This window comes from Streptomyces goshikiensis (assembly GCF_014650555.1).
In the GTDB taxonomy this organism is placed as follows: Bacteria; Actinomycetota; Actinomycetes; order Streptomycetales; family Streptomycetaceae; genus Streptomyces; species Streptomyces goshikiensis.
Window position 1 is genome coordinate 57,672 of sequence record NZ_BMVE01000006.1, and the last position, 55,207, is coordinate 112,878.

Annotated in this window: 53 protein-coding genes, 2 tRNA genes, 1 pseudogene and 1 riboswitch; of the genes and pseudogenes, 38 read left to right on the plus strand and 18 right to left on the minus strand. The window is 71.7% G+C overall.

The window, feature by feature from the left end; genetic code table 11:
- Positions 1-171 precede the first annotated feature (171 nt).
- Together IE248_RS18960 and IE248_RS18965 are read left to right on the plus strand one after the other, a co-directional pair.
- The gene (locus IE248_RS18960) at positions 172-1,575 is read left to right on the plus strand and encodes an NAD-dependent malic enzyme (RefSeq protein WP_008743456.1); all 1,404 of its coding nucleotides are present in this window, start codon (positions 172-174) and stop codon (positions 1,573-1,575) included.
- A 397-nt stretch (positions 1,576-1,972) separates the two neighbouring features.
- Positions 1,973-2,254, plus strand: coding sequence for an HU family DNA-binding protein (locus IE248_RS18965; protein WP_008743457.1), 282 nt, complete (start codon positions 1,973-1,975; stop codon positions 2,252-2,254).
- Positions 2,255-2,362: 108 nt separating this feature from the next.
- Here the strand turns inward: IE248_RS18965 and murA are convergent, their stop codons facing one another.
- Positions 2,363-3,709 (minus strand): UDP-N-acetylglucosamine 1-carboxyvinyltransferase, encoded by a 1,347-nt coding sequence (gene murA / locus IE248_RS18970; protein ID WP_008743458.1) that lies wholly within the window; start codon positions 3,707-3,709, stop codon positions 2,363-2,365.
- A gap of 288 nt (positions 3,710-3,997) precedes the next feature.
- Between murA and IE248_RS18975 the strand changes: the two genes are divergently transcribed.
- From IE248_RS18975 to mycP, 9 genes are all read left to right on the plus strand, one after another.
- On the plus strand, positions 3,998-4,558 hold the full coding sequence (locus tag IE248_RS18975) for a YqgE/AlgH family protein (protein ID WP_037795031.1): 561 nt from the start codon (positions 3,998-4,000) through the stop codon (positions 4,556-4,558).
- A gap of 29 nt (positions 4,559-4,587) precedes the next feature.
- Positions 4,588-4,872, plus strand: a complete 285-nt coding sequence (locus IE248_RS18980) for a DUF3039 domain-containing protein (RefSeq protein ID WP_037797664.1) — start codon at positions 4,588-4,590, stop codon at positions 4,870-4,872.
- 228 nt (positions 4,873-5,100) lie between these two features.
- A complete protein-coding gene (locus tag IE248_RS18985) occupies positions 5,101-6,744 on the plus strand; it encodes a beta-N-acetylhexosaminidase (RefSeq protein WP_190031242.1) in 1,644 nt (547 codons plus the stop codon).
- Positions 6,745-7,010: 266 nt separating this feature from the next.
- Positions 7,011-7,943, plus strand: coding sequence for an FAD binding domain-containing protein (locus tag IE248_RS18990; RefSeq protein ID WP_073797464.1), 933 nt, complete (start codon positions 7,011-7,013; stop codon positions 7,941-7,943).
- Complete coding sequence (locus IE248_RS37430; protein ID WP_229895396.1) at positions 7,940-10,165, plus strand: 2Fe-2S iron-sulfur cluster-binding protein; 2,226 nt, start codon at positions 7,940-7,942, stop codon at positions 10,163-10,165. Before IE248_RS18990 ends, IE248_RS37430 begins: the two co-directional genes overlap by 4 nt.
- 65 nt (positions 10,166-10,230) lie before the next feature.
- A complete protein-coding gene (locus IE248_RS19000; RefSeq protein WP_190031376.1) occupies positions 10,231-12,534 on the plus strand; it encodes a xanthine dehydrogenase family protein molybdopterin-binding subunit in 2,304 nt (767 codons plus the stop codon).
- Positions 12,535-12,724: 190 nt separating this feature from the next.
- Positions 12,725-13,165, plus strand: coding sequence for a DUF2563 family protein (locus IE248_RS19005; protein ID WP_008742635.1), 441 nt, complete (start codon positions 12,725-12,727; stop codon positions 13,163-13,165).
- A 2-nt stretch (positions 13,166-13,167) separates the two neighbouring features.
- Positions 13,168-14,625 (plus strand): WXG100 family type VII secretion target, encoded by a 1,458-nt coding sequence (locus IE248_RS19010; RefSeq protein WP_190031243.1) that lies wholly within the window; start codon positions 13,168-13,170, stop codon positions 14,623-14,625.
- Between the two features lie 22 nt (positions 14,626-14,647).
- The gene (gene mycP, locus IE248_RS19015; protein WP_190031244.1) at positions 14,648-15,814 is read left to right on the plus strand and encodes a type VII secretion-associated serine protease mycosin; all 1,167 of its coding nucleotides are present in this window, start codon (positions 14,648-14,650) and stop codon (positions 15,812-15,814) included.
- A 182-nt stretch (positions 15,815-15,996) separates the two neighbouring features.
- On the opposite strand, the gene IE248_RS19020 is transcribed toward mycP, so the two are convergent.
- Positions 15,997-16,068: transfer RNA gene (locus IE248_RS19020), tRNA-Cys, on the minus strand.
- A 168-nt stretch (positions 16,069-16,236) separates the two neighbouring features.
- On the opposite strand from IE248_RS19020, the gene IE248_RS19025 reads away from it, so the two are divergent.
- The 6 genes and pseudogenes from IE248_RS19025 (at position 16,237) to IE248_RS19050 (ending at position 22,382) form a co-directional block, all read left to right on the plus strand.
- The gene (locus tag IE248_RS19025; protein ID WP_100582616.1) at positions 16,237-17,709 is read left to right on the plus strand and encodes an MFS transporter; all 1,473 of its coding nucleotides are present in this window, start codon (positions 16,237-16,239) and stop codon (positions 17,707-17,709) included.
- 292 nt (positions 17,710-18,001) lie between these two features.
- Entirely contained in the window at positions 18,002-18,148 is a 147-nt protein-coding gene (locus tag IE248_RS19030) for a hypothetical protein (protein WP_229895397.1), read from the plus strand.
- A pseudogene (locus tag IE248_RS19035) lies at positions 18,145-18,554 on the plus strand (type II toxin-antitoxin system death-on-curing family toxin). Before IE248_RS19030 ends, IE248_RS19035 begins: the two are co-directional and overlap by 4 nt.
- Before the next feature lie 117 nt (positions 18,555-18,671).
- Entirely contained in the window at positions 18,672-20,456 is a 1,785-nt protein-coding gene (locus IE248_RS19040; protein ID WP_073778378.1) for a DEAD/DEAH box helicase, read from the plus strand.
- A gap of 336 nt (positions 20,457-20,792) precedes the next feature.
- Positions 20,793-21,434, plus strand: coding sequence for an IclR family transcriptional regulator (locus tag IE248_RS19045; protein ID WP_008742627.1), 642 nt, complete (start codon positions 20,793-20,795; stop codon positions 21,432-21,434).
- A 150-nt stretch (positions 21,435-21,584) separates the two neighbouring features.
- On the plus strand, positions 21,585-22,382 hold the full coding sequence (locus IE248_RS19050; protein WP_073797469.1) for a S16 family serine protease: 798 nt from the start codon (positions 21,585-21,587) through the stop codon (positions 22,380-22,382).
- Here IE248_RS19050 and IE248_RS19055 read toward each other — a convergent pair.
- The 4 genes from IE248_RS19055 to IE248_RS19070 form a co-directional block, all read right to left on the minus strand.
- Positions 22,312-23,634 carry an MFS transporter gene (locus IE248_RS19055; RefSeq protein WP_190031245.1) on the minus strand — a complete coding sequence of 441 codons (1,323 nt, stop codon included), beginning with the start codon at positions 23,632-23,634 and terminating at the stop codon, positions 22,312-22,314. The two genes, IE248_RS19050 and IE248_RS19055, sit on opposite strands and share 71 nt — an antisense overlap.
- Complete coding sequence (locus IE248_RS19060) at positions 23,631-23,885, minus strand: hypothetical protein (RefSeq protein WP_190031246.1); 255 nt, start codon at positions 23,883-23,885, stop codon at positions 23,631-23,633. The genes IE248_RS19055 and IE248_RS19060 overlap by 4 nt, the downstream gene beginning before the upstream one ends.
- A gap of 67 nt (positions 23,886-23,952) precedes the next feature.
- Positions 23,953-24,567, minus strand: coding sequence for an ArsR/SmtB family transcription factor (locus IE248_RS19065; RefSeq protein ID WP_190031247.1), 615 nt, complete (start codon positions 24,565-24,567; stop codon positions 23,953-23,955).
- Between the two features lie 92 nt (positions 24,568-24,659).
- Complete coding sequence (locus IE248_RS19070) at positions 24,660-25,130, minus strand: Lrp/AsnC family transcriptional regulator (RefSeq protein WP_008742622.1); 471 nt, start codon at positions 25,128-25,130, stop codon at positions 24,660-24,662.
- Between the two features lie 135 nt (positions 25,131-25,265).
- Here IE248_RS19070 and hppD point away from each other — a divergent pair, with 135 nt between their 5' ends.
- Positions 25,266-26,420, plus strand: coding sequence for a 4-hydroxyphenylpyruvate dioxygenase (hppD, locus tag IE248_RS19075; RefSeq protein ID WP_037794236.1), 1,155 nt, complete (start codon positions 25,266-25,268; stop codon positions 26,418-26,420).
- Between the two features lie 87 nt (positions 26,421-26,507).
- Here the strand turns inward: hppD and IE248_RS19080 are convergent, their stop codons facing one another.
- Positions 26,508-28,037: a tetratricopeptide repeat protein gene (locus IE248_RS19080; protein ID WP_229895398.1), complete on the minus strand. Its 1,530-nt coding sequence runs from the start codon at positions 28,035-28,037 to the stop codon at positions 26,508-26,510.
- A gap of 96 nt (positions 28,038-28,133) precedes the next feature.
- Between IE248_RS19080 and IE248_RS19085 the strand changes: the two genes are divergently transcribed.
- Entirely contained in the window at positions 28,134-29,615 is a 1,482-nt protein-coding gene (locus IE248_RS19085; protein WP_229895399.1) for an FAD-binding oxidoreductase, read from the plus strand.
- A 29-nt stretch (positions 29,616-29,644) separates the two neighbouring features.
- Here the strand turns inward: IE248_RS19085 and IE248_RS19090 are convergent, their stop codons facing one another.
- On the minus strand, positions 29,645-30,124 hold the full coding sequence (locus tag IE248_RS19090) for an SsgA family sporulation/cell division regulator (RefSeq protein ID WP_008742618.1): 480 nt from the start codon (positions 30,122-30,124) through the stop codon (positions 29,645-29,647).
- A gap of 274 nt (positions 30,125-30,398) precedes the next feature.
- Between IE248_RS19090 and IE248_RS19095 the strand changes: the two genes are divergently transcribed.
- Together IE248_RS19095 and IE248_RS19100 are read left to right on the plus strand one after the other, a co-directional pair.
- Positions 30,399-32,054 carry an RDD family protein gene (locus tag IE248_RS19095; protein WP_190031248.1) on the plus strand — a complete coding sequence of 552 codons (1,656 nt, stop codon included), beginning with the start codon at positions 30,399-30,401 and terminating at the stop codon, positions 32,052-32,054.
- A gap of 63 nt (positions 32,055-32,117) precedes the next feature.
- Entirely contained in the window at positions 32,118-32,867 is a 750-nt protein-coding gene (locus tag IE248_RS19100) for an RDD family protein (RefSeq protein WP_037794232.1), read from the plus strand.
- 81 nt (positions 32,868-32,948) lie between these two features.
- Here the strand turns inward: IE248_RS19100 and IE248_RS19105 are convergent, their stop codons facing one another.
- Complete coding sequence (locus tag IE248_RS19105; RefSeq protein ID WP_073778362.1) at positions 32,949-33,248, minus strand: hypothetical protein; 300 nt, start codon at positions 33,246-33,248, stop codon at positions 32,949-32,951.
- A gap of 441 nt (positions 33,249-33,689) precedes the next feature.
- Here IE248_RS19105 and IE248_RS19110 point away from each other — a divergent pair, with 441 nt between their 5' ends.
- Together IE248_RS19110 and IE248_RS19115 are read left to right on the plus strand one after the other, a co-directional pair.
- Positions 33,690-36,047, plus strand: a complete 2,358-nt coding sequence (locus IE248_RS19110; RefSeq protein ID WP_047961026.1) for an immune inhibitor A domain-containing protein — start codon at positions 33,690-33,692, stop codon at positions 36,045-36,047.
- A 112-nt stretch (positions 36,048-36,159) separates the two neighbouring features.
- The gene (locus tag IE248_RS19115; protein ID WP_037794252.1) at positions 36,160-36,465 is read left to right on the plus strand and encodes a hypothetical protein; all 306 of its coding nucleotides are present in this window, start codon (positions 36,160-36,162) and stop codon (positions 36,463-36,465) included.
- A gap of 34 nt (positions 36,466-36,499) precedes the next feature.
- On the opposite strand, the gene IE248_RS19120 is transcribed toward IE248_RS19115, so the two are convergent.
- Entirely contained in the window at positions 36,500-37,099 is a 600-nt protein-coding gene (locus IE248_RS19120; RefSeq protein WP_073799330.1) for an isochorismatase family protein, read from the minus strand.
- Positions 37,100-37,266: 167 nt separating this feature from the next.
- Entirely contained in the window at positions 37,267-38,595 is a 1,329-nt protein-coding gene (locus IE248_RS19125) for a nicotinate phosphoribosyltransferase (protein ID WP_073799331.1), read from the minus strand.
- A gap of 81 nt (positions 38,596-38,676) precedes the next feature.
- Here IE248_RS19125 and clpS point away from each other — a divergent pair, with 81 nt between their 5' ends.
- From clpS to IE248_RS19155, 7 genes are all read left to right on the plus strand, one after another.
- Complete coding sequence (gene clpS, locus IE248_RS19130; protein ID WP_008742609.1) at positions 38,677-38,991, plus strand: ATP-dependent Clp protease adapter ClpS; 315 nt, start codon at positions 38,677-38,679, stop codon at positions 38,989-38,991.
- Positions 38,991-39,593: a DUF2017 domain-containing protein gene (locus IE248_RS19135; RefSeq protein ID WP_037794227.1), complete on the plus strand. Its 603-nt coding sequence runs from the start codon at positions 38,991-38,993 to the stop codon at positions 39,591-39,593. The genes clpS and IE248_RS19135 overlap by 1 nt, the downstream gene beginning before the upstream one ends.
- 332 nt (positions 39,594-39,925) lie before the next feature.
- On the plus strand, positions 39,926-41,383 hold the full coding sequence (locus IE248_RS19140; protein WP_073799332.1) for an amino acid permease: 1,458 nt from the start codon (positions 39,926-39,928) through the stop codon (positions 41,381-41,383).
- Between the two features lie 117 nt (positions 41,384-41,500).
- A complete protein-coding gene (locus IE248_RS19145) occupies positions 41,501-41,923 on the plus strand; it encodes a M67 family metallopeptidase (protein ID WP_190031249.1) in 423 nt (140 codons plus the stop codon).
- A gap of 77 nt (positions 41,924-42,000) precedes the next feature.
- Positions 42,001-42,111, plus strand: a complete 111-nt coding sequence (locus IE248_RS38570) for a putative leader peptide (RefSeq protein WP_008742605.1) — start codon at positions 42,001-42,003, stop codon at positions 42,109-42,111.
- Between the two features lie 78 nt (positions 42,112-42,189).
- Entirely contained in the window at positions 42,190-42,477 is a 288-nt protein-coding gene (locus IE248_RS19150) for a MoaD/ThiS family protein (protein ID WP_008742604.1), read from the plus strand.
- A complete protein-coding gene (locus tag IE248_RS19155) occupies positions 42,477-43,427 on the plus strand; it encodes a PLP-dependent cysteine synthase family protein (protein ID WP_008742603.1) in 951 nt (316 codons plus the stop codon). Before IE248_RS19150 ends, IE248_RS19155 begins: the two co-directional genes overlap by 1 nt.
- Positions 43,428-43,532: 105 nt before the next feature.
- On the opposite strand, the gene IE248_RS19160 is transcribed toward IE248_RS19155, so the two are convergent.
- Positions 43,533-43,895, minus strand: a complete 363-nt coding sequence (locus IE248_RS19160) for a DUF488 domain-containing protein (protein ID WP_037794221.1) — start codon at positions 43,893-43,895, stop codon at positions 43,533-43,535.
- Positions 43,895-44,314 (minus strand): hypothetical protein, encoded by a 420-nt coding sequence (locus IE248_RS19165; RefSeq protein WP_008742601.1) that lies wholly within the window; start codon positions 44,312-44,314, stop codon positions 43,895-43,897. Before IE248_RS19165 ends, IE248_RS19160 begins: the two co-directional genes overlap by 1 nt.
- Before the next feature lie 206 nt (positions 44,315-44,520).
- Between IE248_RS19165 and IE248_RS19170 the strand changes: the two genes are divergently transcribed.
- A complete protein-coding gene (locus IE248_RS19170; RefSeq protein WP_037797654.1) occupies positions 44,521-45,273 on the plus strand; it encodes an MBL fold metallo-hydrolase in 753 nt (250 codons plus the stop codon).
- Positions 45,274-45,335: 62 nt separating this feature from the next.
- On the opposite strand, the gene IE248_RS19175 is transcribed toward IE248_RS19170, so the two are convergent.
- The gene (locus tag IE248_RS19175; protein ID WP_037797652.1) at positions 45,336-46,610 is read right to left on the minus strand and encodes a PTS transporter subunit EIIC; all 1,275 of its coding nucleotides are present in this window, start codon (positions 46,608-46,610) and stop codon (positions 45,336-45,338) included.
- Between the two features lie 301 nt (positions 46,611-46,911).
- Positions 46,912-48,213: a PTS transporter subunit EIIC gene (locus tag IE248_RS19180; protein WP_073799334.1), complete on the minus strand. Its 1,302-nt coding sequence runs from the start codon at positions 48,211-48,213 to the stop codon at positions 46,912-46,914.
- 227 nt (positions 48,214-48,440) lie between these two features.
- Between IE248_RS19180 and IE248_RS19185 the strand changes: the two genes are divergently transcribed.
- The 4 genes from IE248_RS19185 (at position 48,441) to rdgB (ending at position 50,677) form a co-directional block, all read left to right on the plus strand.
- Complete coding sequence (locus tag IE248_RS19185) at positions 48,441-48,674, plus strand: PTS sugar transporter subunit IIB (protein ID WP_073799335.1); 234 nt, start codon at positions 48,441-48,443, stop codon at positions 48,672-48,674.
- 106 nt (positions 48,675-48,780) lie between these two features.
- A complete protein-coding gene (gene rph, locus IE248_RS19190) occupies positions 48,781-49,515 on the plus strand; it encodes a ribonuclease PH (RefSeq protein WP_008742595.1) in 735 nt (244 codons plus the stop codon).
- Between the two features lie 143 nt (positions 49,516-49,658).
- Positions 49,659-50,039, plus strand: a complete 381-nt coding sequence (locus IE248_RS19195; protein WP_008742594.1) for a hypothetical protein — start codon at positions 49,659-49,661, stop codon at positions 50,037-50,039.
- 29 nt (positions 50,040-50,068) lie between these two features.
- Positions 50,069-50,677: an RdgB/HAM1 family non-canonical purine NTP pyrophosphatase gene (gene rdgB / locus IE248_RS19200; RefSeq protein WP_008742593.1), complete on the plus strand. Its 609-nt coding sequence runs from the start codon at positions 50,069-50,071 to the stop codon at positions 50,675-50,677.
- 59 nt (positions 50,678-50,736) lie between these two features.
- On the opposite strand, the gene IE248_RS19205 is transcribed toward rdgB, so the two are convergent.
- Positions 50,737-50,820 (minus strand) — tRNA-Leu (locus IE248_RS19205).
- A 97-nt stretch (positions 50,821-50,917) separates the two neighbouring features.
- Positions 50,918-51,385, minus strand: a complete 468-nt coding sequence (gene bcp, locus IE248_RS19210) for a thioredoxin-dependent thiol peroxidase (RefSeq protein WP_008742592.1) — start codon at positions 51,383-51,385, stop codon at positions 50,918-50,920.
- Positions 51,386-51,503: 118 nt separating this feature from the next.
- On the opposite strand from bcp, the gene IE248_RS19215 reads away from it, so the two are divergent.
- The 3 genes from IE248_RS19215 (at position 51,504) to IE248_RS19225 (ending at position 52,713) form a co-directional block, all read left to right on the plus strand.
- Positions 51,504-51,821 (plus strand): DUF3618 domain-containing protein, encoded by a 318-nt coding sequence (locus IE248_RS19215; protein WP_008742591.1) that lies wholly within the window; start codon positions 51,504-51,506, stop codon positions 51,819-51,821.
- A gap of 46 nt (positions 51,822-51,867) precedes the next feature.
- Positions 51,868-52,212: a GroES family chaperonin gene (locus tag IE248_RS19220; protein ID WP_008742590.1), complete on the plus strand. Its 345-nt coding sequence runs from the start codon at positions 51,868-51,870 to the stop codon at positions 52,210-52,212.
- Positions 52,213-52,277: 65 nt separating this feature from the next.
- A riboswitch (guanidine-III (ykkC-III) riboswitch) is annotated at positions 52,278-52,357 on the plus strand.
- 35 nt (positions 52,358-52,392) lie between these two features.
- Complete coding sequence (locus tag IE248_RS19225; protein WP_030158619.1) at positions 52,393-52,713, plus strand: DMT family transporter; 321 nt, start codon at positions 52,393-52,395, stop codon at positions 52,711-52,713.
- A 33-nt stretch (positions 52,714-52,746) separates the two neighbouring features.
- Here IE248_RS19225 and IE248_RS19230 read toward each other — a convergent pair whose 3' ends face one another.
- Positions 52,747-55,206: a transglycosylase domain-containing protein gene (locus IE248_RS19230; protein WP_229895400.1), complete on the minus strand. Its 2,460-nt coding sequence runs from the start codon at positions 55,204-55,206 to the stop codon at positions 52,747-52,749.
- Between the last annotated feature and the right edge of the window lies 1 nt (position 55,207).

The window sequence follows — 55,207 nt, forward strand, 5'->3', positions numbered from 1 at the left end:
TTCCACCACCCGCCCAAATCTCGTATGGTGGAAGTGTCTTTCCGAAATTTGTGGCTGGTTACCTTGTACTGGCTGGTAGGTGGGACGATCGGACAACAGGCCCTGCCACGCCCACGGTGTGACAGGTCCCTGTATGTACAGAAAAACCAGGGACAGAAGAGGAACACGGCCATGGCAACGGCGCCCAGCGTCTCGTACTCGATGACGGTCCGCCTGGAAGTGCCCGCGAGCGGAACCGCGGTCTCCCAGCTCACCACCGCCGTGGAGTCCTCCGGCGGGTCGGTCACCGGCCTCGACGTGACCGCCTCCGGCCACGAAAAGCTCCGCATCGACGTCACGATCGCGGCCACCTCCACGGCGCACGCGGACGAGATCGTCGAGAAGCTGCGCGGCATCGAGGGCGTCAGCCTCGGCAAGGTCTCCGACCGAACCTTCCTGATGCACCTCGGCGGCAAGATCGAGATGGCGTCCAAGCACCCCATCCGCAACCGCGACGACCTCTCGATGATCTACACCCCGGGCGTGGCCCGCGTGTGCATGGCGATCGCCGAGAACCCCGAGGACGCCCGGCGCCTCACCATCAAGCGCAACTCCGTCGCAGTCGTGACGGACGGCTCGGCCGTGCTCGGCCTCGGCAACATCGGCCCGATGGCCGCGCTGCCCGTCATGGAGGGCAAGGCGGCCCTCTTCAAGCGCTTCGCCGGCATCGACGCGTGGCCGATCTGCCTCGACACCCAGGACACCGACGCCATCGTCGAGATCGTCAAGGCGATCGCCCCGGGCTTCGCCGGCATCAACCTGGAGGACATCTCCGCGCCGCGCTGCTTCGAGATCGAGGCCCGCCTGCGCGAGGCCCTCGACATCCCCGTCTTCCACGACGACCAGCACGGCACCGCCATCGTCGTCCTCGCCGCCCTCACCAACGCACTGCGCGTCGTGGGCAAGGCAGTTGAGGACGTCAAGGTCGTCATGTCGGGCGCCGGCGCGGCCGGTACCGCCATCCTGAAGCTGCTCCTCGCGGCCGGCGTGAAGAACGCCGTCAGCGCCGACATCCACGGCGTCGTGCACGCCGGCCGCCCCGACCTCGTCGACGCGGCCGCCGACTCCCCGCTGCGCTGGATCGCCGACAACACCAACCCCGAGGGCTACACGGGGACCTTGAAGGAGGCCGTGGTCGGCGCCGACGTGTTCATCGGCGTCTCCGCCCCCAACGTGCTGTCCGGCGAGGACGTCGCCGCCATGGCGGAGGGCGCGATCGTGTTCGCGCTCGCGAACCCGGACCCCGAGGTGGACCCGGCCGTCGCCCGTCAGACCGCCGCCGTCGTGGCCACCGGCCGCTCCGACTTCCCGAACCAGATCAACAACGTGCTGGTCTTCCCGGGTGTCTTCCGCGGCCTGCTGGACGCCCAGTCCCGCACCGTGAACACCGAGATGATGCTGGCCGCCGCCAGCGCGCTCGCGGACGTCGTCGGCGAGGACGAGCTCAACGCGAACTACATCATCCCGTCCGTCTTCAACGACAAGGTCGCGGGCGCCGTCGCCGGTGCCGTCCGCAAGGCCGCCACCTCCGCCTAGGACCCGTACGCCCGGGCGGCCGTGACGATGTGTGACGATTACGGCCGTCACGGCCGCCGCGACGGCGACTGTGACGGCCCCCACGTGCCTTCTCCGGCGCGTCGCGAGATGCGGGCCCCCGGGGCCCCCTCTAGGGTTGCGGGGATGCCCGCGTGGCCCGCGGTCCGCATCCACCGGAACCCTTGGTGCGGACGGAGCGTCACCGCGGCGTGACTGTGGCGCTTTTCGTGTGACCCTGGCGGGTGCCGGATTGGCTTTCCCGCCGCTGGTGGGGGCAGGATGCGTAACCGGGCGAGAGGGTCTGACGTCAGACCCGGGTCCGGGGACTGTCCGAGGGCCCTGGCAGCATCGGCTTCGATCTCACGCCTCTAAGGCAAGTTGAACACGGGAGTACAACATGAACCGCAGTGAGCTGGTGGCCGCTCTGTCCGAGCGCGCCGAGGTGACCCGCAAGGACGCCGACGCCGTTCTGGCCGCCCTCGCCGAGACCATCGGTGAGGTCGTCGCCAAGGGCGACGAGAAGGTCACCATCCCCGGCTTCCTGACCTTCGAGCGCACCCACCGTGCCGCTCGCACCGCGCGCAACCCGCAGACCGGCGACCCCATCCAGATCCCGGCCGGCTTCAGCGTGAAGGTCTCCGCGGGCTCCAAGCTCAAGGAAGCCGCCAAGGGCAAGTAGTCCCGCCGCGTAACACGCAGCGGAACACAGCAAGGGCGGCCACCCGGTGGGGTGGCCGCCCTTCTGGCGTCCCCGGGGCCCCTGGTGGGGGCCCCGGGGCACGCGGGGTCAGACGAGGTCGCCGCCCGGCAGCTCGACCTTCGCGCCCAGCTCCACGAGCTTCTCCATGAAGTTCTCGTAGCCGCGGTTGATCAGGTCGATGCCGTGGACGCGCGAGGTGCCCTCGGCCGCCAGCGCCGCGATCAGGTACGAGAACCCGCCGCGCAGGTCGGGGATGACCAGGTCGGCGCCCTGCAGCTTCGTCGGGCCGGAGACGACCGCCGAGTGCAGGAAGTTGCGCTGGCCGAACCGGCACGCCGAGCCGCCCAGGCACTCCCGGTACAGCTGGATGTGCGCACCCATCTGGTTGAGCGCGGAGGTGAAGCCGAGCCGCGACTCGTAGACCGTCTCGTGGACGATCGACAGGCCCGTGGCCTGCGTCAGGGCCACGACCAGCGGCTGCTGCCAGTCGGTCTGGAAACCGGGGTGTACGTCCGTCTCCAGGGCGATCGCGTTGAGCGGGCCGCCCGGGTGCCAGAAGCGGATGCCCTCGTCGTCGATCTCGAACGCGCCGCCGACGCGGCGGTACGTGTTCAGGAAGGTCATCATCGAGCGCTGCTGCGCGCCGCGCACGTAGATGTTGCCGCCGGTCGCCAGCGCCGCGGAAGCCCAGGACGCGGCCTCCAGGCGGTCCGGGAGCGCCTTGTGGTTGTACCCGCCGAGACGGTCCACGCCGGTGATCCGGATGGTCCGGTCGGTGTCGAGGGAGATGATGGCGCCCATCTTCTGCAGTACGCAGATGAGGTCCTCGATCTCCGGCTCCACCGCGGCGTTGCTGAGCTCGGTCACGCCCTCGGCCAGGACGGCCGTCAGGAGCACCTGCTCGGTCGAGCCGACGGACGGGTACGGCAGGCGGATCTTGCAGCCGCGCAGCCGCTGCGGTGCCTCCAGGTACTGACCGCCCTCGCGCTTCTCGATGGTCGCGCCGAACTGGCGGAGCACGTCGAAGTGGAAGTCGATCGGCCGGCCGCCGATGTCGCAACCGCCGAGGCCCGGGATGAAGGCGTGGCCGAGGCGGTGCAGCAGCGGGCCGCAGAACAGGATCGGAATCCGGGAGGAACCCGCGTGGGCGTCGATGTCGGCGACGTTCGCGCTCTCGACGTGGGTCGGGTCGAGCACCAGCTCGCCCGGCTCCTCGCCGGGGCGCACGGTGACGCCGTGCAGCTGGAGCAGACCGCGCACGACCCGCACGTCGCGGATGTCGGGAACGTTGCGCAGCCGGCTGGGTCCGCTGCCGAGCAGAGCGGCGACCATGGCCTTCGGCACGAGGTTCTTCGCACCGCGGACACGGATCTCGCCCTCAAGCGGGGTACCGCCATGGACAAGCAGTACGTCGTCTCTGTCTGTGCCGGTCATGAATCTCGCGTTCCGGAGAGGGGCTCCCCCGGCGAAGCCAGAGGAGGGTGGGCAGGGGGCCAGGGAAAAGGGTAAGGGGCGCAACCCCCCTATCCGTAAGGCCAACGCGCCCGTATGAATGTCATGAATGAGACACAACACCCTGAGTGCCCGCCAGGTGGCGGAGCGTCGCGTTCCGCCCGGCTCGCGGGCGCGCGCTCCCGTCTGCTGCCGTGCGCCCTGAGCTGCGGACGATTGGATCTCGTCGCCCGCTCCCCCTCACGGGCGAATGTGCGAGATCATGTCGGCATGACCGAGGTGTCCTCCCTCACAGGGCGGCTGCTCGTGGCCACCCCCGCCCTCGCGGACCCGAATTTCGACCGCGCGGTGGTGCTCCTGCTCGACCACGACGAGCAGGGCTCCCTCGGCGTGGTCCTCAACAGGCCGACCCCCGTGGGCGTCGGCGACGTCCTGCTGCCGTGGGCCGCGCTGGCCGGCGACCCGGGCGTGGTCTTCCAGGGCGGCCCGGTGGCCCTGGACTCGGCCCTCGGCATCGCCGTCATCCCGGGCGAGGAGGGCCCGCTCGGCTGGCGCCGGGTGCACGGCGCGATCGGCCTCGTCGACCTGGAGGCCCCGCCGGAACTCCTGGCGGCGGCCCTGGGCTCGCTGCGGATCTTCGCCGGCTACTCCGGATGGGGCCCCGGCCAGCTGGAGGACGAGCTGGGCGACGGCGCCTGGTACGTGGTGGAGTCGGAGCCCGGGGACATCTCCTTCCCCGACCCCGAACGCCTCTGGCGGGCCGTCCTGCGCCGCCAGCGCAGCGAGCTCGCGATGGTCGCGACCTATCCGGACGACCCGTCGCTGAACTGACCCCGGCGGGGGTCGGTACCCTGGGTTTTATGAGCACTCTTGAGCCCGAGCGCGGGACTGGTACGGGGACCCTCGTCGAGCCGACGCCGCAGGTGTCCCACGGCGACGGCGACCACGAGCGCTTCGCCCACTACGTCCAGAAGGACAAGATCATGGAGAGCGCGCTCGGGGGCACCCCCGTCGTCGCGCTCTGCGGCAAGGTGTGGGTCCCGGGCCGGGACCCGAAGAAGTACCCCGTCTGCCCCATGTGCAAGGAGATCTACGAATCCATGGGCGCCGGCGGCGACAAGGACAAGGGCGGCAAGGACCAGTAGCCGGTCCTCCGGCCCGGCTTCGCGGGACCACCAGGGCCCCCGGGGCGCGCATCGGCGCGCCCCGGGGGCCCTGCGCGTACACGGGGGCCCGTCCGTGGGGAGGGACCCCGAAGGCCTTGTCCGCGCCAGGGGCCCCGGGGCCTTGTGCGTACTAGGGTCGGCGGCAACGAGCGCTCTGTGGAACGTCTGTTGCGCAGGGTGCAACAGACTGTCGCGAAGGGCTGCCGCATGGACCTCATCCCCCTGCCCCGGAACGCCGCGCTGCGCGAGGACGCCGCGCCCTACGCGTTCGGCCCCGAGCCGGTGCTCGACGCCGGACCCGGCACCGGGGGAACCGCGCGCTGGCTGCGCCGCGAGCTCGGGGCGGCCACCGGATGGGGCCTGCCGCAGGCCCGGCCGGAAGCCGCCGGCGAGGCGGACATACGGCTGCGCCTCGATCCGCGGCTCGGGGCGGACCTCGGGCCCGAGGGATACCGGATCGGGGTCGACGGGAGCGGCGTGGAACTGGCCGGCGCGAGCGCCGCCGGGCTGTTCTGGGCCGCCCAGACGCTGCGTCAGCTGCTCGGCGCCGACGCCCACCGCAAGGCGCCGCTGCCCGGACGGGTGTGGAGCCTGCCGCACGGCTCGGTCGAGGACGGCCCCCGGTTCGGATGGCGCGGCATGATGCTCGACGTCGCACGGCACTTCATGCCCAAGGACGGCGTGCTGCGCTACATCGACCTGCTCGCCGCGCACAAGCTCAACGTGCTGCACCTGCACCTGACGGACGACCAGGGCTGGCGGATCGAGATCAAGCGCCACCCGAGGCTCACCGAGGTCGGCGCGTGGCGGCCGCGCAGCCGGTGGGGCCATCGGGCCTCGCCCCTGTGGAACGAGACCCCGCACGGCGGCTTCTACACCCAGGACGACATCCGCGAGATCGTCGCGTACGCCGCCGAGCGGCACGTACGGGTGGTCCCGGAGATCGACGTACCGGGGCATTCGCAGGCCGCGATCGCCGCGTATCCCGAGCTCGGGAACACCGACGTCGTGGACACCGCCGCGCTGGGGGTGTGGGACGACTGGGGCGTCAGCGAGAACGTGCTCGCGCCGACCGAGGACGTACTGCGGTTCTACGAGGGAGTGTTCGAGGAGCTGCTGGAGCTGTTCCCCGTCGAGGTCTCGCCGTTCGTGCACGTGGGCGGGGACGAGTGCCCCAAGGCGCAGTGGCGCGCCTCGGCGGCGGCGCAGGAGCGGATCCGGGAGCTGGGGGTGGCCGGCGAGGACGGGCTGCAGTCCTGGTTCATCCGGCACTTCGACACCTGGCTGGCGGCGCGCGGGCGCCGGCTGATCGGCTGGGACGAGATCCTGGAGGGCGGACTGGCCCCGGGCGCGGCCGTGTCGTCCTGGCGCGGGTACGCGGGCGGCATCGCGGCCGCCGGGGCGGGCCACGACGTGGTGATGTGCCCCGAGCAGCAGGTGTACCTGGACCACCGTCAGGCGGACGGCCCCGACGAGCCGGTGCCCATCGGGTACGTGCGCTCGTTGGAGGACGTGTACCGCTTCGAGCCGGTGCCGCCGCAGCTTTCGCCGGAGGCCGCCGTCCACGTCCTGGGCGCGCAGGCCAATGTGTGGACCGAGGTGATGGAGAACCAGGGCCGGGTGGACTACCAGGTGTTCCCGCGGCTGGCCGCCTTCGCGGAGGTGGTGTGGTCACGGCTTCCGGAATCCGCCGGGCGGGACTGGGACGGCTTCGAGGAGCGGATGGCGGGGCACCGCGCACGGCTGGACGCGCTCGGCGTCGACCACCGCCCGCCCGGCGGTCCGTTGCCGTGGCAGCGCCGGCCCGGGGTGCTCGGACGCCCGATCGACGGGGAGCCCCCGATCGTGTGACTCCGGCAACCGGAACTCTTCGCCAGTCTTTGGAACTCTTTCTCGATTTCGGTTGATACGTGGGAAATCGGGCGCGATGTGCCGAGGTGGGCCGGGGGTGACCCTTCGGGGGCGACCGGCAGACCCTCGCGCCGGGCGGTGCGGAAGATGTGCCAGAGTTGCCACGTCCCGGCGGTGAGCACGTACCGTACGGCGGACAGGCGTGAGCGCCGGGACCGGGACATCGGGAAGGGGCAGCTGGGTTGACCACGCACGCACCGCATGCATTGCACGCACCGGATTCGCCTCAGGGGCCCCAGGGCCCTCAGGCCTCGCACGCGGCGCAGTCCGTGACGCTCCCGGTCTCGCTCGACGAGGCCGTGGCGGCGCTCACCGCCATGCCCGCCGCCGTGCCCGTCGCGGGCGGCACCGACCTCATGGCCGCCGTCAACGCGGGACTGCTGCGGCCCGCCGCCCTGGTCGGCCTGGGCCGGATCAACGAGATCCGGGGCTGGCAGTACCAGGACGGCCACGCGCTGCTCGGTGCCGGGCTCACCCACGCACGGATGGGGCGGCCGGATTTCGCCGCTCTGATCCCCGCCCTCGCGGCGGCCGCGCGCGCCGCGGGCCCGCCGCAGATCCGCAACGCGGGCACCCTCGGCGGGAACATCGCCACGGCGGCGCCGACCGGTGACGCGCTGCCGGTGCTGGCGGCGCTGGAGGCGATGCTCGTCATCGTCGGGCCGGGCGAACCGGGCACCGCAGGCTCCGCGGGCACGTCGAGCCGGGAGATCCCGGTGTCGCACCTGCTGGCGGGGCGCGACATGCTGCGGCCGGGCGAACTGATCGGCTTCGTACGGGTGCCGCTGCTGCACGCGCCGCAGGTGTTCCTGAAGGCCACGGGGCGTACGGGACCGGGGCGCGCGGTGGCGTCCGTGGGGCTCGTACTGGACCCCGCGCGCCGGGGTGTGCGCTGCGCGATCGGCGCGGTCGCCCCGATGCCGCTGCGGCCGCTGGAAGCCGAGCAGTGGGTCGCCTCGTTGATCGACTGGGACGGGGGCCGGAGCCTGGCCCCCGAGGCGCTGGACGCCTTCGGGGAGTACGTCGCGGCAGCCTGCGTACCCGACCAGGGAGAGCCGGTACCCCCCGGCGTACTGCATCTGCGGCGCACGGTCGCCGTGCTGGCACGGAGGGCCCTGGGGAGGGCGCTGACCTCATGAGTGAGAACGAGATCGGGAACATGAGCGGTGGCAGCGGGCCGGGGCAGGCCGAACCCGTCTGGGGCTGGGAGCCGGTGCCGCACGGCGGCGAGTACGACTCCGACGCGACGGCCTTCGTGAAGCTTCCGGAGGACATGCTGAACGCGCTCGGCACCGGGGAGCCGCTGGCGGCCCCCGGGCACGGGTACGTGCCGCCGCCGATGATCGTGCCGCTCGGCTCCGCCACCACGGACCCGTCGGCGACCGGGACCTGGGCGTTGCCGGTGCAGTGGCCCGAGGCGGGGGCCGAGCAGGCGCACGCGCCCGCGCCGGTGGGCGGGCCGATCCCGGCGTCGATCCCGCTGCCGCCGTCGGTGGCGCAGGCGTTCGCGGCCTCGCAGGGCGGCGAGGCGGAGCACGACCCGGGCGCGACCGCCGAGTGGCGCTTCCCGCACGGCGAGCAGGAGCGGGGGCAGGGGCAGCAGGAGCAGTCGCAGCCTCAGCAGCAGCCGCAGCACGACGGGCAGGGGCAGGGGCACGGGCACGGGCAGGGGACGGGGCAGTGGGCGATGCCCGCCTCGGTGACCGGAAACGGCGCCCTGGACGCCGACTGGAGCCAGGCCCCGGCGACGCTGCCGGGCGGTGCGGCGGCCCCGTGGGCGACCCACCCGGGGCACCCGGGCAACTCCGGACACTTCGACCACTCCGGGAACTTCGAACACGCAGGGCACCCGGGGCAGTCCGGGCACCCGGGGCAGCCCGGGCAGTCCGGCCAGCCCGGGCAGTCCGGATACGCCGGGTACTCCGGTTACGAGGAGGCGCGCGGGTACGCGCCGGAGCAGCCGGGCACCCCGGAGGGCGACCTGTCGCTGACCTCCGGCGTACTGCCGGGGCTCGCCGAGGCCGCGCGCGGGTTCGGCGGCCACGGGGCGGGCGCCCCGAGCCGGGGCCCGCGCGTGCTGGGCGGCCCGGGCGTGGGCACGCTGCCCGAGGGCGAGCCGGCGCACCCGGCCCCGCACGACATCGAGGCCGCCCACGCGGGCGGGCACGCGGGCGACGGGTACGGCTACGCGGAGGCCGGGCACGCGCACGCCGCGGAGCAGCGGGAGCGACAGCAGCAGCAGCCCGAGCCGGAGCGGGAGCCCGAGGCGGAGCCGGCCGGGGCCGCCGCGTACGAGCCCGAGGGGTTCGAGCCGGCGGGGTACGAGGCCGCCGGGGCCGGGCCGGTCGGGGCCGAGGCCGATGGGGCCGAGCCCGAGGGGTTCGAGCCGGACGGGGCCGAGTCCGACGGGGCCGAGCCCCACGGGGCCGAGGCCGACGGGTTCGAGGCCGGGGCCGTGGCGCCGGGCGGGCCCGCGGGGGCCGCCGAGCACGATGAGCACGGCTTCACGGAAGCCGGCCTCGCCCTCGCCGAAGAGGGGGAGTCGCCCGTCCCGGCCGAGGGCGGCACCGACACTGCCGGGGCGACCCCGGACGCGGACAGCGCCGGAGGTTTCCCGGCCCGGGACACGACGTACGACGAAGAAGACGCCGCGGTGCCCGCCGCCCATCACGAACATCCGTCGGCGTCCTACGTCCTGCGCGTCAACGGCGCCGACCGGCCCGTCACGGGCGCCTGGATCGGCGAGTCGCTGCTCTACGTGCTGCGCGAGCGCCTCGGCCTCGCCGGCGCCAAGGACGGCTGCTCGCAGGGCGAATGCGGGGCGTGCGCCGTGCAGGTCGACGGCCGGCTCGTCGCCTCCTGCCTGGTGCCGGCCGCGACCGCCGCCGGGAGCGAGGTCCGGACCGTCGAGGGACTCGCGACCGACGGGGAACTCTCGGACGTTCAGCAGGCGTTGTGCAGGTCGGGCGCGGTGCAGTGCGGATTCTGCGTCCCCGGCATGGCCATGACCATCCATGACCTGCTGGAGGGCAACCACGCCCCCAGCGAGCTGGAGACCCGCCAGGCCCTCTGCGGCAACCTCTGCCGCTGCTCCGGCTACACGGGGGTCATCGACGCCGTCCGCGAGGTCGTCGCCGAGCGCGAGGCGACGGCCGCCGAGGCGGAAGCCGTGGCCTCGGGCGCCGAGCCGCGCATCCCGCACCAGGCACCGCCCGGCGAGGGCGGCATCCACGGCGACCACGGTCACCAGGGCGACCACGGGACCCACGGCCACCAGGGCGACTACGGTCACCAGGGCGACCAGGGGCCCCACGGCGACCACGGGACCCACGGGCCCCACCACAACGGAGGCATGGCGTGAGCGGGCAGGACGCGGCCACGGCGACGACGGGCACGGCCGCCGGCACGGCGACGGCGACCTCGACGGTGACGGCCTCCGGGGCCGCTCCGGCCGGCGACACCGAGGAACAGCAGGGCCCGCCGCGCGGAATCGGGGCCTCCGTGCCCTCCGTCGACGCCCGCGCCAAGGCCGAGGGCACTTTCCCCTACGCCGCCGACCTGTGGGCCGAGGGCCTGCTCTGGGCCGCCGTGCTGCGCTCCCCGCACGCCCACGCCCGGATCCTGTCCATCGACACCTCCGCCGCCGCCGAGATGCCCGGCGTCCGCGCCGTCGTCACCCACGCCGACGTCCCCGGCGCCACCACGCACGGCCGCCGCATCGCCGACCGCCCGGTGTTCGCGCACGACGTGGTCCGCCACCACGGCGAGCCCATCGCCGCCGTCGCCGCCGACCACCCCGACACGGCCCGGCTCGCCGCGGCCGCCATCGCGGTCGAGTACGAGCTGCTGGACGTCGTCAGCGACCCCGAGCAGGCCTTCGGCGCCGCCCCCATCCACCCCGACGGCAACCTGATCCGGCACATCCCGCTCCGCTACGGCGACCCGGAGGCGACCGGCGAGGTCGTCGTCGAGGGCCTGTACCGGATCGGCCGCCAGGACCCCGCGCCCATCGGCGCCGAGGCCGGACTGGCCGTGCCCCGGCCCGACGGCGGCGTGGAGATCTACACCGCCTCCACCGACCCGCACACCGACCGCGACCTCGCGGCCGCCTGCTTCGGCCTCGAACCGGACCGGGTCCGCGTCGTCGTCACCGGCGTCCCGGGCGCCACCTCGGACCGCGAGGACGCCGCGTTCCAGCTGCCGCTCGGCCTGCTCGCGCTGCGCACCGGCTGCCCGGTCAAACTGGCCGCCACCCGCGAGGAGTCCTTCCTCGGCCACGCCCACCGCCACCCGACGCTGCTGCGCTACCGCCACCACGCGGACGCGGACGGCCGGCTGGTCAAGGTGGAGGCCCAGATCCTGATGGACGCGGGCGCGTACGCCGACGCCTCGTCCGAGTCGCTCGCGGCGGCCGTGGCCTTCGCCTGCGGCCCGTACGTGGTCCCGCACGCCTTCGTCGAGGGCTGGGCGGTCCGTACGAACAACCCGCCGTCGGGCCACGTCCGCGGCGAGGGCGCGATGCAGGTCTGCGCGGCGTACGAGGGCCAGATGGACAAGCTCGCGGCCGCCCTCGGCATCGACGGCGCCGAACTGCGCCTGCGCAACGTACTGGCCACCGGCGACCTGCTCCCGACCGGCCAGACGGTCACCTGCCCGGCGCCGGTCGCCGAACTGCTGCGTTCGGTACGCGACTACCCGCTGCCCTCCCTCCCCAAGGACACCCCGGAGGACGAGTGGCTCCTGCCCGGCGGCCCGGAGGGCGCGGGGGAGCCGGGAGCGGTCCGGCGCGGGGTCGGGTACGGGGTCGGCATGGTCCACATGCTCGGCGCCGAAGGCACGGACGAGGTGGCGACCGCCACCGTGAAGGTGGTCGACGGAGCCGCGACGGTCATCTGCGCGGCGGTCGACACCGGGCAGGGCTTCTCGACGCTCGCCCGCCAGATCGTCCAGGAGATCCTCGGCGTGGACGAGGTCGTGACGGCCCCGGTCGACACCGACCAGCCGTCGGCGGGCCCGTCGGCGCACGGCCGGCACACGTGGGTGTCGGGCGGCGCGGTGGAGCGCGCGGCCAAGATGGTCCGGACCCAGCTCCTCCAGCCGATGGCCCACAAACTGGGCATGTCGACGGAACTCCTCCAGATCCAGGACGGCCGGATCACGTCGTACGACGGGGCCTTCACCACGACGGTCCCCGAGGCCATGGCGGGCAAGGAACTCTGGGCGACGGCCCAGTGCCGCCCGCACCCGACGGAACCCCTCGACGGGGACGGCCAGGGCGACGCCTTCGTGGGCCTCGCCTTCTGCGCGATCCGCGCGGTGGTGGACGTGGACATCGAACTGGGCTCGGTGCGGGTGGTCGAACTCGCCGTGGCCCAGGACGTGGGCCGGATCCTGAACCCCCGTCAGCTGGAGGCCCGTATCGAAGCGGGCGTCACACAGGGCATGGGCGCGGCCCTGACCGAAAACCTCCGCTCGGTCGCGGGCCTGGTCCGCCACCCGGACCTGACCGGGTACGCCCTGCCGACCTCGCTCGACACGCCGGCGGTCCGCATCGTCAAACTGGTCGAAGAACGCGACGTGGTGGCCCCGTTCGGCGCGAAGGCGGCCAGCGCCATCCCGGTGGTCACCACCCCGGCGGCGGTCGCCTCGGCGGTCCGCGCGGCAACGGGCCGCCCGGTCAACAGGCTCCCGATCAGGCCATCGGCGGCGGTGGCCGCGCCCAACTCCTGACCATGTGACCCGCATTGCACCTGCAACCCCGGGGTTGGGGGTGTCGGTCCCGATCGTTAGAGTGATACGGAGTGAGTTCCCGTGCGCGTGCGCACGGGTGCGAACGCGTGCGAACGGGGACGGGTCGAGGGGCCGGCGCTAACGCCGGTGCCCCCGGCCAACGGGGAGTCGGGGAGTCGGGGAGGCCAACGTGGTTTTCAACTTGGTGCGGGCGCTTGAGGTCGAGTACGAGTCGATGACGGGCTACAAGAAGCTGGTCGACGAACTCCTCGACAAGCTGGACGGCTCGGAGGCCGCAGGAAAGAAGCTGTCCCACTGCACCCTCCCGACCGGCACGCTGGGCAAGGGCTTCACCGAGGCGGAGCTGCTGTTCTCGACGTACACCACCGTGCACACGCAGCTGCAGAACCTCGCCGAGGGGCTGGCGATGCAGATCGAGGCCCTGGGGATCGCCGTGAAGACGGCGGGCAAGGGCTACGGGGGCGTGGACGAGGAGACGAAGCGGCGCATGGCCGCGATCGCCCGGCGCGCCAGGGAGGACTACGTCCCTGACCGCGACCCGCTCGTGAAGCAGCAAAAGCTGGAAGAGCAACGGGCGAAGGCCGACGTGCACAACACCGGTGAGGTCTGATCATGTCCAAGTTTGAAGGCTACTCACACGAACAGCTGTGGGCGATGGTCTCGGGTGCCAACGAGCACGTGCTGAAGACCCGGGCGACTTCCCTGGTCGACGCCGCCAAGACGATCCATGACGTGGGCGACGCGCTCAAGAAGCACAAGGTGGAGGGCTGGGACGGCGAAGCGGCCCAGAAGTTCCACGACTGGGTCAGCCAGGCCGGCAGCGCGACCCTGCGCCTCGCCGAATACAGCAAGGCGGGCGGCGAGAGCCTCGGCCACGCGGCCGACGTCCTGAGCGAGGTCAAGAAGAGCGCGGCGTACGACGCCAAAGAGGACGCCGCACTCCGCGCCAACATCGAAGCCGCCCGCAAGCACCACAACGACCCGGACGCCCCGATCGTCAGGAAGCAGTCGACCGACACCCTGACCGACAACCAACAGCGCGCCGCCGCCGCGCTGCTGAAGCTGGCGCAAAGGTACGACCAGTCGGCAAAGGAAATGAAGGCGGTCGAGGTCCCCACGTTCCCGCCGCCGCCGGGGGACTTCATCCCCCCAGGTGTCGCCGGTGACGAAGTTCGTTCCCGTCCGGGAGGCGCCGGCGGAATGGACGGCTCGTCATATGGTCCACGGAGTGCAGGAGTCGCTTCATCTTCATATGAGTCTGGCTCGGCGCCTGTTCGCCACATGCAACCGGACAGCACCCTGCCCCCGACCGTCGGTCCAGGATCTACTCCCGTGCCAGTGGTGCCAGACCGCGTTGTGGACGTGGATCTCGACCATGTCGCGACCCTGCCGGAGACGAATCTCCCCCCAACGACGTCCATCCCTGGTCCTGGCCCAGCCCCGGGGAGTCCCAACCCCATCGGGACCACGCCTCCAATGACGCTTCCGCCGATGACCGGTGGTGGCCCGGGCCTGCCTGGCGTCGGCCCCGGAGGCCTGCCCCCGGGTATCGCCCCCGGTGGCAAGGTCGGCGGGAAGATCGGTGGCCTCGCACCGGTGCTGCCGCGCGACGCCGGTATCGTCGGTGGCCGCCAGGTGCCGGTCAGCGGTCCCAGCGGCAGCATCCCGCGCGGCACGGTCATCGGCGAAGGCATGCAGGGCGGCGGCCGCGGCATGATGGGCGGCGGCATGGGCGGTGGTGGCCTCGGTGGCTCCCACGGTGTCCCCGGCGGTTCGATGGCTGGCCGTCGGCTGGCCATGGAGCAGGGCGGTGTCGTTGGCGGGCGTCAGCCCGGGGTCGGCGGCCACTCGACCATGGGCGGCCAGCCGTTCACACAGGGCGGCTCGGGTCTCGTGCGTAGCGGGTCGGGTGCCGGCCCGGTCGGCGGTGCGATGGGGCACGGGGGCGCGGGTGTCGGCAGTACCGGCAGGCGCCGTGACGAGCAGGGCGGCGAACGCCCCGACTACTTGTCCGAGGACGAAGAGACGTGGCAGGCCGACCGTCGTGTCGTGCCGCCTGTGATCGACTGAGCGGAAACGGACGTTGCACGGGATGCGCATGCGTAGGGCGACCTCGGCTCTGGTGGGTCTGCTGCTGGCCGGGGTCGCCGCGACCCCGGCCCATGCGGAGACGATTCGGGAGCAGCAATGGCATCTCAACGCCATGAAGGCCGACGACATCTGGAAGATCAGCACGGGTAAGGGCGTCACGGTAGCGGTCATTGACACCGGAGTGGGGCACCTCCCCGAGTTGGAAGGGCAGGTGCTTCCGGGCAAGGATTTCGCCACGTCTGGGTATGAGGGAGATGAGCGCACCGACTACGACAAACACGGAACGACCATGGCCGCAGTGATCGCAGGTTCTGGTAAGCATCCGAGCGGGGACGGCGCATTCGGTCTTGCCCCCGGAGCGAAGATCCTTCCGATCCGCGTGCCGCAGGAGGGCGGGGCGAACCGGTCTTGGACTGCGGCGATTCGGTACGCAGCGGATTCCGACGCCAAGATTATCAATATGTCTGTGGTCACGGCCAAGGAAGACCCGGCACGTCTAGAGGCAGTGAAGTATGCGCTGTCCAAGGGGAAGCTGATCTTCGCTGGTGCAGGGAATAACGGGGACACGACGAACGAGGTCTTCTACCCTGCGGCGACTCCTGGTGTCGTGGGCGTCGGGGCTGTCGACGCCGACGGCGCGGTGACCAACGAGTCCCAACATGGTCCCCAGGTGGATCTGTCGGCACCCGGTATCGGAATTGTCACAGCCTGTGGCCAGGAGACGGGTCTCTGTACGAGCCATGGCACGAGTGATGCCACCGCACTCGCCTCTGCGTCGGCCGCGCTGCTGTGGTCGGCTCATCCTGATTGGACCAACAATCAGGTGCTGCGAGTGCTGCTGAACACGGCCGGTAAGCCCAAGGGCGGCGCGGAGCGGAACGATTTCATCGGCTACGGCGTCGTGCGGCCTCGGGTCGCGGTGCCGACCCCCGGTGACCCCGGGCCGGCGAACGAGTTCCCGCTTCCGGATCTGGCGGCCGCCGAGGCTTCGGCGTCGCCTTCCCCGTCTCCCGACGTAAAGACACCGGAGTCCGGGAAGCCCGCCACTGCGCCTCAGGCCGAGGTGAAGAAGGGCGGCAACCTGCCCTGGATCGCCCTGGGGCTTGGCGCCTGCGCGATCATCGGTGGGGCCGTGGCTACGGTCGTCGTCCGTCGCCGGAACCGCTGACGCATCACTCGATGCGCCGGGCGACTGCGGCGCTGTCCGGCCCCGGGGTGCGCTGCCGGCGCCCGGGGAGCCCGGGTCGGCGAACGAGTTTCCGCTTCTGGATCTGGCGGCCGCCGAGGCGGCGGGGGGGGCAAGGCGAAGGCCGCTCAGGGGTAGCGCCTTCCCCTGAGCGGCCCGCCGCGAAGCCGTGGCGGGAATTGAACCCGCGTAACTCGCTTTGCAGGCGAGTCCCTCAACCACTCGGGCACACGGCTGTGTGGTGATGTGTAAGACCGTACGAGGGGTCGTGCGGGTGGGGAAGAGGGGCGCGGGCCCCGCAATACGACTGCCATGCGGCGTTCACAGACCTAGGGCTGAGGGCCGAGTCCGGATCCGCCTAAATGACAGGGTCACGAACGGGCTACGCACCTTACTCTGGGGCGATGAGTGCCCTTGAGCCGCGCGTGCCCCAGAGAACCGCAGCCGAGCCCGTCACGGCTCCGGCCGCCGCCCCGTCAGAGGGCGGGGTTCTGGGAGCCGCGTACCGGACGCTCAGCATCGGGATCATCTCCGTCGTCTTCCTGATCGCCTTCGAGGCCACGGCGGTGGGTACCGCCATGCCCGTCGCGGCGCGGGAGCTGGAGGGGATCGGGCTCTACGCCTTCGCCTTCTCCGCCTACTTCACGACGAGCTTGTTCGGCATGGTCCTGGCGGGCCAGTGGGCCGACCGGCAGGGGCCGCTGCGGCCGCTGACCGTCGGGATCGGGGCCTTCGCCGCCGGACTGGTGTGTTCCGGGACCGCCGGCGTCATGTGGGTGTTCGTGCTCGGCCGGGCCGTGCAGGGGTTCGGCGGCGGGCTCGTCATCGTCGCCCTGTACGTCGTCGTGAGCCGGGCCTACGAGGAGCGGCTGCGCCCCGCGATCATGGCGGCCTTCGCCGCGGGCTGGGTCGTCCCCTCGATCGTGGGGCCGCTGGCCTCCGGGACGGTCACCGAGCACCTCGGCTGGCGGTGGGTGTTCCTCGGGATTCCCGCACTCGTGGTGGTGCCGGTGATGGTGGCGTTGCCGGCGATACGGCGGAGCGCGTCCGGGCCGGTCGACCCGGACGCCCCGGCCGAGGCGTTCGACCGGCGGCGGATCCGGCTGGCGCTCGCGATCTCGGTCGGGGCGGGGCTGCTCCAGTACGCGGCGCAGGACCTGCGGTGGCTGTCGCTGCTGCCGGGTGTCGTGGGCGCGGCGCTGCTGGTGCCCGCCGCGCTGGGGCTGCTGCCGCGCGGGACGTACCGGGCGCGGCGCGGGCTGCCGTCGGTGGTGCTGCTGAGGGGGGTCGCGGCGGGGTCGTTCATCGCCGCGGAGAGTTTCGTACCGCTGATGCTGGTCACCCAGCGGGGGCTGAGCCCGACGCTGGCGGGGTTCTCGCTGGCGCTGGGCGGGGTGACGTGGGCGCTGGGGTCGTGGATCCAGTCCAAGGGGCGGGTCGAGCCGTACCGCGGGCGGCTGATGGTGCTGGGCATGCTCATGGTCGCGGCGGCGATCGCGGGGGCGCCGGCGGTGCTGATCGAATCGGTGCCGGTGTGGACGCTGGCGCTGGCCTGGGGGGTCGGGTGCCTGGGGATGGGCCTGGTCATCGGGTCCACGAGCGTGCTGCTGATGCAGTTGTCCGCGCCGGAGGAGGCGGGGGCCAATTCCGCCGCGCTGCAGATCTCGGACGCGCTGGCCAACGTGGTGCTGCTGGCGGGGGGCGGAGCGGCGTTCGCGGCGCTGGGGGGCGGGGCGGTGGGTGCGGCGCACGCCTTCGACGGCGGGGGCGGGGCCTCGCACCCCGGGGCGTTCGTGGTGGTGTTCCTGCCGATGGCCTGCGTGGCGTTGGTGGGGGCGTGGGTGGCGACGCGGCTGCACGGGGAGCCGGAGGACTGAGGGGGAGTCGCCGCGGGGCTGCCGCCGTCCTTGGCCGCGCGCCTTGAGCGCCGGCTGGGACGGGCCGGGTGCTGGCCGCCCGGTACGGCGCCGTTGCCGGGGGCCAGCCCCCGGACCCACACGCCTCAAACGCCGGCGGGGCTGGGATTGCCGCCGGGCGTGGGCCGGGCGGGCTCGGGGCGTTTGGGGGGTCGGTAAATACGGGGAGGGCTGGACGGTGGGTGGATAGGGTTTGGGGATGAGGGAGTTGAGGTTTCGGGTTTCCGGGGCGGAGTGGGAGGAGTTGGCCGATTTGGCCGACGCCTGTGGCGGGACGCCCGAGGAGTGGGTCGCGGAGGTCGTGCGGGAGCGGCTGCGGCTGGAGCGGGCGCGGGTCGGGGCGGAGGCCGGGCGGCTGGCCGGGAGGCATGCCGCGCTGCTGAAGAGGCTCGGCGAATGAGCACCCGGCACCTCACGCTCGTCGAAGTGCTTGATCTCGCCCGGCACGCGTGTCTCGCCCAGGAGCAGTCCGTCGAGCTGCGCGCCCCCGGGTTGCTGGAGTCCGCCGTGCACCGGCCCAGGGCCCTGGGGGCACCTCCCAGCGGTAGCTGGGGGAGTTTGGGACGCCGGCGTACGAGGATCCGTACGAGCAGGCGGCCGCGCTGCTGCACGGGATCGCCGCGAACCATCCCCTCGTCGACGGCAACAAGCGCACCGCCTGGCTCGCCGCCGCCACCTTCCTCGCCGTGAACGGCGTGGATCTCGGGGGAGTTGATCAGGCGGCGGCCTACGAGCTGGTCATCGACGTGGCGTCCGGAGCCGAGGGGGACGTCGCGCGGATCGCCGCGCGGTTGCGGCGGATGTGACCCTCGCCGCACCCGCCGAGGTCACGGGCCTGTCCCTCCGCGAGGGGCCGGCCCGCACCGGTAAGGTGGCCCGGTTGTCCTACGTACGACCGCCGCCGAGAGCCCGAACCGGAGACCGTGACTACTACCGCCTCCCACCACCTCTCACCCGCCTTCCCCGGCCGCGCGCCCTGGGGTACCGCCAGCAAGCTCCGTGCCTGGCAGCAGGGTGCGCTGGACCGGTACCTGGAGACCCAGCCGCGCGATTTCCTCGCCGTCGCGACGCCCGGAGCCGGGAAGACCACCTTCGCGCTGACCCTCGCGTCCTGGCTGCTGCACCACCACGTCGTCCAGCAGGTGACGGTCGTCGCGCCGACCGAGCACCTCAAGAAGCAGTGGGCGGAAGCCGCCGCCCGGATAGGCATCCGGCTGGACCCGGAGTACTCCGCGGGTCCGCTGAGCAAGGAGTACCACGGGGTCGCCGTCACGTACGCGGGCGTCGGCGTGCGGCCGATGCTGCACCGCAACCGCTGCGAGCAGCGCAAGACCCTGGTCATCCTCGACGAGATCCACCACGCCGGTGACTCGAAGTCCTGGGGCGAGGCCTGCCTGGAGGCCTTCGACCCGGCCACCCGCCGCCTCGCCCTGACCGGTACGCCCTTCCGGTCCGACACCAACCCCATCCCCTTCGTCGCGTACGAGGAGGGGAACGACGGGATCCGGCGGTCCTCCGCCGACTACACCTACGGATACGGGAACGCCCTCGGCGACGGCGTCGTCCGGCCCGTGATCTTCCTGTCCTACAGCGGCAACATGCGCTGGCGCACCAAGGCGGGCGACGAGATCGCCGCCCGGCTCGGCGAGCCCATGACCAAGGACGCCATCTCGCAGGCCTGGCGCACGGCGCTCGACGCGCGCGGTGACTGGATGCCGAACGTGCTGCGCGCCGCCGACCAGCGGCTGACCGAGGTCCGCAAGGGCATCCCGGACGCGGGCGGGCTCGTCATCGCCTCCGACCAGGACTCGGCGCGCGCGTACGCGAAGCTGATCAGGGAGATCACCGGGACGAAGCCGACCCTGGTGCTCTCCGACGACACCGGGGCCTCGAAGAACATCGACACCTTCAGCGCGAACGACGACCGCTGGATGGTCGCGGTCCGCATGGTGTCCGAGGGCGTCGACGTCCCGCGGCTCGCGGTGGGCGTTTATGCCACCACCATTTCCACGCCTTTGTTCTTTGCGCAGGCTGTCGGGCGATTTGTGCGTTCCCGCAGGCGCGGCGAGACGGCGTCGGTGTTTCTGCCGACGATTCCGTATCTCCTCGGTTTCGCCAATGAGATGGAAGTCGAGCGCGACCACGTCCTCGACAAGCCGAAGAAGCAGGGCGAGGAAGACCCGTACGCCGAGTCCGAGAAGGAAATGGACGAGGCGAACAAGCAGGAGGACGAGGACACTGGCGAGGACGAGCAGATGTCCTTCGAGGCGCTGGAGTCCGACGCCGTCTTCGACCGGGTGCTCTACGACGGCGCCGAGTTCGGCATGCAGGCCCACCCCGGCAGCGAGGAGGAGCAGGACTACCTCGGCATCCCCGGGCTGCTGGAGCCGGACCAGGTGCAGATGCTGCTCCAGAAGCGGCAGTCGCGGCAGATCGCGCACAGCCGCCGCAAGCCGGACGAGCAGGCGGACCTGCTGGAGCTGCCGGCCGACCGGCGGCCGGTGGTTTCGCACAAGGAGCTGCTGGAGCTGCGGAAGTCGCTGAACACCATGGTGGGCGCGTACGTCCACCAGAGCGGCAAGCCGCACGGCGTCATCCACACCGAGCTGCGCCGCGTGTGCGGCGGGCCGCCGAGCGCGGAGGCGACGGCCGGGCAGCTTCGGGAGCGCATCAAGAAGGTGCAGGAGTGGGCCACGCGAATGCGGTGACGCTCCGTTTTATACAGGTATGACGGCGGGGTCCGTGCGGAGGTTCGCACGGACCCCGCCGTCATGTCCGCGGAATCGGAGGTCACGAAATTGACGCCGCTTCCGAAGGAAAAACGGCATAAACCGCCAGTACGCGCCCGGATTCTGGACGAGCTCTTCCGCTGAGCGGACCCGCTCGCTAATGTCCCCGCATCGAACGCTCCGTGGCAGCGCCGCCGCGGGAGCGCAGCCGGTGCCATGGCCGCTACCGGCGGCCTCTCCGTGCGTTGCCGACGGACCGGCGACGCTCCACCCCGTGAGAGTCACCGCCGCCCACCGAAAAGAGGGAGAGGCGTCGTGACCGCGGAAACCTCCCAGACTCTCGACAGAGGGCTGAGAGTCCTCAAGCTGCTCGCCGACACCGACCACGGTCTGACCGTCACAGAGCTCTCCAACCGCCTCGGTGTGAACCGCACGGTGGTCTACCGCCTCCTCGCCACGCTGGAACAGCACGCCCTGGTCCGCCGCGACCTCGGCGGCCGGGCGCGCGTCGGCCTCGGCGTGCTGCGGCTGGGCCGCCAGGTCCACCCGCTGGTGCGCGAGGCGGCCCTGCCCGCGCTGCGGTCGCTCGCCGAGGACATAGGGGCCACCGCGCACCTGACCCTCGTCGACGGCACCGAGGCCCTCGCCGTCGCCGTGGTCGAGCCGACCTGGACCGACTACCACGTGGCCTACCGGGCAGGGTTCCGCCACCCGCTCGACCGGGGGGCCGCCGGCCGGGCCATCCTGGCGGCCCGTCAGGGCACTCTGATCGAACCCGGGTACACGCTGACCCACGGGGAGCTGGAAGCGGGCGCCAGCGGCGCCGCGGCCCCCCTGGTGGGCATCACCGGGCTGGAGGGCAGCGTCGGCGTGGTCATGCTGGCCGACGCCGTGCCGGAGCGGGTCGGCCCCCGGGTCGTCGACGCCGCCCGCGAGGTGGCCGACGCCCTGCGCTGACGCCCTGCGCTGACGACGTGCGCTGACGAGGTGCTCTGACGGCCTGCGCCGACGTCGGGCCGGGGCCGCGGAGACGGGTGGTGGGCGGTCCACCACCCGGTTCGGCCGTGCGCGCGGAAGGCGGGAACCCCGGCCCGATAGATTGGCCGGGTGCTCTCTCGCCTCACACGTCTGCCGCGTCCCGCCGCCCTGGCCCTCTGCGCCCTGCCGGCCGTCGGGCTGTTCGTCGCGGTCGCCTTCGCGCCGCTGCCGTTCGTGATCGCCCAGCCCGGGCTCACGGCCGACGTCCTCGGCTCCCGCGACGGCAAGCCCGTCATCACCGTCACCGGCGCCCCCACCCGGGCGACCAAGGGCGAGCTGCGGATGACCACCATCCAGGCGACCGGCCCGTCCACCACGGTGACGCTGCCCGAACTCCTCGACCACTGGTTCGACACCACCCGGGCGGTCATGCCCCGGGAGGCCGTCTACCCCTCGGGCGGAAGCGACAAGGAGATCGAGGAGCACAACCTGGAGGAAATGGCGGCGTCCCAGTCGGATGCCGCCCAGGCCGCCCTCGGGTACCTCCACAAGGACCCCAAGGACGTGAAGGTCGACCTCAACCTCGCCGACGTCGGCGGGCCGAGCGCCGGGCTCCTCTTCTCCCTCGGCATCGTCGACAAGCTCGACGGCGACGGCAGCGGCGGCGAACTCACCGGCGGCCGCAGCATCGCCGGTACGGGGACCATCAACGCCGAAGGCAAGGTCGGCGCGGTCGGCGGCGTGGCCCTGAAGACGCAGGCCGCGCGGCGCGACGGGGCCCGCGTGTTCCTCGTACCGAAGGCCGAGTGCTCGGACGCCCTCTCCGAGCTCCCCGAGGGCCTCCAGCTGGTCCCCGTCACTTCGCTGACGGATGCCGTGGACGCGCTGCGGGCACTGAACCGGGGGGAGAAGGTTCCCTCCTGCTGAGCGCCGCGGTGGGCTCCGCCGGGCTGCTGGTCGACCGGTCCAGGTCGCGCCAGGCCGGGAACACCACCGGGGCGAGCGTGGTCAGCAGGTAAGCGCAGCCGAACAGCAGCAGCGCCCGGGCCGTCCCGAACCCGTCGACCAGCAGCCCGGCGGCGAGACCGCCGAGCGGCATCGTCAGCTCGCACCCCGCCGTGGTCACCCCCGAGACGCGGCTGCGCAGCTCCTCCGGCACCTTCTCGTACATCAGCGTGGTCAGGATCGGGTTGAGCATGCCCGCGCCCAGGCCCGCCAGGGCCATGGTCACGGCGAGCGGCAGGGTGGTGTCGGTGAGGGCGGCGACCACGTAGCGGGTGGACCCGGAGGCGAGGAAGGCCGCCGCGAACACCGCTCTACGGGGGAACCGCTCGCCCCACGCCCCGTACATCAGCGCGCCGAGCAGGGCGAAGCCGCCGAACAGGGAGACCAGCAGGCCGAGCGCGGTGGCCCCGCCGAGGGCCTCGCGGCCGTGCACGGGCAGCAGCACCGAGGACCAGCCCTGGTCGAGGCCGTTGGTCATCATCACCATCAGGGTGATGCCCATCAGCAGCCGCGAGCGGGTCAGGAACGCCCAGCCCTCGGCCAGTTCGGCCCGGTAGCCCGCCAACGAGACCTTCCCGGAGGCGCGTTGCGGCTCGGCGGCGGGTATGCCGCGCAGGAACGCGGTGACCAGCAGCGCCGACACCGCGAAGGTGGCCGCGTCGAGCAGCAGGACGGTCTCGGCCCCGAACGCCGCGATCAGTACGCCGGCCACCGCGGCCCCGAGCATCCGGGCCCCGCGCGAGACCGCGTCGTAGAGGCTCGCCGCCCGGGTGACGGTGGTGCCGGCGTGTTCGGCGAGGCTGGGCAGCAGGACGTAGCGGGCGGTCAGGCCCGGGGTGTGCACGAGACCGCCGACGGCCATCAGCGCGCACAGCATCCAGAACTCCAGCAGGCCCGCGTAGTGCAGCAGCGGGATCGCGCCGACCGAGACGGCGCAGACGAGGTCGGAGACGGCGGAGACCCGGCGGCGGCCGATCCGGTCGATGACGGGGCCGCCGACGAGCGCGGCGACGACGACGGGCAGGGTGGCGCAGAAGGCGACGATCCCGGCCCGGCCGGCGCTGCCCGTGGTCTGGAGCACGAACCACGGGACGCCGATCAGGGTGAGCGAACTGCCGGCTATGGAGACGGTGTTGGCGGCCAGAACGGCCACGAAGGGCCGGCGGCCGCTCATGCGGCGCGGTGGACGCCGCTGTGGGCGGGCCGCATCAGCCGTATCCCGGCGCTGACGAGGGCCTCGCCGAGCCGGTTGCGCAGGGCGGGCAGCACGGCCGGCACGACCCGTACGAGCCGGGCGTGCGGCGCGGGGGCGGTCGGGGTGGCGGCGCCCCGGGCGAGGCGCCAGGCGGCCGCCTCGGCGGTCAGCTCGGCGGTGCGGGCGGCGTGGGCCGAGGCGTACATCTCGGCTTGGGCGAAGGTGTTCATGGCAGGACGACTCCTTCTGGCGAGCGGTGAAGGGGAAGTGCGGGAGAGGGGCGAGCGGGGGTGGCGGTCAGTCCCCGCTGTGGCGCGGGAAGGCGTGCGTGTGGATGCGGACCGTCTCCGCGCCCTCGCCCTCGGGCAGGTCGCGGTAGCTGCTGACCAGCTCGTGCATCTTGAGGACGAGTTCGTGGGCCTGGGTGGGGGTCAGGCGCAGGGTGAAGTCACTGAGGTCCGAGGCGGCGCGCCATTCCTGGGGCCAGGTGTGGGCGTTGCCGAGCCAGGTGTTCATCTCCTGCCCGTGGATCGTCATGATCCCGTGCAGGAAGGCCTCGGCGGCGCCGCGCGTCTCCGGGTCGGTGGCGTATATGAGGGACTCGTCGAACTGCGTGCCGTCGTGGGCGGCCTTCCACCACCGCTCGCGGCCCTTGCCGTGCCCGGGCGCGTCCTCGACGAACCCGTGCGCGGCGAGCTGGCGCAGGTGGTAGCTGGTCGCCCCGCTGGACTCCCCGAACTGCTCGGCGAGCCGCGAGGCGGTGGCGGGGCCGTCATGGCGCAGGGCGGCCAGCATGCGGATGCGCAGCGGGTGGGCGAGGCCGCGCAGGGAGTGGGCATCGAGCGTGCGGACCTGGAGCTCCGCTTCCAGTGGGGTTTCCGGGGTTTCCGGGGCTTCCGGCTCTTCGGGCATGCCTCAACCCTAGAGTTGCAAAGACTCCTGTGCAAGGGTTTCTTTGCAACCTCTTCTTTGGAACCCTGGTGGAGCCTCGCGCACCCCGCGCGTCAGTCGTCCTCCGCCGCCTGTTCCACCAGCGGGATGATCCGCAGCGGCACCGGGTTCTCCATCACGATCGCCGTGGACGCCCGCACGATTCCCTCGAAGCCGACCACCTTGTCGATCACGCGCTGGAGGTCGGCGTTGGAGCGCGCCACCAGCCGGCACAGCATGTCCCCGTGCCCCGTGGTGGTGTGCAGCTCCAGCACCTCCGGCACTCCGTCCAGGTGCGCCCGTACGTCCGCGCCCTGCCCCTGCTTGATCTCCAGCGTGGCGAACGCGGTGACCGGGTACCCGAGCGCCGTCGGGTCCACCTGCGGGCCGAAGCCGCGGATCACCCCCGTGGCCTGGAGCCGGTCCAGGCGCGCCTGGACGGTGCCGCGGGCCACGCCGAGCCGGCGCGAAGCCTCCAGGACCCCGATCCGGGGCTCGCGGGCCAGCAGGACGATGAGCCGCCCGTCGAGTTCGTCGATGCCCATTGATTCCTCCGAGGGGGGTGCGACGGGTGGTCATACTGCACAGATGCTTCAGTAATCCTCCGGGCTGACTGGGCATTCTGTACAGGCAAACAGGAAACTATTGCGCAGCTTGTGGATCGGCGGGACTCTGCGCTCATGACTGAGTCTTTGGTGAACATCGAGACCACCCCGCACACCGCGCGTGAGGCAGACCCCTTCCCGGTGAAGGGCATGGACGCGGTCGTCTTCGCCGTGGGCAACGCCAAGCAGGCCGCGCACTACTACTCCACCGCCTTCGGCATGAAGCTCGTCGCCTACTCCGGACCGGAGAACGGCGTCCGCGAGACGGCCAGCTACGTCCTGACCAACGGCGCCGCGCGCTTCGTCCTCACCTCGGTGATCAAGCCGACGACGGACCACGGCCGCTTCCTCGCCGAGCACGTCGCCGACCACGGCGACGGCGTCATCGACCTCGCCATCGAGGTCCCGGACGCGCGGGCGGCGTACGCCTACGCCGTCGAGCAGGGCGCGCGCGGGCTGGAAGAGCCGCACGAGGTGAAGGACGAGCACGGCACCGTCGTACTGGCCGCCATCGCGACCTACGGCCAGACCCGCCACACGCTCGTCGAGCGCGTCGACTACACCGGGCCGTACCTGCCGGGCTACGTCGCCGCCGCCCCGATCGTCGAGCCGCCGGCCAAGCGGACGTTCCAGGCCATCGACCACTGCGTGGGCAACGTCGAGCTGGGCCGGATGAACGAGTGGGTCGCGTTCTACAACAAGGTCATGGGCTTCACGAACATGAAGGAGTTCGTGGGCGACGACATCGCGACCGAGTACTCGGCGCTGATGTCGAAGGTGGTCGCGGACGGCACCTTGAAGGTGAAGTTCCCGATCAACGAGCCGGCGATCGCGAAGAAGAAGTCGCAGATCGACGAGTACCTGGAGTTCTACGGCGGCGCCGGCGTCCAGCACATCGCGCTCGCGACGAACGACATCGTGGCCACCGTACGGGCGATGCGGGCGGCGGGCGTGAAGTTCCTGGACACCCCGGACTCGTACTACGACACCCTCGGCGAGTGGGTCGGCGACACGCGCGTGCCGGTCGAGACGCTGCGCGAGCTGAAGATCCTCGCGGACCGCGACGAGGACGGCTACCTGCTGCAGATCTTCACCAAGCCGGTGCAGGACAAGCCGACGGTCTTCTTCGAGATGATCGAGCGGCACGGCTCGATGGGCTTCGGCAAGGGCAACTTCAAGGCCCTGTTCGAGGCCATCGAGCGCGAGCAGGAGAAGCGGGGCAACCTCTAGGTCCCCGCTCCCGGTCCCCGTCGGCGCGCCGCCGCCGGGGACCGGCCCCGGCCGCCCCGGCCGCCGGGTCCTCCGCCACGGAGCCGGTCAGTCCGCCGACGGGGACGGGGACGGCTCCGCCTTTTCCCCCTGCTCCGTCTTCTCGCCCGGCTTCTTCGGGTTCGGCTTCGGGAGTTCCGGTTCGACCCACGGAGTGCGCGGCTGCATGTTCTCCGGGCCGCCCGGCGCCGGCCGGCCGACCGCCGCCAGGGCCTCCTTCGCCAACGGCGCCCGCACCGGCGAGAACGCCGGGTTGGTCCGCATCGCCTCCTGGAGGTGCCGCCGCGCCCCCGCCTCGTCGCCCAGGCCCCGCTCGATGACCGCCCGGTGGTACGAGAACTCCGCGTTCCGCATCCCCGAATCGGTCGCCTTCTTCGCGTACTCCAGCGCCGACGCGTCATCGCCGTTGCGGTGCAGCGCCCACCCCAGCGCATCCGCGACCTGCACGTTCTTGTGCCGCGCCCACTCCGTCGACAGCCGCCGCACCGCGGCCGCCGGGTCCGCGTGGTCCGCCTCGAACAGCCCGAGGACCACCTCCTCGTTGACCCCGTCCGCCGCGCCGCGCGCCGTCAGCGTCCTGAGCACGTCGTACGGCGCACGCGCCTCGTCCGCCCGCCCCAGCGACTCCAGCAGCTCGCCCAGCTCCAGCTCCAGCCGAGGCACCGGCGCCCGTCCCAGCGCCATCCGGTAGTCCCGTACGGCCTCCCCGCCGCGCCCCAGCGCCGCCAGCGCCCGCGCCCGGCCGCCCAGCGCCTCCGGCCGGCCCGGATCCGTCCGCAGCGCGCCCTCGTACAGGCCCAGCGCCTCGGCGGTCTCGCCGCGCTCCCAGGCCAGCTCCCCGAGCCGGAACAGGACGTACGCCTTCTCGGTCGGGCTCTTCGCCGCGCCGCCCGCGTGCTCCATCGCCAGCACCGCGTCCTCGCGCCAGCCCCGGTCCCGGTACACCTGCGAGGCCCGGATCCGCGCCGCCAGCCCCGAGTGCAGCTGCTCCAGCCGCTCCAGCGCCTTCTGCGCGGCCTTGTAGTCGCCGAGCCCCGAGTACGCGTCCACCAGCACCGGGTACGCCGTCCAGCGCCGCGGCGCCTGCGCCCGTACCAGCTCGCCCCACTTCTTCGCGGTCCCGAAGTCCCCCCGGGCGTTGGCCAGCGTGCCCATGCCCGTCATCGCGTCGAAGTTGCCCTTCTCCGCGGGCAGGGCGTCCAACGACCGTTTCAGGGCCTTCTCCGCCTTCGGGAACCACCGGGATTCGGCCGTCCGGCGCGCCTGCTCCAGGTACGCGGACCCCAGCACGGCCCACGACGCCCCGTCGTCCGGATGCGCCGCGACCCACTTCTCCCGGTCCGCGACCAGTGCCGTCAGATCCACCGCGGCCGCCGGCGCGCCCATCCCGACCGCCGCCGCGGCCCGTTCGCTGGGCCCCGGAGGGCGCGCGTCGTCGCCCGCGCGGACCGGCCGGATCACCAGTGCTCCCGCGATAAGGACCACCGCGACCGCGGCCGCCACGAGCGTCTTGCGGCCGGTGAAGGTCACCGGCGGAGCCGACTGAGATTCCTCGTCGATACGGTCGAAACGGTGCATGGGGTCACTGTGCGTCAATATGACTAGCTCGCCGGGGTGTCCGAAGAGGGTCGCGGGCGTGTTCACACCGATGGCCCCGGCTGCCACGCTGACCCCATGGCTGACGACCCCTCAACGCCGCTCCCCGACATCCACGACGTCCCCGGCATCCGCGATGCCCCGGGCGCCATCAGCGACACCAGCGCCATAGACGCCCCCGGCGCCCCGCCCCACGACCTGCTCCGCGCGCGCCTGCTCGAAGGGCTCCCGGCCGAGGCCCTGCTGACCGACCCTCAGGTCACCGCCGCCTACGCCACCGACATGGCCAGCTTCTGCGCCGCCGGCGCCCCGGCCGCCGTCGTCCTGCCCCGCACCGTCGAACAGGTCCAGCACGTCCTGCGCACCGCCACCGCCCTACGGGTCCCCGTGGTCCCCCAGGGCGCCCGCACCGGCCTCTCCGGCGCCGCCAACGCCTCCGACGGCTGCATCGTGCTCTCCCTCGTCAAAATGGACCGGATCCTGGAGATCAACAGCATCGACCGGATCGCCGTCGTCGAACCCGGCGTGGTCAACGCCGTGCTCTCCCGCGCCGTCGCCGAACAGAGCCTCTACTACCCGCCCGACCCCTCCAGCTGGGAACAGTGCACCATCGGCGGCAACATCGGCACCGCCTCCGGCGGCCTGTGCTGCGTCAAGTACGGGGTCACCGCCGAGTACGTCCTCGGCCTCGACGTCGTCCTGGCCGACGGGCGGCTGCTGCGCACCGGCCGCCGCACCGCCAAGGGCGTGGCCGGATATGACCTCACCCGGCTGTTCGTCGGCTCCGAGGGCAGCCTCGGCGTCGTCGTCCGGGCCGTCCTCGCGCTGCGCCCCGCGCCGCCCCGGCAGCTCGCGCTCGCCGCCGAGTTCCCCTCCGCGGCGGCCGCCTGCGAGGCCGTCTGCGCCGTCATGGAGGCCGGGTACACCCCCTCGCTGCTGGAGCTGATGGACCGTACGACCGTCCGCGCCGTCAACGCCCTCGGCAAGATGGGGCTCCCCGAGACCACCGAGGCACTGCTGCTGGCCGCCTTCGACACCCCCGACGCGCCCGCCCGCCTCGCCGCCGTGGGGGAGCTGTGCACCGCCGCCGGGGCCACCGCCGTCGTACCCGCCGACGACGAGGCGGAGTCGGAACTGCTGCTCCAGGCCCGGCGGATGTCGCTGACCGCGCTGGAGGAGCTGCGGCCCGCCACGATGATCGACGACGTGTGCGTACCGAGGTCGCGGCTGGCCGAGATGCTGGACGGAACGGCCGCCATCGCCCGTACGCACGACCTGCTCATCGGCGTCTGCGCGCACGCCGGCGACGGCAACACCCACCCCGTGGTCTGCTTCGACCCCGCCGACGAGGACGAGGCGCGGCGCGCCCGGCAGTCCTTCGACGAGATCATGGCCCTCGGGCTGGCGCTGGGCGGCACCATCACCGGCGAACACGGGGTCGGCGTCCTGAAGAAGGAGTGGCTGGCGAGGGAACTGGGGCCGGTGGGGATGGAGATGCAGCGCGCCGTCAAGCAGGCCTTCGACCCGCTGGGCCTGCTGAACCCCGGCAAGCTCTTCTGAGGCCGCCGCGGGCGGGGTGCGGGTGCCCATCACGCGTCCCCGTCCGCGGACTCGTCCGAGGGCCACGGGTCGCGCAGCCACAGGTCGTCCGCCGGGGTCGGGGTGAGCAGCTCGGCCAGCGCGGCTTCCAGGCCGAGCCGGTCCGCCTCCGTGCCCGGCGGCACCGCGCGCAGGGTGCGCTCCAGCCAGGCCGACACCGAGCCGGCCGGGGCCTCCAGCAGGGCGTCCCCGTCGGGGGAGCTCAGCGCCATGCACAGCACGGCCTTGTTGTCGATCTTCGTGGGCCAGATCCGGACGTCGCCGTGGCCGCTCGGCCGGAACACCCCCTCGACGAGCAGCTCGCGGGCGAAGGTCCAGTGGACCGGCAGGCTGGAGCCGGTGTGGAAGACGATGTGGACGGCGTACGGGTCGTCGGTGAGGTAGAGCAGCCGGGCGGGGACGGGGACGCTGCGTTCGGGGGACAGGACCAGCTTGAGTTCCAGCTCGCGCTCGATGACGGGGTGGTGCATGGCGGCCTCACTTCGTGCTCTGCGGTGTGTGCGGGGCGGTGCGGGGCATGGCTCGGGCCCCACACCCGCAGAGAGCGCCGGACGGCCCGGGTATGACGCGACTTCCGGCAGGAATCGAAGGTTGGCCGAATCCTGTCTGCTGACCGAAAGCCATCGGGAGAAGAAGTGTTCGCTCGAAGGCTTGGATTCTCCCGTTACCGGACCTGGCGGGCCGAGGTTCTTGGCTATGGTCCTGCCTTGCACAAGCCTCAAGCCACGAACGGAGTTGGGGACATTGACGGCCTCCCCTGGAGACGGCGAGCACGCGGCCCGCGAGGGCTACTACCCCGATCCGTCCATCCCCGGGTACGTCCGGTACTGGAACGGACTGTCCTGGGTGCCGGGTACGAGCCGCCCCGCGCCGCCCGTGGACGAGACGGGTCCGGTGTTCCTGGACGAGACCTCGGCGACCGAGGCGCTGCCGGAGCCGTCGCCCGCGCGGTCGCCCGTGCCGCTGCCCGTGCCGTCGCCGGAGCCGGATCCCGCCTCCGAGCCGGTGATGTGGCAGGCCGATCCCGCCCACCAGCACGGCTTCGGGGGCCCCAGGGACGCCCGGGTGTCCTGGGGCAGCCGGGAGGAGCCGCCGGGGCCCGTACGGGGCGCAGGGGTCTCACTGGCCCGCACGGCGGCCGCGTCCCCGGCCGCGTCCCCGACGCCCGGTTCCGCGCCGGCGCCGGATCCGGCCCCCGGCCCCGCGCCGGACCGGTCGCCCGAGGCCGCCGCGGCGCCCGCTTCCGCGCCCGGGCACGCCTGGTCGTCCGAGTCCGCCGCGGCGCCCGCGTCCGTTCCCGCGCCGGTTCCCGCTCCCGCTAGGGCGTCCGAGGCCGCTCCGGCGCCCGCCGCGGCCCGGGCGGCCGCCCCCGCGCCCGAGTGGCCCGACGCCGGTGACGGGGGGCGCGCCGGGTCCGGGCTCACCTCTTCCTGGCCGGAGGCGACCCCGAAGTCCCGCCCCGCGCCGGCCCCCACCCGGGTCCAGCCCGACCCCCAGGCCTACGCCCAGGCGCAAGCGCAGGCCCATGTCCGCGCCGCCTCCCCGCTTCCGGGCCAGAGCTCCGCGCCGGCCCCGGCCGCGGCGGACGCCCCGCTCCCGGCCCAGGACCCCACCCAGGCCCCTCAGCCTCGTGCCGCCGCCCGGGTCGACGGCCCCCGCCCCGGCCGGGCCCCGGCCCGCGCGGATGCCCCGCTCCCCGGCCAGGGCGCCGCCCCGGCCCAGGCGGGTGCGCCCATTCCGAGCCAGGCCGCCGCGCCCGCCCAGGGACAGGCCCGGGCAGCCGCCGGTGCCGGTGCCGGTGAGCGGGGGGACGACGCCGGCCGCAGGCAGACGGCGACGGCTTCGGAGGGCGCGCGCCGGGCGGAGTCCGGTGCGGCCGCCGCCGGGCAGCGGCCCGACGCCCGGGCCGTGTTCGAGCGCATGGCGGAGCGGGCCGTCCGCCCCTCGGGCCTGGTCCGCCGGGGCCTCGCCCGCGCGGTGGACTCCCTCGTGTTCGCCGCCGTCGCGGCGGCCGCCGCCCGGCCCCTCGTCCCCGCCGCCACCGCGCACATCGAGGCCAAGGTGGACGCCGCCCGGGGCACCGGCCGGACCACCACCGTGTGGCTCCTCGACGCCACCATCGGCGGCTACCTCGGCATCGTGCTGGCCGCGGTCCTCCTCTTCGGGGTCTTCTACGAGGCCCTGCCCACCGCCCGCTGGGGCCGCACCCCGGGGAAGAAGCTGTTCGGCGTCCGCGTACTGGCCACCGCCACCCTCCGCCCGCCGGGGTTCGGCGCGGCCCTGCGCCGCTGGCTGGCGTACGCCCTCTTCGGGCTCCTGGGCGGCCTCTGGTGCCTCGGGGACCGCCCGCGCCGCCGCGGGCTCCACGACCGCGCCGCGGGCACCTACGTGGCGCGCTAGGGCCGTCGCCCGGACGGACGCGGTCCCGTTGCGGGGCCCGCCGCGGCGGGGTCGACTCGGGCCATGAGCACCGACCAGCCGCCGCCGGGCCAGCCGCCCGAGGACGACCCGTTCCTCAAGAAGCCCCAGGAACCGACGCCTCCGTCGGGCGGTTCGCCGTACGGATCGCCGCCGCCCCCGCCCCCGGGGACGCCCGGAGGACCCGGAACCCCCGGAGGACCCGGCGGTGGCGGGCCCGGCGGGTTTCCGCCCCCGCCGCCCCCGCCGCCCCCGTACGGCGGCGGAGACCCGTACGGCAGCGGCAGCGGCGGCGGCATGCCCGATCCGCTCGCCGGCATGCCCCCGCTCGCGGACTTCGGACGGCGCCTCGGCGCCCGCATCGTCGATGTGCTCATCGTCACGATCCCGCTGTTCCTGATCCAGCTGCCCTTCAACAACAAGCGGTACATGGTCGACACCGACAAGGGCGAGGACGTCACCGAGGTCATCACCAATTCGTACGGCGGCAGCGGTCTGCTCTGGACGCTGATCGGGATCATCGCGTACGTCGGCTACGACTGGTTCTTCACGAAGCGGGACGGCCGGACCCCCGGCAAGCGCTGGCTGGGCCTGCGCGTGGCGATGCTCAACGACGGCAGCGTGCCCGGCTCCAGCGCCGCGCTCAGCCGCGCCGCCGTGCTGTGGGTGCCGACGCTGGTGTGCTGCTTCTGCCTGTGGCCGCTCGCGCTGATCGTCTCGATGCTCGTCGACAAGCCCTACAAGCAGGCGCTGCACGACAAGGTCGCCAAGACCGTGGTGGTCAAGTCGACCTGACGCCCCGCCTTCCAACGGCGCTCGCGGGCGGTCTCCCCCAGGGGAGGCCGCCCGTCCGGCATGCCGCGGCGCCGGTCCCGCTCAGTGGTGCACGGGGTGTTCGGCAGCGGCCGTCCGGGGAGCGGACACCCGGGCGGCCGCAGTCGTGTCCGCGGTTCCTGCCGCGGAGCCGGGCGCCTTGGCCCGGGTGGCCGCGTGCCGGCCGCGGCGGCTCGGCGCGGGCACGGTGAGCGCCACGAGCAGGCCGAGGGCGAGCGCGGCGGCACAGATGACCGCGACCCCGACACCGGTGCTCGTCTGCGAGAGCAGCAGCATGGCGATCGTCGAGACCAGGACGGTGGCGGACCCGTAGGCGAGCTGTGCGGCAGTCGGACGCGGCATGGCGATATCCGTCCTCAAAGGCGGGGAGGGGGAGTCGGCTCAACTAGGTCGCGCGTCAAGAGACTCTACGACGGGGGATGCCCGAGCGGAACGGGCGGTAAGCGTGACCTCACCAACGGTGCCGGAGCACGGGGGGCGCACGGGATCACATCACCGTGCCACACGGGGGTGATGAAGCGGCCTTCGTCCCGTATGGCTGCGGAACGTCCGAATAGCGGAACTCCTTGACCGCATAGTGCAGTTGTAAGGAACAAGTCAAGGTCTGTCTTTTCTTTAGACTCTCCGGTCAAATGTCGTCACTTGAGACGCGCGCCGCGCGGAACCCCCCGCCCCCATGGAGATGTTCCGACCTACGTCGCGGCCGCGGGAGGGGAACGACATCAAGTGACCAGCAACTCCGCCAGAAGGCGTTCGCTGCGCGCGGCGGCCGTGGCCGTGACCATGGCCGCCACCGCCGCGTCCGGCTTCGCCGTCTTCACGACCGCAGCGCAGGCCGACCCCGGGTCGACCGCGCCCGCCGCCCACCGCGAGGACCCGACCGCTCCCGCCAAGGAGCAGGTCAAGCACGACCTCGAAGGCCCGTTCAGCAAGGTGCAGGACCAGCAGCGCGAAGCTGCCCTGCAGCAGGTGCTGGCCGGCAAGAAGGGCGTCGAGCAGCGCGGCGCCTCGAAGGTCGTCAAGCTCGACGACAAGAAGTACGTCGAGCTCGGCCGCGAGAAGACCGACAAGATCTTCACGATCCTCGTCGAGTTCGGCGACCAGGTCGACAACACGACCATGTTCGACCCGGACGGTCCGGACGGCCCCAAGCCGCCGGTCCCGAAGTACGGCGGCACCCCCGGTCCGCTGCACAACACCATCGCGCAGCCGGACCGCACCCAGAACAACAGCACCGCCTGGCGCAAGGACTTCAGCCGCGACTACTTCCAGGACCTGTACTTCGGTACCGGCAAGGGCAAGAACTCGCTGAAGACCTACTACGAGAAGACCTCCTCGGGCCGTTACTCGGTCGAGGGCGACGTCGCCGACTGGGTCAAGATCCCGTACAACGAGGGTCGTTACGGCTCGAACTACTGCGGCCAGACCAACTGCTCCAACGTCTGGGACACCGTCAAGGACGGCGTGACCGCCTGGGCCGAAGGCCAGAAGAAGGCGGGCAAGACCGACGCCCAGATCAAGGCGCAGCTGGCCCAGTACGACCAGTGGGACCGCTACGACTACGACGGCGACGGCAACTTCAACGAGCCCGACGGCTACATCGACCACTTCCAGATCGTCCACGCGGGCGAGGACGAGTCGGCCGGCGGCGGCGTGCAGGGCACCAGCGCGCTGTGGGCGCACCGCTGGTACGCCTACGGCACCCAGGCGGGCAAGACCGGCCCGGAGAACAACAAGGCCGGCGGCACGCAGATCGGTGACACCGGCATCTGGGTCGGCGACTACACGATGCAGCCGGAGAACGGCGGCCTCGGCGTCTTCGCGCACGAGTACGGCCACGACCTCGGTCTGCCGGACCTCTACGACACCTCCGGCGGCGGCGACAACAGCGTCGGCTTCTGGTCCCTGATGTCGGCCGGCTCCTGGCTCGGCGAGGGCAAGGACTCCATAGGCGACCTCCCGGGCGACATGACGGCCTGGGACAAGCTCCAGCTGGGCTGGCTGAACTACGACTCGGCCAAGGCCGCGACGAAGTCCACCCACAAGCTGGGCGTCTCGGAGTACAACACCAAGGACAAGCAGGCGCTGCTCGTCGAGCTGCCGAAGAAGCAGGTCAAGACCGACATCGTCGCTCCCGCCGAGGGTTCCTCGCAGTGGTGGAGCAACATGGGTGACGACCTCAAGAACACCCTCACCCGCTCGGTCGACCTGACCGGCAAGAAGTCCGCCGCCCTGTCCCTCAAGGGCTGGTGGGACATCGAGGCCGACTACGACTACCTCTACACCGAGGTGTCCACGGACGGCGGCGCCACCTGGACCGCGCTGGCCGGTACCGCCGACGGCAAGGCCATCCCGGCCGACGCCTCCGGCAGCCCGTCGCTGACCGGTGTCTCCGGTGCCTGGCAGGCGCTGAACTTCCCGCTCGACGCCTACGCGGGCAAGAAGATCGACCTCCGCTTCCGCTACCAGACGGACGGCGGCGCGGGCGGCAAGGGCTTCACCGCCGACGCCGTCACCCTGACCGCGGACGGCTCCGCGCTGTTCACCGACGGCGCCGAGAACGGCGACAACGGCTGGACCGGCAAGGGCTTCTCCCGCATCGGCGCCGGTTTCACCAAGGAGTACGAGCAGTACTACCTGGCCGAGAACCGCCGCTACGTCTCGTACGACTCGACCCTTCAGGTCGGCCCGTACAACTTCGGCTTCAGCAACACGAAGCCGGGCTGGGTGGAGCACTACCCGTACCAGGACGGTCTGCTGATCTGGCAGTGGGACCTCTCCCAGAAGGACAACAACACCAGCCAGCACCCCGGTGCCGGCCTGATCCTTCCGATCGACGCCAACGCCAAGCCGATGAAGTGGTCGGACGGCACCCTGCTGCGGAACAAGATCCAGCCGTACGACGCGACCTTCAGCGCGTACTCGACGGACGCCTTCACGCTGCACAAGAACGGTGAGGCGCTCTTCGTCAAGCCGAAGCCGGCCAACATGGTCTTCGACGACCACAAGGGCAAGTACTTCTACGACGAGAACCCGACCGGTTCGGTGAAGGTCACTGACACCAACACCAAGATCAAGATCGCCAAGGAGACCTACGACGGTCTTCAGATGACGATCGAGGTCGGCCCCTCCGGTAAGTAATCCGGAAAAGCCGCAGGTCAAAGCATGATCGGCCGTCGCCCTCTAGCGGGCGGCGGCCGATCGCGTTTAGATGCGGGTGCGAGTTGTCTTATTGACGGGGGAGCTGAAGATCATGCCCGGTGGAGGTTTCGTCAGGTTGCCAGGCGGCAGCGTGGTGGTCGCGCTCACGCTGCCGAGGCCGTCCGGTGAGCTGGGAAACGTCCGTGTACTGGTACACGCCGCGAACCGGGCCCGCGCCCTGACCAGGCTGCGGAACCTCGGGATGCGGGCGGTCTACCTGCGCGGCAACGCCCAGCCGCCGACCCCGGACGAGGTGACCGCCGTCCTGCACCACCCGGACGGCCTCCTCTGGCGCGGCGCGCCGGACCACGCCCAGGAACTCTGGCACCCGATCCGGGCGCTCCTGCGGGGCGCGTAGGAGCGCGTAGGGGCGTGCGGGGCCGCCGCCCGCGTCAGCCGCCGAGGACCGGGGTGCCGGACAGGTGCACCCCGGCCTTCCGGAGCTCCTCAAGGGCGCGGGCGGTGGTGTGCGGCGCGACGCCGGCGGTCAGGTCGAGCAGGACGTGCGTACGGAAGCCCGCGCGGACGGCGTCGAGGGCGGTCGCCCGGACGCAGTGGTCGGTGGCGATGCCGACCACGTCGACCTCGGTGACCTCGCGCCGGCGCAGCCAGTCGGCCAGGCCGAGGCCGTTCTCGTCCTGGCCCTCGAAGCCGCTGTACGCCGCCTCGTACGCGCCCTTGTCGAAGACGGCGGCGACGCTGCCGGACGCCACGGCGGGGGCGAAGTTCGGGTGGAAGCCGACGCCCTCGGTGCCGGCGACGCAGTGCACGGGCCACGAGGACTCGTAGTCCGGCTCCGCCGGGGGGTGCGCGAAGTGCGCGCCGGGGTCGACGTGGTGGTCGCGGGTGGCGACGACGTGCCGGTAGCCGGCGGTGGCCTGGCCGATGAGCTCGGTGACGGCGGCCGCGACATCGGCTCCGCCGGTGACCGCGAGGCTGCCGCCTTCGCAGAAGTCGTTCTGTACGTCGACGACGATCAGTGCGCGGTGCATGTCGCGTGTCCTTCGGTCGGTGTCGTGGTTGCCGCTGCGCGGGCTCTTCCCCCACCCCGCCCCTTCCCGAAACCGGGGCTCCGCACCCGCCCCGGCGCCGCACCGTGCGGGCTCCACGACGGCGACGGCGACGGGTCCGGGCGGGGCGGGGGGCGGGGCCGGGGGTGCTACGCGTACTCGGTCGGGAGGACGGCCTCGCCGCGCGAGAGCTGGGTCGCGGACAGCGGCAGGGCCGCGCGGGCCTCGCGGTGGCGGTCGCGGGCCGCCTCCAGGGGCTCGCGGGCCACGACCTCGCCCGCCTTGACCAGCTGGACCAGCAGCTGGCGGTCCGCCAGCGCCGCCGGCACCGGCCCGGTGCCGAGCACCTCGGCCTCGGCGACGCCCTCCGCGTCCACGCGCCGGGCCGCCCACTTGCGTCCGCCGACCGAGGTCTTGCCGCCCGTGGACTTCTTCGCCACCGGCACCAGGGCCGCCTTCGGGTCCGCCGAGGTCGCCCGCGCCACCAGCTTGTAGACCATCGAGCACGTCGGGTGCCCGCTGCCCGTCACCAGCTGCGTCCCGACCCCGTACGCGTCCACCGGGGCCGCCGCGAGCGAGGCGATGGCGTACTCGTCCAGGTCGGAGGTGACCACGATCTTCGTCGCGGTCGCCCCCAGGTCGTCCAGCTGCGCGCGCACCCGGTGCGCGACCAGCAGCAGGTCCCCGGAGTCGATGCGGACGGCGCCCAGCTCCGTCCCGGCGACCTCCACGGCCGTCCGTACCGCCTCGGCGACGTCGTAGGTGTCCACCAGCAGGGTGGTGCCGCCGCCCAGCGAGGCCACCTGGGCCTGGAACGCGTCCCGCTCGGTGTCGTGCAGGAGGGTGAAGGCGTGCGCGGAGGTCCCGACCGTCGGGATCCCGTACCGGAAGCCGGCCGCCAGGTCCGAGGTGGAGGTGAAGCCGCCCACGTACGCCGCCCGCGAGGCCGCGACCGCCGCCAGCTCGTGGGTGCGCCGCGCCCCCATCTCGATCAGCGGCCGGTCGCCGGCGGCCGAGGCCATCCGGGAGGCGGCCGCCGCGATCGCCGAGTCGTGGTTGAGGATCGACAGGACCACGGTCTCCAGCAGCACGCACTCGGCGAAGCTGCCCTCGACCCGCAGGACCGGGGAGCCGGGGAAGTAGACCTCTCCCTCCGGGTAGCCCCAGATGTCGCCCGAGAAGCGGTACGAGGCCAGCCAGTCCAGGGTCCGCATGTCGACGACGGCCCGCTCGCGCAGGAACTCCAGCACCGCGCCGTCGAAGCGGAAGTTCTCGACCGCGTCGAGCACCCGGCCGGTCCCGCCGACGACGCCGTAGCGCCGTCCCTCGGGCAGCCGCCGGGTGAACACCTCGAAGACGGAACGGCGGTCGGCCGTGCCGTTGGCCAGGGCGGCCTGCAGCATCGTGAGCTCGTAATGGTCCGTGAAGAGCGCTGTCGACGGCACGTCCACCGGCAGGCCCAGGTCCGCAGGGTTCATGTCACGGATGCTAGCGCACATTTCGTCAGAGTGACGAGATGTCGGGACCCGTTTGTGCGACGGGCCGGTCGCAGTGGCAGCATGGGACAAGTGAGTGTTGCTCCCATTGAGATCGAACGCACCGAGTCGGCCGAAGAGACCTACGCGGTCCCCGAACCCGACGTCCCCTGGGTGACCCTGGTGCACAACGACCCGGTCAACCTCATGAGCTACGTGACGTACGTGTTCCAGGCGTACTTCGGCTATTCCAAGGACAAGGCGCACAAGCTGATGCTCGACGTGCACCACAAGGGACGGGCCGTGGTCTCCAGCGGCACCCGTGAGGAAATGGAGCGCGACGTGCAGGCCATGCACGGCTACGGCCTGTGGGCGACGCTCTCGCAGGACCGCTTCTGATGGGCGGCACCTTCGAGCCCCTCAAGGGCGGCGGAGCCGCCATCGCGCTGGACGAGATCGAGATCTCGATCCTGCGCTCCCTGGCCGTCCAGCTGCTGGAGCTGATCGGCCCGGGCGAGCCCGAGCCGGCCGCCGACGCCGATCCGCTGGCCGTGCTCTTCGCCTCCGACGGTCCCACCGAGCCGCCGTCCGACCCGGCGCTGGCCCGGCTCTTCCCCGACGCGTACGGGGGCCCGGGCGCCGGCGACGAGGGCGTGGACCCCGAGGAGCTGGCCGCCCGGTCCTCGGAGTTCCGCCGGTTCACGGAGAACGACCTGCGCACCCGCAAGCGGGAGGACGCGCTGGCCGTCGTGCACAGCCTGAGCGGCCTCGGTCCGGTGGGTGAGGGCGTGGCGGTCCTGGAGCTGACCGGGGAACTGCCGCTGCGCTGGCTCGGCGCGCTCAACGACCTCCGGCTCACCATCGCGGCCCGCCTCGACATCACGGAGGACGACGAGAGCGCGGCGCTGTTCCGGCTGCCGGACGAGGACCCGCGCAAGCCGATGGTGATGGCGTACCTGTGGCTCGGCGGCCTCCAGGAAACCTTGATCGAAACCCTCTGAGGACACGCCGGGAAAACCTCGGCGACCCACGGTGTTCGCTCAGCGGACGCTCAAATCCGGATAACGATCAGATCACCGTCATACGGTGATCTGATCTGTTCCAGGGCCTTTGTCCGTAATTCCTTGTGGCCTGCGTCACTTCACCCCTGCGCGCGCACCCATAAGCACGTGATAAATCTTCACGACTGCCGCGGGGACGCCACCCATGTCCCCCGGCCCGCTTGAACCGGCTGACCGCCGGCGTGCAACTCCATCCGTATCCGGGGGGATCGAGGACCCGATCCGCAGCCAGTCCAAGGCGCGGGTCGGCGTGGAGAAAGGCGCACCAAAACATGACCTCTGTGCAGGTCGAGCAGGACGGCAAGAAGCCCGGCGAGGGCATCGAGGGCGAGAGCGGCGAGGGTTACCACCGCGCGCTCGGCGCCCGCCAGATCCAGATGATCGCGATCGGCGGAGCCATCGGCACCGGCCTCTTCCTGGGGGCGGGCAAGGCCATCTCCAAGGCGGGCCCCAGCCTGATCCTGGCGTACGCCATCGCGGGCCTGGTCATCTTCTTCATCATGCGGGCCCTGGGCGAGCTGCTCATGTACCGCCCCGTGTCCGGGTCCTTCTCGGACTACGCCCGCGAGTTCCTCGGCCCCTTCTGGGGGTACGTGACCGGCTGGACGTACTGGCTCTTCTGGGTGGTCACCGGCATCACCGAGGTCACCGCGGCCGCGCAGTACATGTCGTACTGGACCCACGACAGCTTCCCGCAATGGGCCTACGCGCTGATCTTCACCGTCATCCTCTACGGCGCCAACCTGATCTCCGTGAAGCTCTTCGGTGAGCTGGAGTTCTGGTTCTCCATGGTCAAGGTCACCGCCATCGTCGGCATGATCCTGATCTGCGCCGGCATCCTCACCATCGGCTTCTCCGACGCCGGCGACACGGCGACCGTGTCGAACCTGTGGAGCGACGGCGGCTTCTTCCCCAAGGGCATCGGCGGCACGCTGATGACCCTGCAGATCGTGATGTTCGCCTTCCTCGCGGTCGAGCTGGTCGGCGTCACCGCCGGCGAGTCCAAGGACCCCGAGAAGACCCTGCCCAAGGCCATCAACACCGTGCCGTGGCGCATCGCCGTCTTCTACGTCGGCGCGCTCATCATGATCCTCTCGGTCGTCCCGTGGCACGAGTTCCAGCCCGGCGTCAGCCCGTTCGTCGCCGCCTTCGAGAAGATGGGCCTCGGCGTCGGCGCCGCGATCGTCAACTTCGTGGTCCTGACGGCCGCCCTGTCCTCCTGCAACTCGGGCATGTACTCCACCGGCCGCATGCTGCGCGACCTCGCGCTCAACGGCCAGGGCCCGAAGTTCTTCACCAAGCTCACCAAGAGCGGCACCCCGCTGGTCGGCACCACGTTCTCCGCCGCGCTGATGCTGGTGGGCGTCTGGATCAACTACGTCGCCCCGGGCAAGGCCTTCGACTACGTCGTCTCCTTCGCCACCATCTCCGGCATGTGGGCCTGGATCATGATCCTGGTCTGCCAGATCCGCTACCGCGCCCGGGCCGACCGGGGCGAGCTGCCGCAGTCCGCGTTCCGCGCCCCCGGCGCCCCGTGGACCAGCTGGTTCGCGCTGCTCTTCATCGGCATGGTCATCGTGATGATGGGCGCCGACAAGGACTCGCGCGTCTCGCTCTACTGCGCGCCGCTGTGGGGCGTCATCCTCGGCGTCTCGTACCTGGTGATGAAGTCCCGCGACCCGCGCGGCGACGCGTTCGCCAAGGCCGCCCCGAGCGAGGTCTCGAAGTAAGCACCCGCCGGAGCGGGGCGGGCCCACGACGGCCCCCCGACAGGCTCCTGTCCAGCATCCGGGCCCTCCCGTACCGCTCCTCGGTACCGGAGGGCCCGTCTGCTTATCCTGTCGCTCATGCTGACCCTCACCCAGGCCCTGTACGACCAGATCGTCGAGCACGCCCGCAAGGACCACCCCGACGAGGCGTGCGGAGTCGTGGCCGGCCCGGCGGGCACCGGCCGCCCGGAGCGGTTCATCCCGATGCTCAACGCCGCCCGCTCGCCCACGTTCTACGAGTTCGACTCGAAGGACCTGCTGAAGCTCTACCGCGAACTCGACGACCGGGACGAGGACCCCGTCATCGTCTACCACTCGCACACCGCGACCGAGGCCTACCCCTCGCGCACGGACGTCACGTACGCCAACGAGCCCGGCGCGCACTACGTGCTCGTCTCCACCGCCGACCAGGACGGCCTCGGGGAGTTCCAGTTCCGCTCCTATCGGATCGTCGACGGCATGATCACAGAGGAAGAAGTGCAGGTCGTAGCGGGCTACTGACCAGCATGTGAGCGGTTTTGGTCCACGATGTGGAATCACACTCCAAACGGGGGACCGGGAATCGTTAACATGACCGCATGGTTTCCCACGACGTGAGCATCGAGACGCCCAGCAGCCTGCTGCTCGTGGCCCGGCTGCACGTCGACCTGTGCCGTCTCGCCAGCGCCATCTGTCCTGCCGCCGCCTGAGTACGGCCCGAGCCCACCTCGCGCGGGGGCCCTTCACGCCGCGCGCCCCCAAGCCCCTTCACGACACTGGAGCCAGCCATGGCCATCGAGGTCCGCATCCCCACCATCCTCCGCACCTACACCGACGGCGAGAAGGCCGTCAACGGTGAGGGCGCCACGCTGGCCGAGCTGTTCGCCGACCTGGAGACCCGCCACAAGGGCATCCAGGAGCGCATCGTCGACGACGCCAAGGGCGGCGAGCTGCGCCGCTTCGTGAACGTCTACCTCAACGACGAGGACGTCCGCTTCCTCGACGGCATCTCCACCGCGCTCAAGGACGGCGACAACGTCACCATCCTCCCGGCCGTGGCCGGCGGATCGAAGTAATGCGTTACGACTCCCCACTGGCCGCCGTCGGCAACACGCCGCTGGTGCGGCTGCCCCGGCTGTCGCCCTCCGCCGACGTGCGGATCTGGGCGAAGCTGGAGGACCGCAACCCGACCGGCTCGATCAAGGACCGCCCCGCGCTCCACATGGTCGAGCAGGCGGAGAAGGACGGCCGGCTGTACCCCGGCTGCACGATCCTGGAGCCCACCTCGGGCAACACCGGCATCTCGCTCGCCATGGCGGCGAAGCTCAAGGGCTACAAGATCGTGTGCGTCATGCCGGAGAACACCTCCCAGGAGCGCCGTGACCTCCTGCGGATGTGGGGAGCCGAGATCATCCCCTCGCCCGCCGCGGGCGGCTCGAACACCGCGGTGCGCGTCGCGAAGGAGCTGGCGGAGCAGAACCCCTCGTGGGTGATGCTCTACCAGTACGGCAACCCGGACAACGCGGGCGCCCACTACGCGACGACGGGCCCGGAGATCCTCGCGGACCTCCCCTCCATCACCCACTTCGTGGCGGGCCTCGGTACGACGGGCACCCTGATGGGCGTCGGCCGCTACCTGCGCGAACACGTGGAGGGCATCAGGATCGTCGCCGCCGAACCGCGCTACGACGACCTGGTCTACGGGCTCCGCAACCTGGACGAGGGCTTCGTCCCCGAGCTGTACGACGCCTCGGTGCTGACCACGCGGTACTCGGTCGGCTCCGCGGACGCGGTGACGCGCACCCGCGAACTCCTCCAGCTGGAGGGCATCTTCGCGGGCGTCTCCACCGGAGCCGCGCTGCACGCGGCGATCGGCGTGGGCCGCAAGGCGGTCGCGGCGGGGGAGTCGGCGGACATCGTGTTCGTCGTGGCCGACGGCGGCTGGAAGTACCTCTCGACCGGCGTCTACACGGCGGCGACGACGGAAGAGGCCATCGAGGTCCTCCAGGGACAGCTCTGGGCCTGAGCCCGGCCGCCCCCGCCGCCCCTGCCCCCGCCGGTGTCCGAGGCGCGCGGGCCGGGGCGGGCCGGGGCCGGGGTCGGGCAGCGCGGGCCGGGGCTCGGCGCCCGGTCAGCCGAGCAGGAGGGCGGCCAGGACGGCCGCGTGTCCGGCGGCCGGGTCCTTGACGGCGGTCAGCAGCGTCACCGGACCCGACGCCGCCAGACCGCGCAGACGGGACAGCGCGGCCGCCGCCCCGGGTTCGGCCAGCTCCGCCTCGTACCGCGCGCGGAACTCCGCCTCCGAGAGCCCGCCCGCGTGGAACTCCTTGCGCAGCGCCGACGACGGGGTCAGCTCCTTCGGCCATTCGTCCACCGCCGCCACCGCCTTCGCGAGCCCGCGCGGCCACAGCCGGTCCACGAGGACCCGTACGCCGTCCGCCCCCGGCTCGGGGGGATCGTAGACCCGCCGCACCCGTACCGCCGCCGCCGTCATCACTTGCCTCCGCCCAGGCCCCGGGCCTCGTCCCACACCGCCGGATCCAGTACGCCGAGCCTGCGCCGGAAGTCCCACAGCGACACCTCCGCCGGCCGGTCCGCCTCCAGGAAACCCGCCCGCCCCCGCACCCCCGGCGTACCCGGTGACAGCGGGACGACCCCGGCGCGCCGGTCGTCGTACTTCCCGGTGATCCACGCGACCCGCGCCCGGTGGCCCCGTACCGACGCCACCGCGAGCACCAGGCACGGCCGCCCGTCCGCTACGGACCACAGCTCACCCGCCCGCGGCCGCGGCGGCGGGCCGGTCCCGCGCGCGGCCGGCTCCCGGCGCGCGGCCTCCGGCCGACGCCCCGCGACCAGGACCACCAGCGCCACCGCGACGACCGCGGCGACGGCAGGCCACCAGGACGTGTCCATACTCCGACCGTAGCCGCGGCGCCACCGCCCGGCACGGCCACGGCATGGCAACGTCCGTACCAGCCGTCGCTCCCCCGGGTGACAGCACAGGTGATTCCCCCCACAACGGCCCGCCGCGGAGGAGCGACCGGACGTTTCGCGCCTTACGCTCGACGCACGCACGGCCCGCATTCCGTCCACGGACCGTCCACGGAGGTTCACGCTCCATGAAGCTCACCGTCGTCGGCTGTTCGGGGTCGTTCCCGTCCGCGGATTCGGCCTGTTCGAGCTACCTCGTCGAGGCCGACGGCTTCCGGCTGCTCCTCGACATGGGCAACGGCGCCCTCGGCGAGCTCCAGCGCCACATCGGTCTCTACGACCTCGACGCGATCTTCCTGAGCCATCTGCACGCCGATCACTGCATCGACATGTGCGCCTACTTCGTCGCCCGCTACTACCGGCACGAGGGCGGCCGCTGCGGCACCATCCCCGTCTACGGCCCCGAGGGCACCGAGAAGCGCCTGACCACCGCCTACGAGGACGTCCCCGACGAGCGCTCGATGAGCGAGGTCTTCGACTTCCGCACCCTGAAGTCCGGCAGCTTCGAGATCGGCCCGTTCCAGGTGCGCACGGAGAAGGTCTGCCACCCCGTCGAGGCCTACGGCATCCGCGTAGAGCACGGCGGCCGCTCGCTCACGTACTCCGGGGACACCGGTACCTGCCCCGAGCTCGGGCTGCTCGCCGAGGGCACCGACCTCTTCCTCTGCGAGGCCTCCTTCACGCACGGCAAGGAGGACATCCCCGGCCTCCACCTCAACGGGCGCGAGGCCGGCGAGTACGCCCGCGACAGCCGCGTCGGGCGGCTGCTGCTCACCCACATCCCGCCGTGGACGGACGCGCAGCAGAACCTCGCCGACGCCCGCGCGGTGTACGACGGCCCGGTCGAGCTCGCGCACCCCGGCGCCGTCCACGAGGTCTGACGCACGCGGAAGCCCCCGCCCTTCCGGAAGGAGGAGCGGGGGCTTCGGCGTTGGCGGAGGACCTACTTGGCGTCGGCCTTCGCCATCTCGGCGAGCTCCTCGTCGGACTCGCGGCCCGGCGTCGGGAGGTTGAACTTCGTGATCGCGAAGCGGAATCCGAAGTAGTAGACCGCTCCGAAGACCAGACCGATCGGAATGATCATCCAGGGGTTGGTCGCCTTGTTCCAGCCGAGGCCGAGGTCGATCAGACCCGCGGAGAAGGTGAAGCCCGCGTGGACCCCGAGCGCCCAGGTGACGGCCATCGAGACGGCGGTCAGGACGGCGTGGATCGCGTACAGCACCGGCGCGATGAACATGAACGAGAACTCGATGGGCTCGGTGACACCCGTGACGAACGAGGTGAGCGCGAGCGAGACCATCATGCCGGTGACGGCCTTGCGGCGCTCCGGGCGGGCGGTGTGCGCGATGGCCAGGGCGGCGGCCGGGAGGCCGAACATCATGATCGGGAAGAAGCCCGTCATGAACAGACCGGCGTCCGGGTCACCGGCGAAGAAGCGGTTCAGGTCACCGTGGACGACCTCGCCGGCGGCGTTGGTGAAGTCACCGATCTGGAACCAGGCGACGGTGTTGACGAACTGGTGCATGCCGATCGGGATCAGCGCGCGGTTGATGACACCGAAGAGGCCGGCGCCGATGGAGCCCAGTCCGGTCATCCACTCGCCGAAGTGGGAGATGACCTCACCGATCGGCTCCCAGACCAGACCGAAGAACACGCCGGCCAGGACGCCGACGAAGGCCATGATGATCGGGACGAGACGGCGGCCGTTGAAGAAGCCGAGCCAGTCCACCAGCTTGGTGCGGTGGTAGCGCTGCCACAGGACCGCGGCGAGCAGGCCCATGACGATGCCGCCGAGGACGCCGGGGTTGTTGTACGTCGCGGCGACGTCGACACCCTTGTTCTCGGTGGTGTTGATGACGGCCTCGGTCACCGGGAAGGCGGTGAGGACGTTCTTGTAGACGAGGAAGCCGACGAGCGCGGCGAGCGCCGTGGAACCGTCCGCCTTCTTCGCGAAGCCGATCGCGACGCCGATGCAGAACAGCAGCGGCAGGTTCGCGAAGACGGCGTCACCGGCGGTGGCGAACACCGTGGCGACCTTGCCCCAGCCGAGACCGTCCTTGCCGAAGACGTCGGGCTGGCCGAGGCGCAGCAGGATGCCGGCGGCGGGCAGGACGGCGATGGGCAGCTGGAGGCTGCGGCCGACCTTCTGCAGACCCTGGATCAGACCGGCCCCCCGCTTCTTGGCGGGCGGTGCGGCGGCGTCAGTAGCCGTACTCATAACTTCCTCCGGGGAGCAAGGCGCCGCCAGGGGGGTGGAACCAAGAGGACGGCGACGTCTCGAAAAGGGGGGCACACGCCGCCGGGGGAAGCGGTCGTGGTCTACACCAATGCATGGTGTAGACCAGTTGTAACACGGTGAGGGTTAGATAAGGAACCTTCGATTTCCTGTGGCCTGGGTCACATCTTCCCGGACGTGCCGAAGGCCCCCGGATCGTGATCCGGGGGCCCTTGACGGAGTGGTCCGCGACCCGCTCAGGGACACGTTTCCGGCGCGGTGCGGCCGCGGTGGGGAGGCCGGCTCAGGCCTTGGTGTTGTCCGCCTCCATCGCCGCGATCTCCTCGTCCGTCTCCCGCCCCGGAGTCGGGATGTCGAACTTCGTGATCGCGAACCGGAAGACGACGTAATAGACGACGGCGAAGCACAGCCCGATCGGAATGATCAGCCACGGCTTGGTCGCCAGCCCCCAGTTGATGACGTAGTCGATCAGCCCGGCCGAGAAGCTGAAGCCGTCGTGCACGCCCAGCCCCCAGGTCACCGCCATCGACACGCCCGTCAGCAGCGCGTGGACCGCGTACAGCGCGGGCGCCACGAAGAGGAACGAGTACTCCAGCGGCTCCGTGATCCCCGTGACGAACGAGGTCAGGGCCACCGACAGCATCAGGCCCCCCACCTCCTTGCGCCGCGCCGGCTTCGCGCAGTGGGTGATGGCCAGCGCCGCGGCGGGCAGGGCGAACATCATGATCGGGAAGAAGCCGGAGAGGAACAGCCCGGCGTTCGGATCGCCGGCCAGGAACATCGGGATGTCACCGTGCACGACCTGGCCGTCCGGCTTGGTGTAGCTGCCGAACTGGAACCACACCGGCACGTTCAGGAACTGGTGCAGGCCGATCACCAGCAGGGCCCGGTTCGCGACGCCGAAGATGCCGGAACCCAGGGAGCTCAGCCCGACCAGCCAGTCGGAGAAGCTCTCCAGCCCGTCGCCGATCGGCGGCCAGATCCACAGGCAGAGCGAGGCGAAGGCGATCGCGACGAAGGTCATGATGATCGGGACCAGCCGGCGGCCGTTGAAGAAGCCGAGCCAGTCCACCAGCTTGACCCGGTGGTAGCGCTGCCAGAACCAGGCGGCCAGCAGGCCCATGACGATGCCGCCGAAGACCCCCGGGTTCTGGAAGGTGTACTCGGCGAAGGTGTCGTCCGGCCCCAGGCAGCCGCCCCCGATGTCCTTCGTCCCCGTCGGGCAGGGGGTGGGGAAGACCCGCAGCACGCTCCGGTAGACGAGGAAGCCGACCACCGCGGCCAGGGCGGTCGACCCGTCCGCCTTCTTGGCCATGCCGATCGCGACGCCGACGCAGAAGAGGAGCGGCAGGCCGAGGTCCGCGTTGAGCAGCGCGCCGCCCGCGGCGGCCATGACCTTGGCGACGTCCGTCCAGCCGAGGCCGTCCGTGCCGAACATGTCGGGCTGGCCGAAGCGGTTGAGGATGCCGGCCGCGGGGAGGACCGCGATCGGCAGCTGAAGGCTCCGGCCCATCTTCTGCAACGCCTGGAACAGGTGGTTCCGCCAATTCGGTTGCGGCACTGCGGTGGCGCTGGTCGCGCTCATCGGTGTCCTCCCTGACCGGCCCGTTTTTGGCTGCCGCAACACGTACGGCACACTGGTGTAGACCAGTTGTGGGTAGGTTGCTGCTGATCGTCATGATTCGGCAGGGACCGGACACGCGCCCGTGTAGATGGGCCAACCGTGCGTTACCGTGACAACGCGGACCGCTCCGGTGGGAATCCATGTTCCGGCCGCTGAGACTCGTTCTTCGCATCACTCAGGGAGAAACCATGGCCACCAAGGCTGAGAAGATCGTCGCCGGGCTCGGCGGCATCGAGAACATCGAAGAGGTCGAGGGCTGCATCACCCGCCTGCGCACCGAGGTCGTCAACCCCGACCTCGTCGACGAAGTCGCGCTCAAGGCGGCCGGCGCCCACGGCGTCGTCAAGATGGGCACCGCGATCCAGGTCGTCATCGGCACCGACGCCGACCCGATCGCCGCCGACATCGAAGACATGATGTGATCCGGACCGACCGGACCCGCTAGACCCCGCACCACCCCGCAGACCCCGTCCCGCGAGCACCCGGACGGGGTCTTCGCGTTCGCCCGCAGCGACTAGGCTCGGAGCCATGTCTCGCATCGACGGCCGTACGCCCGAACAGCTCCGCCCGGTCACCATCGAACGCGGATGGAGCAAGCACGCCGAGGGCTCCGTCCTCATCTCCTTCGGAGACACCAAGGTCTTCTGCACCGCCTCCTTCACCGAAGGCGTCCCGCGCTGGCGCAAGGGCAGCGGCGAAGGCTGGGTCACCTCCGAGTACTCGATGCTGCCCCGCTCCACCAACACCCGCGGCGACCGCGAATCCGTCCGCGGCAAGATCGGCGGCCGCACCCACGAGATCTCCCGCCTCATCGGCCGCTCGCTGCGCGCCGTCATCGACTACAAGGCCCTCGGCGAGAACACCATCGTCCTGGACTGCGACGTCCTCCAGGCCGACGGCGGCACCCGCACCGCCGCCATCACCGGCGCCTACGTCGCCCTCGCCGACGCCGTCGCCTGGGGCCAGCGCAAGAAGCTGATCAAGGCCGGCCGCAAGCCGCTCACCGGCACCGTCGCCGCCGTCAGCGTCGGCATCGTCGACGGCGAGCCGCTCCTCGACCTCTGCTACGAGGAGGACGTGCGGGCCGAGACCGACATGAACGTCGTCTGCACCGGCGACGGCCGCTTCGTCGAGGTCCAGGGCACCGCCGAGGGCGAGCCCTTTGACCGCAAGGAGCTCAACGCCCTCCTCGACCTGGCCGCCGGCGGCTGCGCCGACCTCCAGGCCCTCCAGCTGGGCGCGCTCGACCTCCAGGCCCCGTAGCGGTACGACGGCAACCGCCGGGCCCGCCCCGGCGTCCTCGTAGACACGGGCGCACGGTAGTCACTACCGTGCGCCCTTCCACGTCACCTCGTACTCCCGTACGCCGTACGTCCGTACGCCCGTCTCGCCCCTGGGGGATCCGCATGAAGCTCCGCATAGCCGCCGTCGCGGTGGCAGCCGTCCTGACCGTCCCCGCCCTCACCTCCTGCGACGCGATCTCGACGGCGATGGACTGCGCCAACACGGCGGTGGCCATCACGGACGGGGCGAACGACCTCCAGCAGGCCGTCTCGCAGGCCGGGAACAGCCCGCAGGACGCGCAGAACGCCCTCAGCCAGATCGACCAGAACCTCAAGAAGATCGGCGACCAGACGGACAACGCCGACCTGCGCAAGGCGATCGACTCGATGAACACGGCCGTCAAGAACGTCCGCACGTCCATCGAAGGCGGCAACTCCGCCCCCGACATCACCCCGGTCGCGGACGCGGCGTCGGAGATCTCCAAGGTCTGCACCCCGGGCTGAGCGCGCGGGGCGGCCGGAATAATGGACGCATGACGACCAGCCGCCTGATCCTCGCCACCCGCAACGCGGGCAAAGTCACCGAACTCCGCGCCATCCTGTCCGACGCCGGCCTGCCGCACGAGCTGGTCGGCGCGGACGCGTACCCGCAGATCCCCGACGTCAAGGAAACCGGCGTCACCTTCGCCGAGAACGCCCTCCTCAAGGCCCACGCCCTCGCCCAGGCCACGGGCCTGCCCGCCGTCGCCGACGACTCCGGCCTGTGCGTGGACGTCCTGAACGGCGCCCCCGGCATCTTCTCCGCCCGCTGGGCCGGCACCCACGGCGACGACAAGGCCAACCTGGACCTGCTCCTGGCCCAGCTCGGGGACATCGCCGACGAGAACCGCGGCGCCCACTTCGCCTGCGCCGCCGCCCTCGCCCTCCCGGACGGCACCGAGCGCGTGGTCGAGGGCCGCCTCCTCGGCACCCTCCGCCACACCCCGGCCGGCACCGGCGGCTTCGGCTACGACCCGATCCTCCAGCCCACGGGCGACACCCGCACCTGCGCCGAACTCACGGCGGCGGAGAAGAACGCCATCTCCCACCGCGGCCAGGCCTTCCGCGCCCTGGTCCCCTTCATCCGCGCCCTGCTGGGCTGACGCCCCGAGCGCGCCGAAGGCCCCGTACGCGGTACTCGCGCGCGGGGCCTTCGTCGAGGTGCGGTTGGGGGGACTCGAACCCCCACGGGTTTTACCCCACTGGGACCTAAACCCAGCGTGACTGCCAATTCCACCACAACCGCCTACCAAGCGGGCCAATTTGGACATCGGCTCTGCATGGCTGCGGTCAGTGTACGACTGCCGGGGCCCCGTGGGGGTCAGATGGGAGTCAGCCGTGGGTCAGATGCCCAGGTCCTTGATGATCTTGGCTACGTGGCCCGTGGCCTTGACGTTGTAGAGGGCGCGCTCGACCTTGCCCTCCTCGTCGACGATCACCGTGGAGCGGATGACGCCGGTGACCGTCTTGCCGTACAGCTTCTTCTCGCCGAACGCGCCGTACGCCGTCAGGACCTCCTTGGACGGGTCGCCGACCAGGGTGACCGACAGGTGCTCCTGCTCCCGGAACTTCGCCAGCTTCTCCGGCTTGTCCGGGGAGACGCCGATGACGTCGTAACCCGCCTGGGCCAGTACGGCCAGGTTGTCCGTGAAGTCGCAGGCCTGCTTCGTGCAGCCCGGCGTCAGGGCGGCCGGGTAGAAGTACACGATGACCTTGCGGCCCTTGTGGTCGGCGAGCGAGACCTCGTTGCCGTCCGCGTCGGGCAGGGTGAAGGCAGGGGCGGTGTCGCCCGGCTGAAGTCGCTCGCTCATCTCAACAGTCTCCTCGGGAGGGGATCGGTACCGCACGAGACTAAGCTGACAGACTGTCCAGGGGCGGATCACGCCCGCCATGCGACCACTCGCACGACACGACGACGGAGGCAGCGCGGTGCCGGAAGCCAGGACCCCCGCACAGATCGAGGCGGACATCGTCCGCAGGCGCGAGCAGCTCGCCGAGACGCTCGACGAGATCGGTGTGCGCATGCATCCGAAGACGATCGTCGGGGACGCCAAGGCCAAGGTCGCCTCGACCGTCGACCAGACCGCCGGGCGCGTCGTCGTCGCGGTGAACCGCCTCGTGACCGACGTGAAGGCGGGCCTGTGCAACGAGGACGGCAGCCCGCGTCCCGAGCGGATCGTGCCGGTGGCGCTGTTCGCCGTCGGTGTGGTCGGCCTGGTGGTCGTGTCGGCGCGCCGCAAGCGCTGATGACCCTGCGCGGTCCGGGGCGGGCGCGGGCGGGTAGGTTCGAGGGGTGAGCGAGAACACCACCACCCACGACAAGCTGCCCATTCGCATGCTGCACGACCGCGTGCTCGTGAAGTCGGACTCGCCGGAGGGCGAGCGCCGCTCCGGCGGCGGCATCCTGATCCCGGCGACGGCCGCCGTGGGCAAGAGGCTGGCCTGGGCCGAGGTGGTCGCGGTCGGGCAGAACGTACGGAGCGTGGAGCCGGGCGACCGGGTGCTGTACGACCCCGAGGATCGGGCCGAGGTCGAGGTGCGCGGGGCGACGTACGTGCTGATGCGCGAGCGGGACCTGCACGCGGTGGCCGCCGAGCGGCTGGAGGGGTCCAAGGACTCCACCGGGCTCTACCTGTGACCCCGTAGGACGCGAGGACGCGAGGACGGCGGACAAGGGCCGGTGACCGAGGTCACCGGCCCTTCGTATGCCCTTTTGCTACGGTGGAGGGGAACCCCCGACGAGACGCGCCGTACCGGGTAGCTGGCTGAAAAGACGACGCACCCCGTAGCTCTCGCTCTCGTTCCGGAGGTGCCCGTCATGGCCTGGGTTCTGCTTCTCGTCGCCGGTCTGCTCGAAGTCGGCTGGTCGATCGGCATGAAGTTCACCGAGGGATTCACCCGCCTGTGGCCCAGTGTGTTCACGGGCGCCGGCATCGTCGCGAGCATGGTGCTGCTGTCGTACGCCGCGAAGACCCTCCCGATCGGTACGGCGTACGGGGTGTGGGTGGGCATCGGTGCGGCCGGGGCCGCGGTGCTCGGCATGGCGGTGCTGGGGGAGCCCGTCACCGCCGCCCGGATCTTCTTCATCTGTCTGCTGCTGGTCGCCGTGGTGGGGCTGAAGGCGACTTCCGGTCACTGAATCCGTTCCGCCGTTCCGTTCCGCTGTTCCCCGCTATTCCACGAATTCGGGGAGCGGGCGGCGGCCCGCCGTCGTGCCGCCCTGGGTGAGGCCCTGGGGGCCGGCGGTGGTGCCGGCATCCGCGCCGGCGTCCGCGCCTTGGGTGGAGCCCTGGTCTGCGCCTTGGGCGGTGCCTTGGTCGGCGCCCTGGGTGGAGCCTTGGTCAGTGCCCTGGGAGGTTCCGGCGTCGGTGCCTTGGTTGGTGGCGCCGCCGTTGTTCTGGCCGCCCTGGTTCTGGCCTTGGCTCTGGCCCTGGTTCTGGCCGCCCTGTGACTGCCCGCCGTTGTTCTGGCCGCCCGTCGGCCGGGAGGGCCGTGCCGGCGGCCCGGGGCTCTGTTCGTCGTCCGGGGACTGCTCCGGGGTGTCCGCCGGCGGGGGCGGGGGCGGTGACTGGGCCGCGCCCGGTTCGAGTTCGAGGTCGAAGTCCTCCGGCTCCGAGGCCTCCAGGGCCGTCTTCGTATAGGCCGCCCAGATCCGGGCCGGGTAGCCCCCGCCGCCGATCCGGTTCTCGCCCAGCGCCCCGTAGAGGGGTTGGAGGGTGCCGGTGTCCGGGTCCTGGCCCATCATCGACACGACCGTGACCAGGTCCGGGGTGTAGCCCGCGAACCAGGCCGCGCGGTCCTGCTCGGCGGTGCCGGTCTTGCCGGCCGCCGGATGCCCGGCGGCGAGGGCCGCCGTACCGGTGCCGTTGTCGACGACGCTGACCAGCATCGAGGTGGTGGTGTCGGCGGCCTCGCGGGAGACGACCTGGAGCGGGGTGCGGTCGGGCAGCTTGACCGTGTCCCCCTCCTTGGTGATCTTCTCGACCAGGGTGTAGGGGGTGTAGCGGCCGTGGTCGGCGAGGGTCGCGTAGGCCTGGGTCATGTCGAGGACGCTGGCCTGCATGGTGCCGAGCGCCATGGCCGGGCCCGACACGAAGTTCGGGGTGTTCTCGGGGATGCCGAGCGAAATGGCGGTCTTCTTGACCTTGTCCGTGCCGACGTCGACGGCCATCTGCGCGTACACGGCGTTGACGGAGAGGTCGGTGGCGGTGTTGACGGTGATGTCGCCGTACGAGAGCCGCCCCTCGTTCTCCGGGGCGAAGGGGACGGAACTGCCGACCACCGGGCGCCTGTTGTCGCCGTTGTAGATCGTGTTCGGGGTGATCCGGCGGCCGTCCCGGGTGCGGGAGCCGTTCTCGACGGCGGAGGTGAAGACGAACGGCTTGAAGGTGGAGGCCACCTGGTAGTCGTGCCGGGTCGCGTTGTTGACGTACTGCTTGGTGTAGTCGATGCCCCCGTACATGGCGACGACCTTGCCGGTCGCCGGGTCGATGGAGGCCCCGCCGGCGCGCACCAGGCGGTCCGCCTTGCGCGTCCCGGGTTCGAGTTCGGAGACCATCTCCTCGTCGACGGCGTCCACGAAGGCGTTCTGGCGGCGCTTGTCGATGGTGGTGGTGATCCGGTAGCCGCCCTCGGCGAGGGTGGCGTCGTCGAGGATCTTGTGGTCGAGGATGTAGTCCTTGACGGCCTCGACGAGGTAGCCGCGCTGCCCCGACAGCCCGGCGGCGGGGCGGATCTTGCCGGGTTCGGGGAAGCGGGTGGCAGCCCGCTCGGCCTGGCTCATCCAGCCCTTCTTGACCATGCCGTCGAGTACGTAGTTCCAGCGGGCGACCGCGCGGGCGCGGCTCTGCGGGTGGGCGACGACGTCGAAGGCGCTGGGGGAGTTGAGGAGGGTGGCGAGGTAGGCGCCCTCGGCGGTGGTGAGTCTGCCGACGTCCTTGCCGTAGTAGGCCTGTGCGGCGGCCTGGATGCCGTAGGCGTTGCGGCCGAAGTAGCTGGTGTTCAGGTAGCCCTCAAGGATGTGGTTCTTGGACTCCTCGCGACCGAGTTTGATCGCGATGAAGAACTCCTTGACCTTCCGGCTGACCGTCTGTTCCTGGCCCAAGTAGTAGTTCTTGACGTACTGCTGGGTGATCGTCGAGCCGGACTGTTTGCCCTTGCCCATGAGCGTGTTCCAGGCGGCGCGCAGCATCGCCTTTGGGTCCACCGCCCGTTCGGAGTGGAAGTCCCGGTCCTCGGCGGCCAGTACGGCTTCCTGGACGGTCCGGGGGATCTGGGAGAGCGGCACGTTGACGCGGTTGACCTCGCCGTCGCGGGCGAGCTGGGAACCGTCGGAGTAGAGGTAGACGTTGGACTGCGCGATCGCGGCGGAGTTGGCGGGCGGGATGTCGACGAGCAGATAGCCGGCGACCAGGGCGCCGCCGAGCAGGAGCGCGAAGAGCAGCAGACAGCCGAGGACGAGGCGCCAGCCGGGGACGAAGCGGCGCCAGCCGGTGCGCGGGCGGCGGGCCTTGGGGGTCCTTCCCGTCTTTCCCGCCTGGCCGCTCCTTCCCGTCGGGCCGTTCTGGCCGGGGTCTTCGGGGGTGTCCGGATCGCGAGGGGTCCAGCCCGGGGGTGGTGACTGGTCGCTCATC

Bases quoted from the DNA above. Each gene is read 5' to 3' on its own strand.
- IE248_RS18975 (WP_037795031.1), top strand. From the start codon at position 3,998: ATGACCGAGGTGTCCTCCCTCACAGGGCGGCTGCTCGTGGCCACCCCC.
- IE248_RS19225 (WP_030158619.1), top strand. From the start codon at position 52,393: ATGGCCTGGGTTCTGCTTCTCGTCGCCGGTCTGCTCGAAGTCGGCTGG.
- clpS (WP_008742609.1), top strand. From the start codon at position 38,677: ATGGGACAAGTGAGTGTTGCTCCCATTGAGATCGAACGCACCGAGTCG.
- rdgB (WP_008742593.1), top strand. From the start codon at position 50,069: ATGACGACCAGCCGCCTGATCCTCGCCACCCGCAACGCGGGCAAAGTC.
- IE248_RS19055 (WP_190031245.1), bottom strand. From the start codon at position 23,634: ATGAGCGGCCGCCGGCCCTTCGTGGCCGTTCTGGCCGCCAACACCGTC.
- bcp (WP_008742592.1), bottom strand. From the start codon at position 51,385: ATGAGCGAGCGACTTCAGCCGGGCGACACCGCCCCTGCCTTCACCCTG.
- IE248_RS19140 (WP_073799332.1), top strand. From the start codon at position 39,926: ATGACCTCTGTGCAGGTCGAGCAGGACGGCAAGAAGCCCGGCGAGGGC.
- IE248_RS19230 (WP_229895400.1), bottom strand. From the start codon at position 55,206: ATGAGCGACCAGTCACCACCCCCGGGCTGGACCCCTCGCGATCCGGAC.
- IE248_RS19090 (WP_008742618.1), bottom strand. From the start codon at position 30,124: ATGCACCACCCCGTCATCGAGCGCGAGCTGGAACTCAAGCTGGTCCTG.
- IE248_RS19120 (WP_073799330.1), bottom strand. From the start codon at position 37,099: ATGCACCGCGCACTGATCGTCGTCGACGTACAGAACGACTTCTGCGAA.
- hppD (WP_037794236.1), top strand. From the start codon at position 25,266: ATGACTGAGTCTTTGGTGAACATCGAGACCACCCCGCACACCGCGCGT.
- IE248_RS19185 (WP_073799335.1), top strand. From the start codon at position 48,441: ATGGCCACCAAGGCTGAGAAGATCGTCGCCGGGCTCGGCGGCATCGAG.
- IE248_RS19175 (WP_037797652.1), bottom strand. From the start codon at position 46,610: ATGAGTACGGCTACTGACGCCGCCGCACCGCCCGCCAAGAAGCGGGGG.
- IE248_RS19135 (WP_037794227.1), top strand. From the start codon at position 38,991: ATGGGCGGCACCTTCGAGCCCCTCAAGGGCGGCGGAGCCGCCATCGCG.
- IE248_RS19105 (WP_073778362.1), bottom strand. From the start codon at position 33,248: ATGCCGCGTCCGACTGCCGCACAGCTCGCCTACGGGTCCGCCACCGTC.
- mycP (WP_190031244.1), top strand. From the start codon at position 14,648: ATGCGCATGCGTAGGGCGACCTCGGCTCTGGTGGGTCTGCTGCTGGCC.
- IE248_RS19010 (WP_190031243.1), top strand. From the start codon at position 13,168: ATGTCCAAGTTTGAAGGCTACTCACACGAACAGCTGTGGGCGATGGTC.
- IE248_RS19085 (WP_229895399.1), top strand. From the start codon at position 28,134: ATGGCTGACGACCCCTCAACGCCGCTCCCCGACATCCACGACGTCCCC.
- IE248_RS18960 (WP_008743456.1), top strand. From the start codon at position 172: ATGGCAACGGCGCCCAGCGTCTCGTACTCGATGACGGTCCGCCTGGAA.
- IE248_RS19110 (WP_047961026.1), top strand. From the start codon at position 33,690: ATGGCCGCCACCGCCGCGTCCGGCTTCGCCGTCTTCACGACCGCAGCG.
- IE248_RS19070 (WP_008742622.1), bottom strand. From the start codon at position 25,130: ATGGGCATCGACGAACTCGACGGGCGGCTCATCGTCCTGCTGGCCCGC.
- IE248_RS18965 (WP_008743457.1), top strand. From the start codon at position 1,973: ATGAACCGCAGTGAGCTGGTGGCCGCTCTGTCCGAGCGCGCCGAGGTG.
- IE248_RS19145 (WP_190031249.1), top strand. From the start codon at position 41,501: ATGCTGACCCTCACCCAGGCCCTGTACGACCAGATCGTCGAGCACGCC.
- IE248_RS19115 (WP_037794252.1), top strand. From the start codon at position 36,160: ATGCCCGGTGGAGGTTTCGTCAGGTTGCCAGGCGGCAGCGTGGTGGTC.
- IE248_RS19125 (WP_073799331.1), bottom strand. From the start codon at position 38,595: ATGAACCCTGCGGACCTGGGCCTGCCGGTGGACGTGCCGTCGACAGCG.
- IE248_RS19065 (WP_190031247.1), bottom strand. From the start codon at position 24,567: ATGCCCGAAGAGCCGGAAGCCCCGGAAACCCCGGAAACCCCACTGGAA.
- IE248_RS19150 (WP_008742604.1), top strand. From the start codon at position 42,190: ATGGCCATCGAGGTCCGCATCCCCACCATCCTCCGCACCTACACCGAC.
- IE248_RS18980 (WP_037797664.1), top strand. From the start codon at position 4,588: ATGAGCACTCTTGAGCCCGAGCGCGGGACTGGTACGGGGACCCTCGTC.
- IE248_RS19160 (WP_037794221.1), bottom strand. From the start codon at position 43,895: ATGACGGCGGCGGCGGTACGGGTGCGGCGGGTCTACGATCCCCCCGAG.
- IE248_RS19080 (WP_229895398.1), bottom strand. From the start codon at position 28,037: ATGCACCGTTTCGACCGTATCGACGAGGAATCTCAGTCGGCTCCGCCG.
- IE248_RS19155 (WP_008742603.1), top strand. From the start codon at position 42,477: ATGCGTTACGACTCCCCACTGGCCGCCGTCGGCAACACGCCGCTGGTG.
- IE248_RS19100 (WP_037794232.1), top strand. From the start codon at position 32,118: ATGAGCACCGACCAGCCGCCGCCGGGCCAGCCGCCCGAGGACGACCCG.
- IE248_RS19025 (WP_100582616.1), top strand. From the start codon at position 16,237: ATGAGTGCCCTTGAGCCGCGCGTGCCCCAGAGAACCGCAGCCGAGCCC.
- IE248_RS19180 (WP_073799334.1), bottom strand. From the start codon at position 48,213: ATGAGCGCGACCAGCGCCACCGCAGTGCCGCAACCGAATTGGCGGAAC.
- IE248_RS19165 (WP_008742601.1), bottom strand. From the start codon at position 44,314: ATGGACACGTCCTGGTGGCCTGCCGTCGCCGCGGTCGTCGCGGTGGCG.
- IE248_RS37430 (WP_229895396.1), top strand. From the start codon at position 7,940: ATGAGTGAGAACGAGATCGGGAACATGAGCGGTGGCAGCGGGCCGGGG.
- IE248_RS19195 (WP_008742594.1), top strand. From the start codon at position 49,659: ATGAAGCTCCGCATAGCCGCCGTCGCGGTGGCAGCCGTCCTGACCGTC.
- IE248_RS38570 (WP_008742605.1), top strand. From the start codon at position 42,001: ATGGTTTCCCACGACGTGAGCATCGAGACGCCCAGCAGCCTGCTGCTC.
- murA (WP_008743458.1), bottom strand. From the start codon at position 3,709: ATGACCGGCACAGACAGAGACGACGTACTGCTTGTCCATGGCGGTACC.
- IE248_RS19060 (WP_190031246.1), bottom strand. From the start codon at position 23,885: ATGAACACCTTCGCCCAAGCCGAGATGTACGCCTCGGCCCACGCCGCC.
- IE248_RS18985 (WP_190031242.1), top strand. From the start codon at position 5,101: ATGGACCTCATCCCCCTGCCCCGGAACGCCGCGCTGCGCGAGGACGCC.
- rph (WP_008742595.1), top strand. From the start codon at position 48,781: ATGTCTCGCATCGACGGCCGTACGCCCGAACAGCTCCGCCCGGTCACC.
- IE248_RS19170 (WP_037797654.1), top strand. From the start codon at position 44,521: ATGAAGCTCACCGTCGTCGGCTGTTCGGGGTCGTTCCCGTCCGCGGAT.